The sequence below is a fragment of the Streptomyces sp. NPDC006259 genome (assembly GCF_042870975.1).
Taxonomy (GTDB): Bacteria; Actinomycetota; Actinomycetes; order Streptomycetales; family Streptomycetaceae; genus Streptomyces.
This window is the reverse complement of record NZ_JBIAHY010000012.1, coordinates 1-57,671: the sequence shown is the minus strand read 5'-3', so window position 1 is coordinate 57,671 and position 57,671 is coordinate 1. Positions and strand designations below refer to the sequence as shown.

The window sequence follows — 57,671 nt, the reverse complement described above, 5'->3', positions numbered from 1 at the left end:
CAAGGTCCACCCGGCCGCCGCCGCGGCCGCGCTCGCCATCTCCTTTGGCACCCACTACGCCGCGGACCGCCGCGTCCCGGGCAAGGGCCTGCTGGAGAAGATCGCCACCAAGACCGGCAAGGGCGGCTTCTACAAGCTCGCCGACTTCGGCATGAACGGCGCCTTCCACCTCGACTCCGCCTGGCACCACGGCTGGGAGACCGTCGCGGCCGTGGTCGCCACCACCAAGGCCACCACCCGGTGACTGGCCGCCCCCGTACCCGCCTTGACCGGGTGCGGGCCTCGGTCGGCATCGCCCAGCTTGCCCTCCAGCAGATCGAGGACGACCTGAGCGCCGACGACGTCGACGCCCCCGAGCTCGCCGCGATCCTGCGCGAGTTCCAGGAGGACGTCGACGTCCCCGGCGGCATCATCCCGATGCTCGCGCAGCTGGTCACCACCGCCGCCCGCCGGGCGGAGCAGATCGAGCCCGACCGCGACGGTGACGCCTCCTGCCCCCTGCACGAGGCCGCCGCCCTGCTCACCGACAACGCCGGGCAGCGCCTGAACTGGGCTGCCCGCTCCCTCGACCCGCAAGGAGACGACGCATGACCTCGGTGCTGTACCCGGACCTGCCCGAGAACGGGCTGATCGTGCTGATCGGTGCCTCCGGCGCGGGCAAGTCCACGCTGGCCTGCACCTGGCCGGCCTCCCAGGTCCTCTCCCTCGACGCCCTGCGCGGCACGGTCAGCGACGACCCCGGCGACCAGAGCGCGACCGGCGACGCCGCCGACGTCCTCAAGCTGATCCTGGAACGCCGGATGGCCCGCAAGCTCAACACGGTCATCGACGCGACCAACGTCGAACAGTCCGTGCGGGTTGAGCTGGTGATGGCCGCCAAGCGGCACGGCATGCCGACCGTCGCGGTCGTCGTCGCCACGCCGCTGCCGGTGTGCCTGGAGCGGCAGGGCCCGCGGCCGGACAACCGGCGCGTGCCCGAGGACATCGTCCGTTCCCAGCACCAGGCCATGGTCCACTCCCACCAGCGGCTCACCGCCGAAGGCTTCAACACGGTTGTCTTCGCCAACGCCCTGTACCGCCTGGAGCCGTTCCTGGAGCGGCTCTCACAGGTGAGGGAGGCCGAACTCGGGCGCGACGGCAGCGACGGCCTAGGCGACCTGTCGCTGGCCCGCCGCTTCTTCGGCCCGGAGATCCTGCCGTTGTGGCAGTGGCGGCCGGGCTCGGACCTGGTGACCGGCCGGGACCGCGTCGCGGAGATCCGCCTCGGGCAGCAGTACCTCACCCTGGCGCTGCGCGAAGACGTCGATGGCGAGGGCGACTTCGGCTTCGACGTCCTGTTGCCCTGCCCCTTTGACCCGGAGTGCTCCGGGCAGGCGTGGGCGCCGGCCTACTCGGTCACCGACCTGCACAAGGCGCTGACCGGCCACATGGACAGCGACCCGGACATCGTCTGCACCGTCCACGGCGGCCTTGACGACGTCGACCAGGAGGCCGACGACCACGACCTCCAGGGCGACGACCCCGAGGGCCGCGCCGACCTGGAGGCGCAGTACGCGGACGCGGTCGCGTGATCCGCGCGGTGTGACGGGCGCTCCGTGCCGCCCCGGCCTCCAGCACGACGGAGGCCGGGGCGGTCGCGGTGGTCCCTCACCACCGAGCACAGAGAGGAGCTGGACGTCATGTACCTGCGGATCTATGAGGTCGACGTCCCGATACACGACACCACTGACCCGGCCCGGCGCGGCGTGCACGTCTTCACCGGCGTCGCCGACTCCCCCGCCGCGGCTCTGCGTCGCGCGCATGAGGTGTACGACGCCGCGCTCGCCGCGCACACGGCCGGACTCGAGATCCCCGGCAAACAGCCGGACAGCTGGGGAGCGCGCGGGCTTCGGCCCGGCTGGCAGATGGAGTGGCCCGCCGCGAAGGCCGGCCTCTGGCACAACCCCGTCAGCTGGACGACCCGCAGCGACTTCGCGCTGTAGCTCCGCCCCGGGACAGCCGCTCTGCTTGGCGGCTTCGTCGGCTGCCCCGGGCCCATCCATCCCGCACGAGACGAGACGGAGAACCCAAGTATGTCGCCTCTCCTGCGCGTTCAGGGCCGGATCGGCCAGCGCACCCTCTTACTGACGACCGCCGCCGTGCCGTTGACCGGCTGGGCAGTCCACGCGGTCGCACTGCACAAGCAGCTCGCCGCCACCCGACGCGACCCGCTGACCGGCCTGCTGCGCCGCGACTCCTACACCGCCCGCGCCCGCCGGCTCCTGGCCCGCCGCGACGACCTGGCCGTGGTGATGATCGACCAGGACCACTTCAAGGCCGTGAACGACGACTTCGGGCACCCGGCCGGGGACGCCGTCCTGGCCGCGACCGCCGCCCGGCTCACCGCGTGGGCGGGCCCACGCGCCGCCGTCGGCCGCCTCGGAGGCGATGAGTTCTTCTCTGAACTAACGAGAGCGTCCCGTGATCAGGTGACGGGATGATCAGTCCTTAGGGAACCGGTGTGGGGCCGGAGAATGGCTGCGAACGGCGCGGGTGTTAATTTCCTTCCCGTGTTAGGACACCAGGACGAGACGAGGGCGGCCTACGACGGGGTCGTCGATCTGTACGCGTCGATGTTCGCCAATGGGCTGGAGACGCACCCGTTCGCGCGGAACATGATCGGCACTTTCGCCGAGCTCGTGCGTGGCACGGGGAACCTGCGGGTAGCCGACGTCGGGTGCGGCCCCGGTCATGTGACGGCGATGCTGCATGACTTGGGGCTGGACGCCTTCGGGCTCGACCTCTCCCCAGCCATGGTCGCCCACGCCCGGCGGGCCCATCCGGCGCTGCGGTTCGACGAAGCGCGGATGGAGGCCCTGCCGGTCGAGGACGGTGCGCTGGGCGGAGTGCTGTCCCACTACTCGATGATCCATACCCCACCTGGAGAATTGCCCGCGCTGCTCGCCGAGCAGGTGCGTGCCTTGGCGCCAGGGGGCCTGCTCTTGGTGTCCTTCTTCGGGACCGAGGGACCGGAGCCGGTTCGCTTCGACCACAAGGTGACGCCCGCCTATAGCTGGCCGGCGGAGCAGTTTGCCGAGTTGCTGGCCGGGGCCGGTCTCGTCACATTTGCTCGGTTGCTCCACGACCCAGCTTCCGAGCGGGGTTTCCTCGACACCCATTTGCTGGCCCGCCGCCCGTAGAGCGAGGGTCGTGGCCTGCGCCGGGGTGGTGTAGATCATTCGCGTGGATGAGGCGCGGCTAACTTGAAGGTCCTCTTGCCGTACTGATTCGTGTCGCGATCTGGCTGAAGCTGGGCATGCCCAGATCGATCACTTGGCGTTGACGGGCTTGCTCTGCATCGAGCTGGATGAGCTTCTCCTCTGCGCTGGCGAGGCTGACTTGGAGTCCTTCGATCTCACCGAGCCATCCCTCCTGTTCTGCTTCGGTGATTCGGGCGATCAGGTTGTCGCGGATCTCGACGAGGCGGTGTCTCTGAGCCGGATCCGGTCGGAGCATGGAGCATCGAATACACGCGTGTTCGTGGATGCAGGGAGTTCCGAATGCGCGAGCGCAGATTCCGATGGACAGTTTGCGTCGCTCGAAGTGTCCGAGGAAGGCATCCCATTCCTCGTTGGTGGGGGTTCGGTACTCCTCGCTGGGCCGAAGTGCTCGGCGCCGGGCGATGAACGCGCGATGGGCTTCGATAGCCTCGCCGGGGTAGATGGCGTTGTATCCCATGGTCGTGTTGATGCTGGTGTGCCCGGCGATGACCTGCGCGATGTGCGGGGGAAGGCCGCTGCGGATGGCGTCGGTGATGAAGATCCGCCTAAAGTCATGAGGCGAGAAGTCCAAAGGCTGTCCGGCTGAGTCAGTCAGATTCGTGGAGGCCAGCACCTCTTGGAGTGCTTCACGCAGGAGCTTCGGGGAGAGGCGGGAGCTCTCGCCACTGCGGCACCACTGGAAAAGCAGTGGCATCTGCGGATTCCAGGTCTTCTCGGCCATGTCATAGCTGGAGACGTAGGGGACGGCACCGGTGCGCGGGTCGCGGATGCGGGCGATGATCGCACTGAGCACATCGGCGAGCTCCGGGCTGACCAGGATGACCCGCTCCTCATCGGTTTTGGAGGGCGCGATCTGCAGGAGGGGGACAATCTCGCCGGTCGTGGGCAGTCTGTACTGGATCAGGCTGTGATGGCTGGCCTCCAGCATTTCCTCGATGCGGACACCAGTGTGCTGTAGAAACTCGACCATCGCCCAGGCCCAGAACGCGCGGCTCTCCGCGAGGGCCAAGTCGACGCGCCGGCCGATGGCGATGTTCACCGCCCAGGTCGTTCCGTCCTTCGCTGCCCGCCTGAAGGTGTCGCCCGCGAAAGCGAACTGACCGCCTGGCGGGGTGCCCATCAGAGCCTGTAGCCGGGCTTTGGCCTCGTTCAAGCATGATGAAGCCGCTCTGGCGACGGCAGGGAGAGCCGGAAGTCGTTCCCTCGTCCGGTGATCCATCCGAGCTTTGCGCCGCTTGTTGTCTTTCACGACAGCGACATCCGCGTCCTTGATCGGACTCGGCACCGCCCAAGGCCCCCAGCGCGCCGGCTCGTCGATGGCCCACTGGGCGATGTCGAGATAGAACGCCCGGACGGAGAGCATGATGCTGGCAACGTTGACGCGTCCGGTCACTACTTCACGCACGTTGCCGTCTGGCTGGCGGCGCCGTTCGATGCGGGTCCGGCATCTCTGCTTCCAGGCCGCGCTCACCTCGGGCACCAGGTGGAGAGAGTCGATCCCCGGATGATGTTGTTCCAGATCACCCCAGAAGTTGCTGGCCAGGTGCCGGGACAAATTGTTCAGGGACGTGTAGTCGAGACCCGGCTGCCGCTCTTTGAGATAGTCCACCAAGAGATCTCGGACAGGGCGGCAGCGGACACCGAACCGGTCGACGAGCTGCTCCATCGACACCTGCCCACTGGTGTTGGCCAGGTAGCGCAAGGAACTGGGGGCTTCTGCAGGCAGGGTGCCCAACTCGCGCAGCCAGGCGTAGAAGAGGGTGTTGCCGCGCGCTTTGGCGTTCGCGGCTTTGTTCGCCGCTTTGAGTGCGGCGAGATACTCCACGGCGTCGCCGACGGTGATGTCCGCCAAGGTGCCGCCCTTGGCGGCCACGATCTTGACCAGGGAGTGCAGGGCATCGCGCCCAACCTTGGAGGACCACGTGGCAGATTCGATCATCGCTTCAAGCTGAGCGAATCCTTCCGGGTCACGGGCAGGGATCAGCCCGATCCGCAGGCTCGTCATGTTGGCCGAGGTTCGTGACAGCAGCCAGGGGAGGGCGGGCCTGACAACGTCGGCGCAGATCAGACTCAGCAGCCCTCCCGACAGTGCCTGCCGTTGCGAGGGACCAGCAGCCGTTCCGATCCAGCCGGGTGCCAACCGGGCCCAGTCGTTGCCAGGACGCGTGCTCGCGGGACTGGTATTCCAGCGCTGCTGCCATGTGGCCCCCGGGAAGGTCTCCAGCCACTGCAAGGTCTGGCGAGCTCCGCGGATCCTGGCTCGGTGCTGCTTCACGTCCCCCGGCCGCAGAGGAGGTTGCTCCAGACGAGCCAGGATGTCGGCTCGCGCGCATGCTGTGGCCGCCCAGTGATCCTCCGCAGGTCTGGGCGGAAAGCGCAAAGCGACGGCTTTCAATGCCTCCCCGGCCAGGCTCAGGGATGCGGGAGGTGCGACATGCGTCGCGATGGACACGGTCTCCGTAGGTGTCACCAGGCAGTCCCGAAGAGGTTGTTGAGGGATTCAGGGTTGTAGCCGGCTGCCGGAGGCGCGGGAGTCCGCTCGGCGGACTTGGCCCGTCGGGCATGGTGTGCCCGAACGTGTTCGATCACCTCGTCCCGGTCGGCCGGAAGATAGAGCTGTGTCGTCGACAGGTGTGCATGGCCGAGCACCCACTGCACGTCGGTCAGCGGCATCTTCGGATCCCTCGCCAGCCGATAGGCGGCGGTGTGTCGAAGATCGTGGAGAGTCCAGTTCGTACCGAGCAAACTGTTGGCTCGGTTGAACATCGCACGGGCCGCCGGATAGTTCAGGGGGCGCCACGGGCGGCGCAACGTCCACCACAATCCCTCGTTCTGTCCGCGCGGCACCCCAGCCCGCCAGGCGCTCTCCTGATAGAGCCGTAGCCAGACGAAAGCGTCTGCTGAGCAGGGGAGTTGTTGATAGGCCCGGCTCCCCTTGCGGACCACCCCCAGGATTTGTTGGCCGGGCAGCGCGTCGCGTTGCCGGCTGGTGAGCAGTTCCTCAGCGCGAGCACCGTTGGAAACCCAGAACGCCAGCAGAGCTCGATCACGGTCGTGCTTCAGCGCGGCGAACAGCGCGTTGAACATCGCGTCGGGGATCCGCCGAGGTGCTCGCTTGGGGATGGCCGGCCGGTAGCGGCCCTGCCGTTCGTGGCGAAACCGCTCGTCAGGGTTGTGGTGAGCATGTGCCCTGCCATGGTGCCGGGAGCGATCCAGTGGAAACGGGTTCAGGATCGGCCCGGTTCCCTCGGAGAGGTGGAAGTCGTAGAAGGCCCGCAGGACGGTCTCGCAGTGCGCTCGCGTTGTCGGCGCGTATCTCAGCCCTGGTGACGACTTTCCCGTGATCGGATTGGGGGCTCCGGGAAGCAGCTGCTCCGGTACTGGCTTTGGTGCTGTCTCTGTCTTGATGTCCCGTCGGTGGCGCCAGTGCAGCGGTGCGGGCTTGTTCGCGATCTTCATCCAGCGGGCGAAGTCCCGAGCGTCCGACCGGTCTGCACGGTCCCAAGCGACACCCCAGCCCCACAGGAAGCGCCACCAACGCAGCAGATCCATTCCGTACGACCGGATCGTGGCTGCTGACTTGTCACAAGCCAGCAGCTCCGCGAAAAAGGCAGCCACGGGTTCGATCTCGACCCCGTCCGCGTCCAGGAGGACAAAGGGCCTCCACCGATCTCCCGTCTCCGCCAACTGTCCGGCCTCGGGCAGCACGAAGCTCGCTAACTCCCTCTCGGGATCACGTTCAAGCATCCAGGGAAGCTAGCAGAAAGGCCGTCTGAGCTGCGAAAATGATCGAGTTAGTTCAGTCAACGGTTCGCCGTGGTCCTGGAGCTGCCCGCCGCGCGCCTGGAGCGGCGCCTCGCGCAGCTGGTCCGCATGCTGCACAGCCCGGTCGTCCTCGAGGACGGCCGCACCGCCGACGTGGCCGCCTCGGTCGGCGCCGCGACCCCGCACGCGGTCGGCTCCCGCGACCTGACCGTGCTGCAGCGGGCCGCCGACGCGGCCCTGTACGACGGCAAGCACTCGGGCCGCGCGGTCGTCGCCTCGCCCGCGCACACCACGGTGCCGTCCATCAACGGCCGCCGCGCTGGGCGCCCGGGAACGACCGTTTGGGGGCGGGCAGCATGAGCACCGCGACCCTCCCGCAGGGTGACTGGATCCGCGGCATCAGCGTCCAGCAGCCGCACGCCACGTGCATCCAGACCGGCGTTAAGGGCATCGAAAATCGTCCCAAGCCCTGGGCTTGGCGCGGCTGGATGCTCCTGCATGCGAGCCAGCGGATCGACCGTCCTGCCCTGCGCGTCCCGCTGATCGCCCGCACGATTCGCGGCCGGGAGCTGACCACCGGAGCCGTGATCGGCATCGCGCGCCTGGTCGACTGCCACCAGGACCCCGAGGGCTTTGAGCCCTGCACGCCGTGGGCGCAGGCCGGCACCTGGCACCTGGTCCTTCAGGACGTCCAGGAGCTGCCGTTGCCGGTCCCCGCCGCCGGGCAGCTCGGGCCTTGGAAGCCGGCCGAGGACCTGCTGGAGTGCGTGTTCCAGCAGCTGCCCGACTTCCGGCCGTGACCCGCCCGGGACGCACGAAGAAGGAGAAGCCGCCGTTCGAGCCGGGCCTGATCCCGGCTCCCGGTGAGCTTCTCGTCTGGCGCGATGGCCAGCACTTCGACCGCTGGCAGGACCTCCCCTGCGAGCTGTGCGACAAGCCCACGCCCATGCGCTCCCACTCCGGTGAGCCCGTGCATAAGGCATGCGCGGAGGGCTGGATCTCCGCCAATCCCGTTGAGGCCCGCCTCGGGCGGTTCGCCTCCGACCTCACGCCGAAGCCCAAGTCCAAGGACAAGGGGCAAGGCGACCACGCCTGACCTCCACCTGGAGGACCTCCATGAGCAGCACCGACCGCGACGTCGACCACGCCCTCGCCTACCCCGAGCCGCCGGCCTCCCCGCTCTGGCATCGCCACGGCGCGAAGGCCCGGCCGCTGACCGATGCCCAGCGGAAGCGCAACCGCGAGCTGCTGGACATCGCCCAGCGCACCACCCGACCCCGCACCAGGGCCGCGTAGGAGGGCCAGTCGATGTTCATCGACATGCAAGAAACCCTCGAAGCCGAGGCCCTCGAACTCACCCCGCTCGGCAGCGACCAGCACAGCGCCGCCGCCCTGGTGGTAGCCCACCACGCTCGCGACAAGGACGACCTCGCCGACCTGCTGGGCGCGCTCGGACTGCCCTGCGGCGAGGACGACCTCGTGACCCTGCTCCCGCACCTGACCACCCCCGCCGACTCCCCAACCGGAGACACGATGACCGCCGAAACCGTCAACGCCGTCAACGCCTTCACCGCCACAGCCGCATCCATGCTGAAGAACGGCGACAGCCTCGAGCACGTCCGCGACACCCTCGGACTGTCGGAGGGCGAACTCGCCGAAGCCCTCCAGCACGCCGGACTGCCCGCCCCCGACGCGGACACGGAGGACAGCACCGGCACCCCGGAGACGGCCACCGCAGCGCCCGACAGCACGATGGAGGCCGACGGGATCGAGGCCCTGCTCGCGTGGGCGGAGAACCACACCGCCGCCAGCATCCGCAACCGAGCCGCTCGCGTCCGCGCCGACCTCACCGAGCTGACCGAGCGCCGCGCCACCGACGCCGCCCAGCGCGAGGCAGAGGAGCGCGTGGCCAAGGCCAAGGCCGAACTTGAGGCCGCGCAGGCGCAGCTGCGCGAGGTGAAGGCCGGCGGCCGTCCCGCCACGGCGGCACAGGACGTCACGCCCCTTGCTCCCGCCCCAGCCGCGACCGGCAAGCGCAGCAAGGAGGAGCTGGCGGCGATCCGGACGTGGGCGCGCGCCAACGGCTACCAGGTCGCCGACAAGGGCAACCCGGCCAAGGCCGTCCTGGACGCCTACGACGCCGCCCACCGCACCAACGCTCTGGCGGTGGCGGGCTGATGGACGCCATACCGCTCGCGCTGGACGGCTATCTGGCCGCCGAACCTGAGCCCGGCGAACGTGAAGGCACCGCCTGCTGGCGGCTGACCTGCTCCGCCGGGACCGACCACCTGGTGGAAGAAGCGGTCATCCCCTGCACCACCATGGAGCCGGAGATCGCGCACGCCATGCTCACCGAGCGGCAGCCCGGCGACCTGCTGCGCGTCATCGGCCACCTCACCCTCCCGGACACTGCCGACGGCGTCATCCGGCTGCACGCCGAAAGCCTCGAAGTGCTCTGGGCAGCCCCGCTGCTGGACTCGGATGGGGACGACGCAGACACCGCGACCGCGACGGACGCGGACCGCAACAGTGCGATCGCGGCTCTCGCCGAAGCCCTCACCGGCTTCGGACAGGCCGCCCCCGGCCCCGGGCAGAGCATCCGCATCCACATCAGCCCGACCGGGGCCCTCGGTTCGGGCCTGGAGCATTGCCACAGCTTCGACATCACCCCGGACATGGCCCACAGGCTCGCCGACTACGTCGACGCCATGAGCTGCTACCTGGACAGCGAACGCCCCGACGGCGTCGTCCTGGACCCGGAGACCATCGCGGACCTGACCGACCTGTTCGAGGACATCGACCTGATCGGCCTCACCAGCGCGGTCCTCAACGCCACCCGGCCCGAGCACCGGCCCGCCGTCACCCGCGCGATGGACGACATGTTCGGTGACGTCCCCGCCCCCGAGGACACCGACCCGTGACCACCCGCCACGCCTCAAGGGAGGCGACCTTGATGCCCACCCAGCCCCAGCGCACGGTCCTGGAGCGGTTCCCCGCCGGAAGCCCCCGCGGCTCCTGGCCGGCGGAGGAATACGCCGCCGCTCAGCGCGCCCGAGGCACCGACGCCCAGGTCGTGATGGACCTGCCCAGCGACCAGTTCCTTGTCGTCACCGACACCACCACCCAGGAGCCCGCCCCAGAGAGGTGCACATGACCGAGACCGAGACCGAGACGTTCGAGACGATCCGCTACACCGCCGACGTCATCGCCCTGACGCCCGCCGGAGACGTCCTGCTGATCCAGCGTGGCTGGCCGCCGCACGAGGGCGCCTGGGCGCTCCCCGGCGGCCACGTCGACCCCGGAGAGACCAGCCTCGCGGCCGCCGCCCGGGAGCTGGTTGAGGAAACCGGCGTCACCGTCACCGCCGACGACCTGCGCCAGATCGGAGTCTGGGACGCCCCCGACCGCGACCCGCGCGGCCGGTACATCACCGTCGCCTACGTGGCCACCGTCCCCGCCGACACCCCGATCATCGCCGGGGACGACGCCCGCACGGCCCGCTGGTGGCCCCTGAATGCCCTGCCGGAACGACTGGCGTTCGACCACGCCACCATCCTCAGCGCGGCCGTGGCATCGACCCCCTGAGCACCACACCAACCCCACCAGAGCGCCGTTCCTGCCCCTTCCGGCCAGGTGCGGCGCTCTGGCGTTCCCGCCCCATCACCAGCGACCTGGAGGCCCTCGTGCGCCCGACCCACCCGATCCGTCTGATCTCGTTCGGCTACCTGCACCTGCCCACCGGCCCGGACGGCTCCCCCGTCCCGCCCGCCGCCGACCGGATCGAAGACGTCCGCGACCGGCTCCGCGACCCCGCCGCCGCTCGCGACATCCTCGATCTCGACGGCCTCGACCCCCGCGTCCAGGGCGTCGTCCTCGCAACCCCCGGCGCCCGCGAGTTACTCGTCAACCTCGCCGACTATGCAGACCTGCCCGCCGGCCCCAGCTGCATCGCCATCGGTTGCGCGGGCGGCAGGCACAGGGCCAGCGGTCTTACCGAACTCCTTGGCCGAGAACTCCGCGACCGCGGCCGTGAGGTCGTAGTCGAGCACCTGCACGTCCATCTGCCGCGCGTCCTCAAGACGCCCGCCGGCCCCCGCACCGCCAACACCGAGCAGGAGACCGCCCGATGATCCGTCTCTTCCGCCGCTGTGGCCACGGCCCCGGCGCCCTCACATCCGAGGACCAGGCCGCCGTCGACCAGTTCCGCGCGCTGCTCGCCGGCCTGCGCGACCCGGAGCCCTGGACTCCAGGCCAGTGCCACGACCTCGCCGTCCGGGTCGGCCCGTTCGTAGAGCGTGCCCACCCGCGCCCGGGTGACGACCAGGGACCCGACATCCTCGCCGTTGCCCTGAAACACCCCGGCGGCTCGTACACGCCCCACGGCGAGCACTACCGGAGGCTGGGCTGGCTGCGCTGCGAAAGGACCACGATCCTCGGTGCGTGGAAGCCGGACTACGAGCCGTTCACCCACGCCGCAGCGGGTCTGGACCTCCCCGACGACGTCGGCATGGCCCCGGCGAACTATGGCGTCCACGTCGAAGCGCGCCGCAGCGACGGCACCGGCTACACGTGCTCCGCCTCGGTCCCTACTTCCAGACCTGGCTCGCCGGCCACGACGCCGACCGCCTCAACACCGAACTGGCGGGCAAGGCGGCCACCGTCATCCCCGGCTTCACGATCACCGCGAAGGCCGCGCCGTTCGACGTCAACGACCACGCAAGCTACGACGGCCCGTACGCGACCGACGCCACCGCGCTCCTTGCGGCCGCCATGGCAGAGGTGAGCGCATGACCACGGACCTACACGAGATAGAGACCAGCGAGGCAGGCGATGGCACGACCGTCTCCGGCGAGGGTGTTGAGGACGCGGCCGGCCGTCAACGGCACTCGTGCGTCCCCCGTCACTACTGCCTCCTGCCGCGGGAGGGGTGCAGCACTGCCGCGGCGATCTCCCGTACGCGGTTCTGGGTGATCCCCGTCCGCTGTTCAACGGCGAGAGGGTGGTCGGTAGGTTCGAGTTCGATGAAGGGGCGCTGGCCGATCGGGCGGGTGTGGACGTTGGTCTTGAGGTTGAGGGTCGTGGGCGAGTAGACCGGCAGGTCGGTTGTGAGCCAGCCGAAGTACGGCTTCTCGGACTCCCGGCCTGGCATGTCCCACAGGTCCGCCGCACGGGAGAAGTTCTCACGGCTGAGAGACACCCAGGCCCCCCAGGAGAACACCTCGTCCCTACCGATCACCGGTATCTCGATCAGGCCTTTGACGAAGTAGTGCTGCGCCTGGATCACGCACTGGTCTGACGAGAGCAGGCAGTCGTCGGCGTCAGCGAAGGCCGGATCCCAGACAGCTGGGGCTTCGGCCGTGTAGTTCATGGGCAGCTCAGGGTGGTGCGCGCCGCAGCACGAGCAGGCGAATCCGAGATCACTGGTCTTGACGGGGAGCCTAGTGATCGGCTTCGGTGCACCCGGCCGGCCCCCGCCTGTTGGCCCGCCTGGCTGCGCAGCGCCTAGACTTCAGGCGGGCCAGCTCATGATGGCCAGGCGCGCCGGTGCCCAGGCGCATGCGAACTCGGCCGGCGTATTCTCGGCTGCGGAGTCGGTCTCCTGCCAGCCGTCCAGGCTGCCCTCGGCGAGGATGCCGTACTTGCGCTGGTAGACGGCCATCGCAGTTCGGTGTCACCGCGGTTGCGGATGTCGAGGACCTCGCTCAAAGCCGCTGCGGTCACCTGGTGTGACGCCGATTCGTCCAGGCGCGTTGAACGTGCTGTGTCTTCCCTGCCTCGATGGGTCGGGGAGCGAGGAGATGTTCGCCTTGAGTGACGCAGCTTTAGATGAAGAGGGAGGCGTCCTCCCGTTTACGGTCGTCGAGCACCGGCTGCGCGGACCTGGGGTCGGTGGCAAGTGGTTGATCAGCGCTTGCCATTCACCGCGGCCGAGGTTCCAGTCCTCAAGGACCGAAGGGCGGTTTGATAGTCGATGGGGTCGGTCTCGGCGGCCAGCTGGTCGGCGAGGTCATGCAGTGCCTTCTCAGACGCTGCCGGGCTGCCGGGCCTTGTAGAGCGCGTGAGATGCGGTGCGCGTCGTTGGTTGGGGGTGAACTGCATTCCCAGGTGACTGAAGTGCTCCTCGAACTAGCGGGTCTTCGCCAACGGTGAGCCGTCCGCCCGCGCGGCGCCTACAACGGTCACTCGGGCGGACCGAAACGCCTGTGCGGCGCACTGGCGGCCTTTCATGGGGCTCAAGGTCCGATCACATCAACTCGTGTGAGTTCGGCCCTGGAAGGGGCCATTCTGTGAGTCGTTTTTGCGCGCAATGCCCGTTAGGTGAGATTTGCCCTACAGGGATGATCGGCTCATCTGCTCCGTATCCCACGCGGAGCCCTACACCTCCTCGGCGCATCGGAACTGAAAGGGCGCCGGAGATTCAAAGCGCGAGAGTGGTCCTGCCGGAGTGCGGGTGATTACGACGTAATCACCCGAGGTCCGGATGGCGCGGGCCCGAGGCGTGAAGCGCGAACTCAAGATGCTCCCGTACCGGCCGGAGATCATCGACGGCTGCCTGGCGGGCACGGGGCTGTCCCTGTCGGCGTGAGCGTCAGAAGAAGCCGAAGAAGCGAGCCCACCAAGTGGGCCGCTCAACATGCGAGGGCAGTAGGCTCGGCCCGTCGTAGTCGCTCTCCAGTAGTTCATCGGCAACCACTACATAGCTGAGCTCGACCAACGCCCGGTTGACCTTGGCAAGGCCAGCGCCGTCCAGCTCTCCCTCGGTCTTCTCCGCTCCGAGGAAGGCGCCCGGGTTGTCCGCGCAGACCAGCGCTAGTGGCCCAAACTTGCTCACACAGACGACGATCCAGGCTCCGCATACGGTCGCGTCAGCCGGCACGACGACGCGTCCGTACTCGCTGGAGCCCGAGGTTTCCTGCTCATCACGCAGAGAGGTGCGAAGTCGCCTTCGAGTCGGGTCAGCAGACCACCCAAGCGGGCTGCGGTCTCGCCGCGGTCGTAGTGCTGCGGCCACTCCAGCCACCCCGGATCATCAAGCCCATGTAGCAGCGCCAGCAGATCCGCTTCGCACTCGGTCATACGCCCATCTTGCGGAGCCAGCCACAGGTGGAGCGGCTCAGGGTGCCAGACTCCGCGCCCCCGACATCCCCCATTCAAGCTCGGTAGACGTTCATGATCCGCGCAAGATTGGAATGCTGCTCCGTCGAGACCAAGGCGTTGTGGAGTTCCATTCGGTGGTCCCAGAGACGGCGAGGCGTTCGCGGCTTGCATCACAACTCGCCGAACGGTTACAGGCCTTCACCTGTAACGGCAAAGAGCCCGCCAACATCACCACCCTGGGGATACGCATCGACCGGCCGGGTTGCCGATTCTGACGAGGCCGACTGATCACTCTCGTTGCTGGACCAGCCGAGGCCTTCTGGCCAGGCGATAGGCAGCGGCGAACGCTGCGGCTGAACGCCGTGCCAAAGTTGGGACCACACGCCGCCGTGCCCTCATGACGCCCGTCGCCCGCTGGCTTCTGGAGCACCGGGCCGACCTCGACGATCACGACGATGTCACCTTGCTGGACCAGATCGAGGCGCGCGGCACTCCCCCACTGTGAGACGCCGACAGTTCATCAGTCTCGCCATCTACCTGAAGGCTCTCGGGCGTGGACTGCAGAAAGGCAGCACGTCAGAAGCGAGCGAGGACGCTCAAGCCGCTTACGGAGCCGAAGTCGCAATCGTCTCCGTTGACGCAGTTGGACGCACACCAGCCCGCTGGAATGCCCGCCAGTTGGCCCACCCTCCGCCGGCTGGCGGGCTAATGCATCGACCTCCTTGTCGGTCCTCGGATACTTGCGACGACCGTGGGGGCGCGCGTGCTTGCAGGGGTGATTACGGCGTAATCACCAAGACGCTGAAGCGATGCGAATGACCAGAGGTGAACCCGATGCCGCCTGCGCCGTAGGGCGGGGCCCTGCTCTGCCGCGTGCCCTCGTTCCGGCAGGGGCGCGCGTGAGCTTCTATCGCCCTTCCCGGTGCGATGCCCCTGAACTGAACACCCCTTGCCGCCTGGGCACCCCGTCACCTGCCGCCACAACATGCCCACGCCGCACGGGCCGGCGCGAAGCCCTTCGCTTGTCCAACCGGCAGGCGTGCCATGGCCGACACCCCAGGCTGCGCGGCTGTGAACAGTGTCAACCCGTGGCTGGCCTTCCACCGACCAGCGTGCTCGACTGCTCAAAGGGTGACAGTCGTGTCAGTCATCGACTGCCCAGTGCGGGTCGAAGGCGGGGTGGCGGCCCCCTGTCGCGCGATGCCGGTCAAGGTGTCGCAGGAACACTCGCGGGCAACCTCGTTCTGCCACTCCGTCGCCCGACCCCTCACCGCCAAGTCACCGACCACGCGGTCGATGTCCTCGGGCGTCACGTCCCACGCGGGCCGCCCCAGCGCAGCCAGGGTTCGCTCCAGCCGACCGACGTCGTTGTCGATGGTCACCGGGCTGAACCCGCGGACCCGCCACGAGGCGACGAACGCATCGACGCCCGCGGCCTGGAATTGCCACGGGTCCGTCGCCAGCGGCTCCTGCGGGACGGCCCCGCCCGCGATGACGGGAACGGGAAACGGGCCAGGTGACAGGGGCCCCTTGTGAGGGAACAAGTGCCAGCCAGATGAATGGGGCCAGGTCTTCCGCGACGAAGTCCTCGCCACCGCCGCCCTCGACCGCCTCCTGCACCACTGCGAAGCCGTCGCCATCAACGGTCCCAGCTACCGGCTGAAGAACACCTAAAAGCCATCGAGCGTGAGACGGAAGTCGCCTGATCCGGGACCTCAATCCTGGCCCAGCTCCTCGCCCGGCGGGATGAAGGCGTCGGCGCTGTCGGCATCGTCAACATGCCCGTGAGCGTCCATCGTGATGGCCGTTGCCCGGCCCTGCGAGGTGATCAGCCACGCGAGTACCTGTTCCGTGAGCGGGGTGTTCCCCGGGCCCTCACCTTTCCAGTGGGCTCGCCACCCGCCACCCGGAACCGCGGCTACGACCTGGTCAGCCTTGGTAGTTCTTTGACTGCTCGGCGATGGCCTGGTCCCGGTCGGCACTAGGCTGCCGTCCACGATGAGCACAGGGTCCCTGGCGAACCGCTTGCGGAGCTGGCGCGCGAGCATCGGCCCGGGGCGGTCGATAATCCGGTCCGCCGCCGACTTCGACACTCCGAACAGCGGGGCGACCTGTCGCATCGACAGATTGGTGCGCCGGTAGGCGGCGACCAGCAGCGTCCGGTCCTCCAGCGGAAGGCTCCACGGCCGGCCCCTACGGACCGCGTCCGCCCTCACCCACACGTGCCGACGAGCGCCTGAGACGGCGCCGCCTTGGCGCGGTCGGTCGAGCGACTGCGCGGCGGCCGAGCTGCTGCCAGGCCGACGTCATCAGCGACACCTAGGGCCTGTCCCCGAAAGGTTATGGGCGCCATTCGTACTGGTAGGCGGGGTGTTCGGCGTATGACTGGCCAAGGACTCGCAGGGCGTATCCAAGGCCTACCGAGCGGGAGTCCGAGGGATCCATGGCCTTGTATTCGTTCGCCAGTTGCTCGATCAGGTCGAGCATGGGGAGGTGGCTGTCGAGAAGGGCCGCGCCGCCCAAGGTGCCAGCCACGTAGGCGTAAGCGTGATTGTCGTCATTGATTCGTGCGATGAGGAACTGCACAAGATCGTCCATCTGGCCCATCTTCGCGGGCGAGGTGCTTGAGCGGTCACGCGGCTGTCCAGATGAGGATGGCGGCGAGGTGGAGTGCGGCCTGGTAGGCGCTGGCGAGTTTGTCCGTTCGCATGGCCAGGCCGCGCCACTGCTTGAGTCGGTTGATGCACCGTTCGACGGCGTTGCGCTGCTTGTAGCCTCGGCGTTGAAGGCGGGTGGGCGGCCTCCGTCGTGGCCTCACCGCAACCGGTGGCCGACCTGGTCGGATGGCTGGGGGATGACAGCGCGGATTCCGAGTTCAACCTGCTCCTTCCAGGCCTACCGCCGCAGCGGGAGCCCGCGCCTGGAGGCTGTGACCCCCTAACTGGCAGGGAAGGGCGACTGGTAGCTCGGGGATGGGACGGCCGACCGTAGCCGTGATTACGACGTAATCACTCCTGTCGGACGCGCACTTCTGCATCAACCTGGTTTAACTAACGTGTCAATGCTGTGTTTGATCAAGGACGTTAGTATGGTGTCCTCCATGAGTTCGCCAGCCACCTCCAGCGACCGCGAGAAGGTCGTCTCCAAACTGCCGGGATGGCTCCGGCAGAACCTGAAAGTCAGAGCCGCTCAGCACGGCATCGAGATCCAGACCGCCGTCGAACAGGGCATCAGCGACTGGTGCACCCTGGCTTCCACGCCCGCCACCGTCGATACCGCCGGCGCCGACTCCTTCTCCACCTTCCTGCCCCCGGGCCAGTGGGAAGAGTTTCGGCAGATCGCCGCCGACCGGCGCGTGTCCCTCATCCAGGGTCTCGCCCAGTCCGTGCAGTTGTGGCTCGACACCAACCCGGCGCCGGATATCGAGCGGCCTACGGTCACCCGCCGCATCGTCGTCTGCAACCAGAAGGGCGGAGTCGGCAAGACCGCCATCACCGCCGGCCTGGGCGAGGCGCTGGCGGAAGATTCCAACAAGCTGCACCCCGTCCGTGTGGCCAAAGCCCTCACCAAAGCTCTGCGCGCCAGCGAGACCCACACGGACACTGCGGAGTTGGACGACGATCCCCTCGACATCGAGAACCTCCCCGGTCCCGGACTGCGCGTGCTCCTCGTCGACTTCGACCCCCAATGCCACCTCACCAATCAGCTCGGCGCCACTCCCCTGCCGATGAACGGTGACAGCCTCACCAACCACATGGCCGGCGATCCGAAGGGCGACCTCCGCGACCTCATCGTCTCCGTCGACGAAGACGCCTTCGAGGGCCGCCTGCACCTGCTGCCGGCCTGCAACGACGCCTTCCTGCTCGATGTGCGGCTCTCAGCCGTACGAGCCCGCGAAGCGGCACTCGAGCGTGCACTCGCGCCACTCGAGGCTGATTACGACGTAATCATCGTCGACTGCCCGCCCAGCCTCGGCCTCAGCATGGACGCCGCCGCCTACTACGGCCGCCGCCGCGACGGAGAGAACCCAGGCCAGTCCGGCGCCCTCATCGTCGTCCAGGCCGAAGACAGTTCCGCCGACGCCTACGAACTCCTCACCACCCAGGTCGACGACCTGCGCGGCGACCTCCAGGTCGACATCGACTACCTCGGCATCGTCGTCAACCTGTACGACTCCCGCCGCGGGTACATCGCCACCTCGTCCCTCCAGGGATGGGTCGACATAAAGGATCCGAGGGTCGTGGGTCTCATCGGAGACCTCAAAGAACAGAAGGAGGCCGTCCGCGTGAAGAAGCCGCTGCTGTCGTACGCCCCCAAGTCACAGCAGGCAGTCGGCATGCGCGCCCTGGCAAGGGAGGTCTTGTGAGCAAGGCGGAACAGCTCGGAGCCGGCCGGTTCGGTGGGGGAGCACGGACAGTCAGCGCCCGCCGCCAGGCAGTCGCCGCAGCGACCGGAGTCCCCACCGAGGGCGTAGCGCCTCCCGCCGAACTTCCTGTCGACCGCGTCAGCCTCAACCCCGACAACCCACGCTCCACGCTCGGTGACCTGACCGACCTCGCAGGCAGTCTCAAGACACACGGGCAGAAGGTCGCGATCACGGTCATGAACCGTGACGCCTACCTCAAAGCCAACCCCAGCCAGGAAGCCAACCTCGAGCCGGACACCACCCACGTCGTCGTCGACGGCAGCAGCCGGCTCGCCGCCGCACGTGAAGCTGGCCTTGCCACCATCAAGGTGATGGTCAGCGACGACCAGGGAGGAACCGCAGAAGAACTCCTCGAGTCCGCCCTGGTGGCCAACATCCACCGAAACGATCTCGAAGAACTCGACGAGGCTCGTGCCCTCCAACGCCTCCTGGTCATTCACGGAAGCCAGAGAGCCCTGGCCAAGCGCCTGCACCGCTCTCAGGGATGGGTGTCGCAGCGCCTCTCCCTTCTGAACCTGACCCCTGAACTGCAGGCCCGCATCGGGGAAGAGCCCATCGACCTGCTGAGGGCAGTTGGAAACAAGCCGGCTGACGAACAGGCGACCGCCCTCGCTGAACTCAAGTCGGAGCGAACCCTCAAGGAGAGCAAGGCCCACGCAACCGCCTCCCGGAGCCGACAGACGGCAGAGGACTCTGCCGACGGCGCTGGGCGTGACCCCGCCGGCGATTACGGCGTAATCACCACCGATGCGCAGGTTACGCAGGCCGATGTGGTGCCGGAGACGGTGCGCCTCGGTGATTACGCCGTAATCACCGCCGACTCACAGGCCCCTTCAGCCATGGCAGTGGGCGGGGTCCCTGGGACGTCCGAATCGATTCCCGAACCGCGTGCGGACTCGCCTGCACCGGGCGCTGATGCGAACGCTGCCACCGCAGAGCAGAGAGTCAGGAAGGTCCCGTTTGACCGGCCCGGCGAACTCGCGCTGCTCCTGGACAAGAAGATCGAAAGCGATGACGTCTTCTTTGCTTTGCTTCAGTTCCTGAGCGCCAACGGCATCAAGCGCGATCGCGTTCGGATGGGTGAACTGGCCCGGTCTCTCGCGGTACAAGCCGCAGCTCCAGTCGACTGAAGCCCGCTTGCTGACGGTCCCGCTTCCCCCTGTACAGGACGGTGGCGGGACCATTCCGCATCGATCGGGCCTGCCCCGAGGCCACCTCGAATGCGTGCCGGAATCGTCGATAGGGGTGTCAGGTTGCGGAGGTTGGCGCATCAGGCAGGGACCAACAGCAGCTCGGGTCTCGGTTCACAACCGACCCGGCGACCGGCTTGGATGCAGCGACCCTTGCAACCTGGCACGCAGCCTGAATCTGGGCCAGCCAGTCTGGGCACCGGAAATGGCAGGCTCCTGCTCTGAGAGACTGGAGCCGAGAGCAAAAGGCTGGTCCATTCCGCGACGGGCAGGAATCCCAGCTGACCGTGTCGTTGGATCAGCCCGTCTCGTTCAGCGGACCTGCTGTCAGCGGGGTGGTCTGCCGTCGCGCTGTCCTTGACGGACCACTCCGTTCCTCTTGCAGTCACGCCTGGCCTCTGTGACTACTGGTGGCATCCCGGATTGCGCGACGCGGATATCGGCGGATCCCACGCGTCGGCGATGGATCTGTCTGGCTCCCAGCCGTAGAGCCATAGCTGATCTGCGTCGTCCAGTCGTCCGGTGTCTGCGAGCCAGCAGGCTGCCCACCGGAGTGCCTCAGCGTCGCCTGCGTCGGCGGCGCGCTCAACCCAGTGGAGTGCGTCATCCAGGCGGTCAGCCTCTGCAAGTTGGTCCGCTGTCCACCGTAGAGCCTTGGTCTGGCCGGCGTCGGCGGCGCGCTCGGCCCAGTGGAGTGCGTCATCCAGGCGATCAGCCTCTGCGAGTCGGTCGGCTGCCCACTGCAGGGTGGCAGTGTGCCCGGCGTTGGCGGCACGCTGGTACCAGGTGAGCGCTTCGTCCAGCCGTCCGGCAGCCGCCATCAGGTCGGCCGCCCACCGGAGTGCCTCAGCGTCGCCTGCATCAGTTGCGCGCTCAACCCAGTGGAGTGCGTCGTCCAGGCGGTCAGCCTCTGCGAGTCGGTCGGCTGCCCACCGTAGGGCTTTGGTGTGGCCGGCGTCGGCGGGGCGCTCGGCCCAGTGGAGTGCGTCGTCCAGGCGGTCAGCCTCTGCGAGTCGGTCGGCTGCGCACTGCAGGGCTTTGGTGTGGCCGGCGTCGGCGGCGAGCTGGTACCAGGTCAGGGCCTCGTCCAGTCGTCCGACAGCCGCCATCAAGTCGGCCGCCCACCGCATGGCCTCGGTGTCCTCGGCATCGACGGCGCGCTCCACCCAAGTCAGGGCCCCGTCCAAGTGCCCGGCAGCCGCCAGGGCTTCAGCTGCCCACCGCATCGCCTCGGTGCCGCTGGCGACAACGGCGCGCTCCACCCAGGTCACAGCTTCATCCAGCCGATCAGCCCCAACCAGTTGTCCGGCCGCCGCCGTTAGATCGGCTGCCCACCGCAGAGCCTCGGTGTGTCCGGCGTCAGCGGCACGCTGGTACCAGGTCAGGGCTTCATCGAGTCGTCCGGCAGCCGCCATCAGGTCGGCCGCCCACTGCAGGGCTTTGCTGTATCCGACGTCGGCGGCGCACTGGTACCAGGTGAGGGCTTCGTCCAGTCGTCCCGCAGCCACCAGGGATTCAGCTGCCCACTGCAGGGCCTCGGTGTCGTCGGCGTCGACGGCGCGCTCAACCCAGGTCAGGGCTTCGTCGAGTCGTCCGGCAGTCGCCAGCAGGGCCCCCGCGGCACCCGGGGCCTCGGTGTCGCTGGCCTCGGCATCGGCGGCGCGCTGGTGTCAGGTCAGGGCCGAGTCTAGTCGTCCGGCAACCATCATCAGGTCGGCTGCTCACTGCAGGGCCTCCGTGCCGCCGGCGTTGACGGCGCGCTCGCCCCAGAGCAGAGCCTCGTCCAGCCGATCGGCAACCACCAGTCGTCCGGCAGCCCACCGCAGGAGCCCTGTGTTGCCGGCAGCGGCAGCGCGCTCCGCCCAGATCAGGGCTTCGTCCAACCGGTCGGCCCGTGCCAGGAGGAGGGCCGTCCACCGCACAGCCTCCGTGTCCTCGGCGTCGGCGGCGCGCTCGATCCAGGGCAGTACGTAGTCCAGGTGGTCGACCTTCGCCAGCCGTTCGGCCGCCCACAGCAGAGTCGTGAGATCGCCAGCGTCGACGGCGCAGTCGTACCAGTTCAGGGCTTGATTCAACCGTCCAGCATCCGTCAGCCACCCAGCCACCAACCGCAGCGCGGAATCCTTGTCAACGTCGGCTGTAGTGGCGCAAAGGTGGAGGGCGATTCGCAGCAGGCCGCGGGTTTGGGCCGCATGGGCCAGAGTCAGACATTCGGCGGCGGGGGCGTGGTCAATGAGGGCGTTCCACAAAGTGGCGGGGGAGCGGAGGGTGTGGCGATGGCGGTGGCTGTGCTGTTCGAGGTAGTCGGCCAGGCGGTAGTGGGGCTGGGCGGGGGCGGGGTGTCCGGGACGCGGGCGGATGCGGGTAAGGACGCCGCGGGCGCCGCGAAGGGGTTTGGCGTTGTAGGCCAGGGCCTGTTCGAGCCAGTCCTCGTCGAGCAGGTCCCATTGAGTGTCGGTCAGGTAGCCCGGGGCGGCCGCTTCGAGCAGGGCCAGAGGGAGAGCGGGGCCGTGGCCGAGTCGGCGGGCGTCCATGGCAGCCTCGATCAGTGACCGCGCGCCGTCTGGTGCAGTGCGGTAACGCTCCAGCAGAGCCGGCGCTCCGGCCAGGTACTGGGTGATGGCGCCGCTCTCGGCATGGTCGGCGGCGTAGACCAGGCGCGGATCTTCCACCGCCCGGTCGGTCAGGGCGCGCAGGTCGGTGTTGCTGAAGGCTGGTGGGACGGACAGGTCGTGGCCGACCAGTAATGCACGGGCCTGGTGATAGGGGTCCTCGCGGCCGGGCTCGGGTTGAAGGGTGAGGGTGCGCCAGTAATCGGGCCACAGGGTGCCCAGGACCAACACGGGTGCCCGTCCCGGGTCCGCCAGCAGGGTGCGCAGCTTCGCTGCGAGGCGCTCACCCAGGGGAGAGGCGGTCAACATGGCTGACAACGGCTGAAGCCTCCTGACCGCTCGCCCCGGCGCGGCCACAAGGGGCGGCGTCGGCGCTCAAAACTCGCTGGCGCGCATCGGGACGAGTTCGGCGACCTCGAACTGGGTCGTCTTCGGGTGCAGTTCGAGGAAGCGGGCGATGACCTGGGCGTGCGCCTGACCGACGAACAGGTCCAGCGCCACACGATCGAGGGGACCGTCGTCCAACTGCAGGTATGTCATGGCCAGATGGGCGCCGTGGTGCAGAGCATCCTTCACGGTGGGGTAGGTCCAGGTACTCAGCCCCCGTTCCGGCTCGCTGCGGTGCAGCAGAACCCACGGACCGCCAGCCGCCCCCTCAGGCGCGCCGACCAAGGTCCGGCACGTGCGGCACCACGACGCGTTCGCGGCAAGCCGCTCCGCCGAACCGGCCCCCCACACCGGCTCCGGCGCGACAACGCGCGCGGCCGCTGGCCGTACAGGCAGGTTCTGCGGCTCCCGGGTGAGCAGGGACCTGGTAGGCGGTGCGGGCGCGGCCCTTCCGGCCTGCCGGAAGCTGCCACAGCGCCCGCGGCCACGGCTCATCGAGAGTCACTGAGGGGCCGCGACTGAACGGTCGGCCGAGGCCGACGAAGTCCCCGCTGGACGGTGTCGGCTCCTCCCCGGGAGGCAGCGGCAGCAGCCACCCGGCCGCGTCCTTCGCCCAGCCCTGCCCGCAGCCGCCACACCAGTGCACGGCGGCAGCCTGCTCGGCGGGGCTGTCGTACCAGCCCGGCTCTTCCATCGCCCAGTGGTGCTCCACCATCCTGGCTGGCGACACCGCCCGTGTGACAGGAGTTAGGTTCGCCGGCGGGCGGCGAGGTCGATGGACGGACGAGCACCCCGTTGGGGGTCGGCGTCCGGTGCCGCTTGTCCGGCCAGCTTCCAGACGTGTTCGTGGATGGGCCCGTGCGGTGCGGATCGCCGCAAGGGTCTTCGGCCCACCCGGGGCGAGGACACCGATGAGTCGGGAGACGGTGGGATCGGAAGCCACCGGACCGAACCTCGAACTACTCGCCGGGTTCCCACACACCGTCACCTGACGCCCAGCCCGTTTCCCCTGTCCTGTTGCCGCCCTGCAGACCATGCGCCGGCCCCGCATCGTCAATTGTAAAATGTCCGACGACCGGGCCAGGACCAGCCTCCACTACGACCGACCCCAGCCCAGTCGACGCCCTCCCGGGCACCCTAATGCACGGTTATCCCCTCGCGCGGCTGATCACATGGACGTATGTGACCTTGGCTGTTCCGCATGTGGCGATCGAGGTGAAGCCACGGTACACAAATGCACCTTCGGCCACCCAAGTCCGGCCGTCACTTGCCAGACAGTTCGCCATGGCCTTGTGACGCATCACTGCTGACGATCCACCGATGCAAAGTGCCTTTCCGTAGTTCTTCCCGCCGGTTGAATAGGATGATTTGGTGCACGTGTATGCATCAAGAGCGTTAGATGCATTGGCGACGCCGAGTACGGCGACGATAGCCATCCCTAAAGAGGCTCCCAGTGCGGCGTAGTTCTTCATTTCCCCTCCAGTAAAATGCATTCTCTGATGAAGCTCCGTTGTGAATGTTCAGGGAGCAACTAATTGATTCTCCCTGCCCACCCCGGCGGCGTTTCCGTCGACGTACAGGCTCAGCTCTCCGTCGGACCAGCGCACGATGGTGTCGTCCGGCCAGGGGTTGTCCGAATGGTCTCCGCCAGTGACGATCATGGCGTGGGCCCAGAGCTTGTTCGGAGCCTTCCACCTGTGCTCGGTGCCAAGTCCGCTGCCGGTGAAATCGCCGTAGCAAGTGACCTCACCGTCCGACCAGCGGACCACCAAATCCCAGACGTCCCCATGGGAGTAGTCACCGGAGCCCAGCTCCACGGCGTGCGTCCATGTCGCGTTGGGCCCGTGCACCTTGATCTCCTTGCCAAGCTGCTCACCCGTATTTTGGTAGACGGTCAGTTCGCCGTCCGACCAGCGGACCACGAGATCGTCCTGCCACTGGTTCCCGCCGAAGCGGCCTGCCGTGAGGGCAGCTGCGTGCTTGCCCCATGTGGCATTCGCGGCGACGAGCCGCTTCTCGCCGTGGAATCCTTTTTCATCCACTGAGGGGTACAGGGTCACCTCTCCGTCGGACCAGCGCACGATGAGATCCGAACCGTTGTCCCCGGTGAAGTCGCCGGCGACTACCTGCTTGGCATGGTCGGCCCACAGCTTGTTGGTTTTCTGCAGCGTGAACTCGCGGTCGAAGTAGTTGAGGTTCTTATCTGCTCCGCGGTAGAGCGACAGTTCGCCGTCCGTCCACATGACGACCATGTCCATGCGGTCGTCCTCGACGGCCCCGTTGAGAGTGAAATAGCCGGATTGGATATCCTTGGCGTGCTTCCACGCGGAAGCTGCGGCGAGCACGATGGGCGCGGGTATCCGGCCGGCGACGGCTGCGTCATAGATCCGCTTGATCTCGTCGCCGAAGTAGGACGAGTACGATGTGTCGGGGCTGGTGCCGCCGGTCTTCCAGCCGCCGGTCACACCGATCAGCTTCGGGGACTCGGAGTCGGCGGTAATGAACGGACCGCCGGAGGTCCCGGAGACGTAGCCGTCGCAGTTGACCTCGGTGAAGGTGCCACCCTTCACTTCGCCGTCGTTTCCCGTGGTGAACTTCTTGGCCGGGGTGACACAGTCCAGGGGGTCCTGCTTCGGCTCGAAGCCTGGGTAGCCGATGACACGAAGCTTGGGGTGGTCGTATCCGGTGTTGATGCCGAGTTCGATCGCCCCTACGACATCCTGGACGAGCCTTCCGTCGGAACGGGCACCGGTCTTCAGAATGGCGAAGTCCAAGTTGGTGTACGACTTGTCCCCACCTTTACTCATATAGCGTGGGTCTGCGTAGATTTGTCCTTTCTGGATCGGGTAGACCCCGTGGGGCTTTGGGTTCCTCTTGCTGTGTTGAGGAACGAAGGCGAGAGCCCGCTGTTGGTCATTGCCGTCGAAGCAGTGCGCGGCCGTTGCCACCAGGTTCTTGCCGGGAGACCTCACCACCGTGCCGGCGCAGAATCGGTAGAACAGCTCGCCGTTCTCATCCGTTTCGGCCCAGAAGAAGGTGCCGACCTCCTTGATCCCCTCGAACGGGTGCGAGGGGGAGAACGGCTGCGGTCGCTGCTTGCGCGCACTGGCTGGTGTCTTCGTTTCCCGCGCCTCCTGCTCCTCGACCGGGATGGCCTGTGCCATGCGGTCCTCGGACCAGAACGCATCCAGTCCACCGGCACCTGCCGGGGTCGGTCGTATCGTGGGACCGGGCGACTCAGCGGGCGCCGGAGGCACCGTGGGGTCGCTGGACCGCATCGGTTGATCCGGTGGGTTGATGGTCGAGCCTGGCGGTGCTGTCAGGGTAGGGGGAACGAGCGTGGTGGCGGACGGGGTGGGAACCGCCGGTGACGAACCGGAGACGTCGTCCGACGGCACCACAGGACTCGGGACATCAGCCGAGGGCGTGATCGGCACAGGGGCGGCATGGGCGGCTATTGCGCCGGTGAGAATCACGACGGCGCCGAGCGCCATCGTCGGCAAGGTACGTCTGTATCGCATGAAACAGGCTTCCCCCATCATTGGACTTACGGGCGAGCCCGGTGGTCAGCCGGACAAAGATCCGCTCGTGGTCAGGGTTAGACCGTAATTCGGGAACTGCCGCGTTCACGAGCCCTTGCGAAGATTTGGCCGCATCTCGATGGAACGCAAGGGCTCTGGGTTGCATCTCTCCACCTGGAGACAAAGGCGAGCAGGGAGAGCAATGAGGACAACGGTACGTACTGCGCTTGTTGTGACCGTAGGGGTGCTCTGTTTCCCCCTGGCCGGTTGCGCTCGCTCAGAAGCTCCCAAGGGGCCGGCCCTACCGAGTCAGAAAGATGCGGCTTACGCGGTGGCCTACGGTGCGGGGCATGAAACGGGGAAGGCCATCTACGACTCGGAGGGTAAAGGCGCGGCCGTACGTGAAACCGTTTGGGGTGGCTGCACACGACGGGCCCTCGACGCCAAGGCCACCGAAGCCGTAGCTGACAGGGGCGCCTGGGTGCAAGGCTGCCTGGATGGCGTCGCCAACAGGCCAGCCAGCCCCCCGACCGCCACAGTCACCAGCCGCACCGAGGACGCAGAGTTGATGGTGGCCTTCCGCTCCTGGGTGCATGCCACCGGCGGGCAGAAGTTGGCCCAGCATGTGTCCAAGCTGACCGTGGCACAACTAACGAAGACCGACTACGACATCGAGTTGACCACCGACTACATTCCGGCCAGCCAGGAGCAGGCCAACGAACTCGCGCGGAGCTTTGTCACCTGGTGGGATGGCGACAATGGTAGGGGCGAAGACGGCGTCGCCCGCAACGTCCTGGTCCTCGGCGGCGACGGAAAGATGCTGCTGGCTCAGAGAATCTGAACCACCCGCGGCCATGCCAGCCCGGGAGGAGAAGGCGTAAATGAAGACGCCCCATTCGGCAGTAAGACAGTTCACAGGCGGTTGGTGAACCGCCCGTCGGGCAGTTTGCGCAGCCAGCCGCAGTCAACCAGCCTGACCAGCTTCCCGCGCGGCGGCTTCAGCTTGGCCCGCACACTTATAGCGGCTAACACAATGAGGTGGATCGCTCCTGGTTGCCGTGTCCGGGGCGAGAGTTGAGCGTTCGGTCCTCTGTGGGGACGTCACCGTGGATCGTGTCGGATGAGCTGTGGGATCACCTGGAGCCGCTGCTGCCGCAGCGAGAGCGCAGGTTCCGGTATCCGGGCCGCAAGCCGTTGCCGGACAGGGATGTGCTGTGCGGGATCTTGTACGTGCTGCACACCGGGATCCAGTGGGAGTACCTGCCTCAGGACCTCGGCTTCGGCTCGGGCATGACGTGCTGGCGCCGTCTGCGGGACTGGAACGAGGCCGGAGTGTGGCAGCGGCTGCACGAGGTCCTGCTGGCCGAGCTGAACGCGGCCTCCCGGCTGGACTGGTCCTGCTGCGTGGTCGACTCCTCCCACGTCAGAGCGCTAAAAGGGGGATGCACACGGGCCCCTCGCCGGTCGACCGAGGCCGGGCCGGCTCGAAGCGCCACCTGATCACCGACGGGCACGGCACCCCGCTCGCCGTCCTGCTGACCGGCGGCAACCGCAATGACGTCACCCAACTCCTGCCCTTGCTCGACGCCATCCCGCCGGTCCGCGGCCGGGTCGGCCGGCCCCGCCGCAAACCGGACTCGCTGTTTGCCGACCGCGGCTACGACCACGACATCTACCGCGACCAGGTCCGCGCCCGCGGCATCGTGCCCGCGATCGCCCGCCGCGGCACCCTGCACGGCACCGGACTGGGCACCTACCGCTGGGTGGTCGAGCGATCCACTGGGTCGACCTTGACCTCGCCAACGGCACCGCGGCCCATTCGCCGCATCCTCGAATGCACCAACGCGGGCGGGCTCGCCACTCTGCCCACCAAGACCCCGGCCTCCGAACGCCACATCGCCCTCCCCGCCAGTTGCCTCCAGTCGCTGAAGCACCGCCACGAAGAGCATCAGCACGACCGTGACACGACGGGCGCCGAGTGGCAGCACAACGGGTACGTGTTCACTACGCCGCAGGGTAGAGCGATCGACCCGACCAACCTCACCCGGACCTTCACCACACTGCTCCGCAACGCCGGGCTCCGCCGCATCCGCTCCACGACCTCCGGCACTCCACGTCACTCTGCTCCTGGAACAGGGCGTCGAACTCGTCGTCATCAAGGAATTTCTCGGCCACGCCCACATCGGTGTCACCGCCACCGTCTACGCCCACGTCCGACTCTGCCTCCAGCGCGACGCCATCGATGCCCTCAGCACCGCCCTTGACCGCCCTGCCAACGACGAGTCGACCCGCGACGACGGCGACGACCCGCCGCTATGCGGAGCCACCGGCCACTGACGTTGCCGTCAACTACTGCCGTCACCCATCGCGGAAGCCCCGCCAGGACGCACCTGACGGGGCTTCAAGTTTGCTACTGCTATCCAGCGTGCGAGGTGGGGGATCGGGCCGTGAGGCTACACCTCACCCTCCAGCCAACGTTCGAATGGCGCGACCTCCGACAGGTCGGAATTGATCGCCTTCAACCCTTGGGCGAAGTCTTCGGCCAATTTCGAGAGCATCGCGACCAGCTCACTTTGGGCAATGCTCTCGCACTCTGGGTTTGGCACCCAATTGGTCCGCGACTCGCAGTGAATTATCACGAGATCATGGCTCGGACGGAAGGACAAAGTCCTCTCGATACCCTGCGAGTAAAGATCCACCTCGACTTCGCGACGTTCGCGCACACTCGCCATAAGCGACGGGAACTGCTCCATGAAGGCAGACAGGTCATACCCGACATCGAGCGGCCACTCATCGCTTCCGAAGCCGCCAATGCGGAATCTGCTGCCTCCAGCATCGGAGAGGGCGCTACATGCCTCCATGACGAGGGTTTCGTAGTCGTCACCCGACTTCAGACCTTCTGAAGCAGCAGCCACGGCACCAGACTGCACGACCGGATTGAACGAAACAGAGAAGCTCATCTCTCCAGCCTCCTAAGGGCCAACAATTGGGAATCCTGTCTTGTACAGCCCGTTTGGACTCGGGACAACGGTAGCTGCCCGCGCTTGGACGATACTCCCATCCGGCATAATAACCTGCCCCAACCCGTCCGGAAGGCGCACCGACCTGGGACCGGCTCCTTCGACATGGAGACCCTTAAGGAACTCTGCAGCGGCGTCATTGTCCAGCCATTGGCCCTGCTGATTCCCGGTACTACGAGCGCGATCGGTCAGAGACTTCGTGTTCTTCGCTCCGGCACCATGAGTCTTGAATGTATGACCCCACGTTTTCACGCTGTTTGCGGCCCAATTTGTGCACCCGTTGCTGTTGTGAACCAGAACCGGCGTGGCACCAGCGAGTACATAGTACGTGTGCAGCTCATCGACGGTGAGATTGTAGGTGCGGGCGCGCTGCTGGTATGCGCGGTTGGCCACGACCGAGACGGTGGTTCCGTCCTCGGTGCGGAGGGTGATGCCGGGTACCAGGTTTTGGGCCGCGATCCACTGTCCGAGCTCAGGGATCCAGAAGGGGTGTTCGTGGGTGGCGGTAAGTTTGCGCGGGCCATCGGGTGTCTGAATGGTGAGTTCGTTGAAGTGCTTGTCATGCTCGGTGACGATGAGCTGGGTTACCTTGCGGGGTCCGGTTTCCCCGGTTTCGGGGTCCGTTGCAAGTACTTCGTCCCCGACTTCTATGTCCTCTATGTTCTTCGAGGATTCGTCTGCCAAAAGTACTTTGGTGCCGGCGAGGAAGCACTGGTTGCACTTCGGGGATTTAGACCTGGGGCCGCCAAAGCTGCCGAAAATTCCAGGCCCTTCGGGGCCGTAGGCGGCTGCTCCGAATGCATTGGATATTGCTGCAGCCATACCCCAGCTCAGACCGGCAGGGCATTTCCTGTCGACTGCCAGGCAACCTGCACCCTTTGAGCCGTTGACGGCAGCAGAATCGATGGGCTGAGACATATCTGTGCAGTTGTCGATGCCGTATGTGGAGCAGAGATACCGGAGTTTTTCGTAGAACGCATTGATGTAGGTGGGAGCTTTTTTCCATTTAGCAGGGACGTGCACGGTGGGGAAGATTGTGATGTATCCGTCACCGTTGTAGTCGTACTGAGCGCTGCCTTCGTCGTGCCAGTCGAACAGGACCAAATTACTGGGGGCGTCGCGGACGCAGCCTTCGGGTTTGGTGCAGGGGGCTGTTCCACCGCTTTCGGCGTCCAGCATGAGGCCGGTGGGGTCGCTTTTGCTGACGGGGCCGTTGTTCGCGTAGGAGTACCCGTTCATCTGGAGCGGGTCGGCAATGTCGATGATCGGGTCGGCGGTGATGAAGCGTCCGGACGTCTGGTCGTATTCGCGAGCGCCGATGTGGGTTAGGCCGGTGGTGGTGTCGTCGATGCCGGTGCCGAGGTAGCTGCGTTTGTTGGGCCAGGAGGCTGGCTTGGTGCCTCGGATTTCGCCGTACGGTTTGAAGGCGCGGCGGGTGACCGGCTGGGTGCCGGACAGTTCAATGGTGGTGTTTGCGGTGCCGAGGTGGTCGGCGAGGAGGACGTTGAGCTTGTGGCCTGTCGTCGCTCCGCTTGTGGTGGTGCGGACGACTGTCGGTGCGTCGGCCTGGCCGTATGCGCGGGATGCCTTGGTGATGCTGCCCGTGGCGTTGGTGGTCAGTTCCGTTTCGCCCAGGTAGAGGACGGATCCGGAGGGTGAGTTCTCCAGGATGCGGTTGCCGTCCGCGTCGTAGACATACGTCATCTTCACGCCGGCGCTGGTGAGGGAGTCCAGTTTGCTCTCGGGTGACCAGACCAGGTCCTGAGCGGTTGCGGAAAGGTCGCGGTCTGTCGTGTTGCCGGTGGCGTCGTAGGTGTACGTGCTGTTCTTGCCCGCTGGCGCCGAGGTAACCGACGTCATGGTGTGCGGCTGGGATGTGGTGCCGCTGGGAAGCGTCTTGCCGTGGCCGTAGGTGAACGTGGCGTTCTTCGCCGGGTCAGCCGTGTCGTGCTCGGTGAGGGTGGCGCGGTTGCCGATCCAGTCGAAAGTAAACGATTGCCGGTAGGCGGTAGCGCCCGTGGAGACGGTGCCGGCGGCGGGGGCCGTTGCCGCGAGGGACGCGGTAAGTGCTGTGTCTGGAGTGGTGGTGTCCGCGGCGGTGTCGGGGGCGTCGGCGACGGGGCCCGAGGAGGTGGTGTAGTCGGTGTTGTAGCCCCAGGTGGTGCCGGTGGCTGCTTTGCAGCCGGTGCTGTTGCCGTCGGGGGTGATGTTCGATGTCCAGGCGTTGATGAGTTCGCCCATGACGTCGTAGGTGAAGCACTGGGTGTCCCACGTTCCTGCGGCTGCGTCAGCGAGGTGGCGGGAGGCTGAAGTGATCGTGCCGGAGACGTCATAGGAGTAGTAGCTGTCGGTGATGCGGTGCGGGCCGGCGGTCTCTCGGTCGGCGACGGTGCGCTGGAGGCGGCCGGTGTGGGGGTCGATGAAGTTCGTCGTCCACACGCGGTAGGGCTGGGCGCCGGAGACCGTGCGGAGCACCTCGCCGTAGGGCGAGTAGGTGGCGTCGGTCGTGTACCAGGTGGCACCCGAGGTGCTTTCTATGAGGCCGTCGCCGTTGTAGCGGGTGACGACCTTCTCCCGCGCCAGGCCACCCACTGAGGGCAGAGTGACCGACTGAGGCTTGCCGGTGAGTGTGTAGGTGTAGTTGTAGGCGTAGGTTCCCGACAGGCCTGTCGTCATCGAGTTCGCAGGGATGACGGTCTCGGTTCCGGTGACCTTGTAGGCCGCGTCGTAGCCGGTGACGCGGTTGATGTAGTCGCCGTCGGCGGTGTGCCGGATGGACTCCTTCATCTGGCCGATCCCGCCGGGCGCCGTGTCGTAGGTGTACTCCTTGGCCGGACTGGCGGTGGCCGAGCCGTGGCGCACGTACCGGATCCGGCCGAGCGGGTCGTATTCGGTGAAGGTTTCTTGCTGGCGGGCGTTCTTGGTGTAGGTCAGGCGGTCGGCGTTGTCGTACCGCATCGCGGTGGTGCCGGTGTCGGGGTCGTTCGAGGAGACGATCCTCGCCCGGGCGTCGTAGACGTACGACCAGACGTTGCCTGCGGTGTCGGTGACCTTGCTGCGGTTGCCGCGAGCGTCGTACTCGTAGGCGGTGTCGCGGCCGGTGTCGGAGGCGGCAGCATCCTGGCTGTAGTAGCGGATGGACGAGACCCGCCCGAGGGCGTCGACGTCGGTCCGTGTCCGCGGCGCCGTGGATCCCGCCGGGTTCACGGTGACGCTGGTGTCCCCATAGGACTTGGTCGCCGTGTACTTGCGGACGTCCGCGTAGTAGGTATCAGCGCGAAGCTCGCGCTCCAGGCCGTCGTAGGTGTACCTGACGGAGCTGGGGATGAGGGACTTGGACCTGGGGGCGAAGAGATCAGTGCTCGGCTCGCCCTTCGCCAGGTAGGCGCCGCTCTTCTCAGCGACCAGACCGTGGTCGTCGTAGTGAGTGTCGACGACGATCCGGCCGGCGCCGTGGGCCTCGCTCTGGGTCTGGACTTCGCGCTGGAGTCCGTCGTAGAGGGTGACCTGGCGGGAATAGGAGCCGTTGTCCTTGAGGGACTGGACGGTCACCGCGGCCGGACGGTTCACCTCGGGAGTGGCCACTGCCGTCTGGTACGTGATCTGTACGGTGGGCGACGTGACGGGGGCGGAGGGCGACCAGCCCTTGACGAGGCGGCCGAGGGCGTCGTACTCACTGCGGGTGACACGGCCGTTGGGGTCGGTGATGGTCAGGGCGAGTCCGCGGCCCGGGTCATAGGTCGTGGTGGTCGTCTGGTCCTTGGTGTTGATCGACTTGACCTGGGTGAGGGGGCCGCCGGTGTCGGCGGGGGTGTACTGCGTCTCGGCGGTGCCCACTTCGGGTGCAGTGACAAAACGTACCCGCCCCAGCGGATCGTAGGTCGTCGTGGTGACGACCGCACTGGCGTTGCCGGCACCGTCGTTTGTGGCCTGTGAGGTGAGCAGGCCCTTGACCGGTGTCGCGTTGTCGCCCAGGGCGTCGTAGGTGTTGTGCACCTGTGTCTTGAGCTGCGTTGCCGGGTCGGCAGTGGCCTGGCCGACGCATGACGTTGCTGTGGTGCGTTGGTCCTTGGGCAGGCCGATCAGCCACGCTGTCGTGTTGTGGACGTACGTCGACGTCGTGCAGGTGTAGTCGGACAGGGCCTCGGAGCCGCCACTGGGCTTGACCACGAAGGTCTGGACCTGCACCGGCAGGCCATAGGTGTCCTCGACCGTGGTGAGGGTTCGCACGGCGCGCCAGCTGCTGCCGGCCGTCTGGATGTCGTCCGTGCGTTTGACGCCGACGCGGTGGGCGAGGAGCGGGGCGGCTGCTGTGCCGTCTTCGTTCTCGCGGGCGCGTGAGGCCGTTTGCTGGGAGTAGGGGAAGGAGAGGCTGCGCTTGAGAATGCCGCCGCTGGAGTTTTCGTAGGTGATCGTCTCGGCGGTCATGCCCGCGAACTGCTCGGCGTCGTCGGCGAGAAGCGTGTAGGTGCCGGTGGAGTCCTTCACGGCTCCGCTGGTGCCCTGGAAGTAGCGGGTGACGGTCTTGGATTGGGAGTTGACGGCGCGGACGCCGACGATCTCGGATGTGCTCTTGGCGCCCTTGAGGACGGTGACGGTGCGGTAGCCCTTCCAATCGCTGTAGGTGCGCAGGGCGGGGCGGGTGAACTCGTCGTCGCTCTTGGCCCAGGCCGAGTCCTCGTACCTGTACCGGGTGGTGACCGGTTTGCCGTGTGAGGTGATCTTGTCGGTCTCGGTCACGGTGTCGACGACGTACTTGTTGAACCAGGCCTTCGCGGGCGTCTTCTCGTCACCGTCGGGCGACCAGCGCACCGGGAAGCAGGTGCTGTTGTTCTTGCCCTTGTCCTCGGAGGGTTCGTCTGGGCAGCCGCCGGTGTACTCGACCTCGATGTCGCCGCCGTTCTCCGTGGAGACGGTGCCGATGCGGGGGCGGGTGAAGCCGGGGCGCTGGTCGTTCTTGCCGTTGAGGACCAGGTTGGGCAGCTGGCGGTCCTTGAGACGTGCCCGCAGGGGGGAGTCGGTTCCGACTGTGTAGGGGGCGAAGCTGACGCCGGCGGCCGACTGCTTCGTACCGACGGTGTCGCCGGGTGCGAAGCCGGTGCGGGTGATGGAGTTCAGCCACAGGCCGGGCGCTGTGTCGTACCAGTCCTTGGGGAAGGACTGGTGCAGGGTGTAGGCGTCCACCTTGCCCAGGCCGCTCTGGCCGGCGCGGGCCGCCTTGGTCGTCACCGTGGTCAGGCGCAGCTGCGTCCAGAACGACGGGAAGGTGGGGCACATGTCGGAGGTGGATTTGCAGTTGAGGTTGCCGGGAGTGTCCCACCACTTGCGGTAGGCGCCTGGGTCGTCGGTCTTTGCGAAGTTGGCTGAGTCGCAGACGGTCGGGGACTCGTCGATGCAACGCTGCTCGATCCCGAACTCGACCTTCGCCGACGGTGTGGTGAGGTCGCTGCGCATGCCGTACTCGATGGATACCGGGTAGGCGTAGCGGTCGTACTGCTCAGGCGTCTTGAACTTCTTGCGGACGGCGTAGTTGTTCGTCTCCTGCTTCCAGTTGACGATCATCGTGTTGCCATGGACGTCGACAACCTTGTCCAGGCCCCAGCGCCAGGCCTGCTGCTTGCCTGCTCCGCAGCGCGAGTCGGCGAAGGTGCCGGCGTGGCAGGGCTCGGCCGGGTGATTGCCGAACACGGGAGCGGTGGAGACGGAGCCGGTGTCCGCGTGGCCGCCGCCGACCTGGTTGAGCCCCAGGTAGTACTTCGTGCCGTCCTTGGTGGTGACCAGCCAGTACTCGCCGTTGTTGTCGCCGTTGGTGCCGCCTACCTTGTGCTCGACGCGCGTGCCGTCGTCCTTCAAGGGACGGTAGATCTCGGTGTCTGTCTCGGGGTTGCTGCCGGCGGAGGCGTCCCGGACGAGTTCGGTGGTCTTGCCGTTCAGGGACATCACGGCGTTGTACGACACCCAGCACAGGTCGGACGTCTTGTCGCTCTTGGCGGTGTTGTTGGGCGCGCCGGCATCCAGGGTCTTGGTGTCGTCTTTGCAGGAGCGGTAGCGGCGCTCGATGAACCCGGGGTCGTAGTTCCAGCCCTCGCCGATCCAGGAGGCCTGCGGAGAGGAAACAGCCGTGCGGCCGTCCACCGTCTGGGAGCTGTAGTTGAAGGCGATTTGGGGTGCCGGCCCTGCGGGCGGCGGAGGAACGGTGAGCGGGTAGGACCAGGTGAATGCTCCGGCGGAGCCGCCGGCCTCCCATTTGCCGTCAGAGGCGAGAGGGCTCGCCTTGAAGTCGCCGCTCTTGCCCGCACCGGAGTCGACCGCGCCAATGACCGCCGTGCTGCCGGAGGCCGCCGCAGGAGTCGCAAGGGTGGAGGTGCGGCGATACGAGGCCTGCATCACGCTGGAGGGGCTGGGCTCGGTGACTGTGGCGGAGGCCGGGGTCACGGTGCCGTCGGCGGACGGGTCGACGGTCGCGGTGATCGAGTTCGCGTCGACGTCGTTCGTGGTTTCCAGTTCCTCGTAGGCCTGGCACGCCTCGTCGTCGGGTGTGTCCAGGTAGCAGTCGGGGAACTGCACGAAACGCAGGCGGGAGGCCCAGTCCGCTCCGTAGAGGCTCTCGAACTTCGAGTAGTCAAGCTTCACCGAGACGGGAACAGCACCTGTGGCCGGTGCTTCCACCCTGACCACTGCGCCGTCGACGCCCTGGCCTGCAGCGGAGGTGCGGCTTGAGATGACGACCTGCCAGGTGCCGGCCGGCTCCGGCTGGCCGGCGGCCTGCCCCAGGCTGACGGGCAGGGAGCCCGCCGGGAGCATGCCCGTTGGCTCATCAGCGGTATCCGCGCGCAGGGACGCCGGGGTTGTCGTGGTCCCAAAGTTCACGGGGGCAGTTACGTCGGCCGGCGGGGGAGTAGTGCCCGACGGTGGCTCAACCTGCGGTTCGGGCTCCTCCTGCTTCAGCGTCTCCAAGTCGCGAGAGAAAACTGTGCCGGGGACGGGCTCTTCGTTCCCCAGCGGTTCCAACTGCACCGCCTCGCGGCCGGTCTCTTCGTGAGAGAGGTCGGGGTCGGGTGGCACCGCCAGCGCCTGGGCGGGCAGCAGCCCGACCAGGAGTGCGGCGGCGATGCTCGGCACGACGGTGCGTGCGAGACGGCGGCGGGCATGCGGAAGTCGGCCGAACACGACGGGGTCCCTCACCACTCCAAGCGGGACCGGTGAGGGACCACGCGCGATGACTTGCTGAACAGCGCAGATTCTGTGGTCGATCCGTGAAGGAACACCAGGTTGCTTGTGATCATGTGACTATGATCACGCTCCGTAACAGGGCACTGCTCTATGAAGCGCATGGAATATGCACATATCCGGAGCGAGTGTCGTGTCAGCCTTCGATCCGGGCGTCTCATCCGGTACTGACCTGCACGCCTTCAAAACATTCGCTAGTTCATGGCGAATGGAGGCGATACGCGCCGTTGGTGAACTGGCGTCATGCCTGTCCGTCATCCCGACACCCCGTGGGATGAGATACGTTCCGACGCCGCCGTCTGTTCATCACCGGGTGACGACAGGATCTTCATCGGTCATCATCAGCTGCCTGGTGGGGGAGCTCCGTCCTGACCGCCGGTTCTTTACTGGGATGGGGAAGGTGAACTCGCCCGATGACGCGCACTTGGCGTCGCAGGCCCGGTCGTCGGGCCACTGCCGCACTTCTGGCGACCGCGGTTGCCACCACGACAATCGTCTATGCCGGGTTCCGGCTGGACGACCACAACGCCCAAGAGGCGGAAGGCCGGCGGACCGCGGTGGTCACCGAGGCCACCGCACTTGAGCAGGCAGCCAGGTCTGGCAGGAACGTCGAGGTGACGTCCGCTCGCACCGCCGCCTCCACGACATGGGCCCGGCCCGACGGCCTGATGGTGAAGCGGCTGTATTCCTCCCCGATCCGCGCCAAGGCGGGCGACGTCTGGAAGACGATCGACCCGAGCCTGCACCGGACGAAGCAGGGATGGGAGCCGAAGGCCACCAACACCCGGATGGTGTTCTCGCCCGGCTCCGGCCAGGACAACGGAGAGCGGGCCTCACGCGCGGGCGTCCAGCGCCTGTCGCTGGTGAAATCTGCCACCGCGGACACGGGAACACCGCTGGTCACGCTGTACGTCGACGACGGCGCCCACTCAATCCAGCTGACCTGGCCCGGCCCCGTGCCCACGCCGATCGTCGACGGCAACCGGATCCTCTACCCAGAGATCTTCCCCGGCGGTGACCTGGTCCTGACGGCCGACGACGACGGCTTCGGCCAGGTCGTCGTCGTGAAGAACCGTCAGGCGGCCGCAGACCCGCATGTGCGCCAGCTCGTCTACGGCCTGCACTCGGCCGACCTGACGTTCCGCCTCGACCCACTGACCGGCATGGTCAGCGCACTGGACACCGACAGTGAAGAGGTTGCGCTCTCTCCGACGCCGCTGATGTGGGACAACAGTGGCTCCCCGGCCGTCACTGACGGAACCGTGGGGGCCACCGCCCAGCCCACCGCTTCCGAGACCCCGAACCCCACGGGTGCAGCCGGCCCTTCGGCTTCCGCTGGGCCCAGCGCCTCGGAGCAGGATCCGGGGACGGACGAACAGGCAGGCAGTCTCGAGGTCCTGCCCTCGGCCACCGACGAACCCGTCCCCGTGACGCAGTCGCCGCTGCCCTCCGTTCCCGCGGAACCGGCCCCCTCGCAGGGCGGCTCCTCCACCACCCTGAGCCTGCCCTCTCTTGAGGGCCCGTCGCCCGACTCGCGTGGCGAACTGGTCATAGCCGACCTGTCCGCGAGCCAGTGGACGCTCACTCCGGACCAGGACTTCCTCAACGACCCGGCGACCGTCTATCCGGTGTTCATTGACCCGTCGGTCAAAAAGCACGTCCAGAACTGGACCACCGCCTACAGCCGCCACCCCAACGCCACGTTCTACAACGGCAAAGGCTTCAACAAGGGCGGCACGCACGAGGCCCGCGTCGGCTTCGAATCCGACACCTGGGGCACCTCGCGTTCGTACTTCAACATCGACTTCGACAAGAACCTCAGGGCCACCAAGATCACCAGCGCCCGGCTGGTGATGCTGGAGACCTACTCCTGGTCCTGCCAGGACCGCTCGATGAGCGTGCACCTCACCACCGCCGTCAACGGTCACACCAACTGGAAGAACGCACCCAAGCTGCACGACGGCAACAAACTCGCCACCAGGAGCTTCGCCCACGGCTACAACTCCAGCTGCCGCGACGCCTACGAGACCTTCGACGTCAAGAGCGGCGCCCAGAAGGCCGTCGACAAGGGCCAGGACACCATCACCTTCGGCCTGCGCGCCCGTGACGAGGACGCCCAGTACGCATGGAAGAAGTTCCAGGCCAACGGCGACAACGCGCCCTACCTGGAACTCGTCTACAACCGGGCGCCCGCCATCGTCACCAACTCCCTCGACCTGGGCCCGGACGGCAAGTGCACCACCAGCGCACCGTACGTCCGCATGGGCTCCGGGAACCTGACCTTCACCGCCAAGGCCACCGACAAGGACGCCAACCTCAACTACCTCGACTTCGACCTCTGGCCCACCAACCAGTGGGGCACCACCGGCGACCTCCTCAAGACCACCGGCAAGGTCTCCGTCGGCGGCGACACCAGTGCCGCCCTGCGCACCACATCCGGATTCTCCACCAGCACCCTCAAGGCCGGCACCGCCTACTCCTGGCGGGTACGCGCCGTCGACGACGCTGGTGTCACGTCCCCGTGGTACCCGTCGACTCCGTGCCAGTTCGTCCTCGACACCGTCTCACCCAAGCCGCCGAAGATCTCCTCCACCGACTTCCCCAACGCCGACGGCAGCCAGAACGGCTTCGGGATCGACGCCGAGGACTCCACGTGGTCCACCAAGAAGTTCGGCACAGCCGGCTCCTTCACCGTGCGGGCCCTGGACACCGACGTCGTGCGCTACGAGTACGGCTTCAACTCCCCCTCCTACCCAGGAGCACTCGCCCGCACCAACGGCACCGCGGTCACCGTCAGCGCGACCATCGCCAGCGCAACACCTCCGGCCGCCGGACCCAACGTCCTCTACGTCCGCGCCGTCGACAGCGCCGGCAACGTCTCCGAACCGACCCGCTACTTCTTCTACGTCACCCCCCGCGACCAGGCCGACAAAGCCGGCGACTTCACCGGTGACGCCCTGCCCGACATGATGGTCGTCACCGCCGAAGGCAACCTCGCCCTCTATCCCGCGCAACTGGACAAAGCCGGCGACCTCGACTACTCCATGCCTGGCGCCTACCGCGCCAACCCGGACAAGGATCCCAACGGCGACGACCTGCCCCCCTACGTGGCCGCTCCCAGCGGACACTTCAAGGGAGCGCTGATCACCCACAACGGCGACATCTACGGCGGCGATGCCCTCCAAGACCTCATCGTGCGCGTCGAGGGCAAGCTGTGGGTGTACCCAGGTGACGGCTACGGCGCCGTCAACATCGACAAACGCCGCGAAATCCTGCTGCCGCCCGGCGCCCCGAGCCCGTCCACCCTCACCCAGATCGTCGCCGCCGGCGACATCACCGGTGACGGACGCACGGACTTCCTCGCCACCATCGGCAACGCGCTGTGGGCCTTCACCGGCTACCACGGCGCCACCATCGACCAGGCCACCCAACTGTCCTCATCACCCTGGCTCGACCGGGACCTGGTGACCGTCATGGACGTCAGCGGCGACGGCGTCGCCGACATCGTCTACCGCCACGCCCCGACCGGACAGCTGCTGCTCCGCAAGGGCATCGCCGCAACCACCGGTGGCGTCAACCTCACCTCCCTGGCCGCCGCTGCCAACTCCGCAGGCGGAGCCGACACCGAGTACGGCGCCTCCGGCTGGTCCAGCACCGCCATCCCGCTGCTGATGGGCACACCCGACGTGAACAACGACGCGATCCCGGACATCTGGGCGGTCATCTCCACCGGACAAGTGAGGTTCTACCCCGGCAGCAAGACCGCCCTGTCGGGCAGTGGCACAGAGATCATCACGCCGAAGGCGTACTGGCAGACCAGGATCGCCATCGGCTGAAACCACTCAGCACCCCTTCCCACTGCCGGTCTCCCGCAGAGTTCTCAGCGGGAGACCGGCACTTCCACCCGCAGGGTCCAGACCCGATTGCGCTGGTCCCCCAGGTCAGAGGCCCAACCTTTCAGCGGGCGAGGGTGACTGGGATGGGGGTACTGGGGCAGTCGGTGAAGATGCTGCTGAGCGCTCTGTTCGGTGGTGTCGATGGCGAGGCCCCAGCGGGTCTTCACCGCGCGATCCAGTCCCCATCGGTCTCGCCGACCCCATACAGCTGCGCCGGGACGTCACCGCCGCAGTGCGCTGGGCGTCGATGTCGCAGACCATCCGGGTCCGCGTCGAACGTGACAGGCCGCGCTGACGCATCAACAGGACCACCGATCGTGCCCGCGACCTGTACCTCCTCAACGAGGACGGCGCCGCTGTTCTGGTCACGGAACTCCTCGCCCTCGCCCACCGCATCGGCCCCGACTTTGGCCAGCGATTCACCGCCCGCCTCGAGCACCTCCTTGCCACCGGCTCCTTCACCGGAGGACCGGAGATTGAGCGGAGGGAACGCTTCGCCGACTGGGAAGGTTTCTGCGGCCCGCAGTGCCCACCCGACCACCGGCGCCTCAACCGCCGCAGCACCGACTACTGCCCCTCGCCGGCCATCACCGGAACCCAAGGCATGGTCGACGAATGACCCGCCCTGTTCGTTGCCGCCCAGATCCACGGATCCACGGGCACCGGCGATTGCATACGCCGAGTCCAAGCCGCAGGGCATCCAGTCCAAATACCCTGCGGTTTCTGGTGCACGGTGGTCGCGATCACCCGTGAACGGAGCCACCCATGCCACAGCCCTAGAGCGCCGCCTGGCACGCCACCGAGGAAGCCGCCGAACGCGCCTGAGTGCCGCCTGGTGTTCACCGGCGGCCGGGGCATCTTGCGCAGGTGGAGCTGCTGAGCTGAGCCGGGTGACCCGAGGCGGCTGCGTGGGTCTTCGCTTCCCTGCGGCGAAGACCCACGCGGCGTTTGTCAGAAGCTCCAGGAGTCGCAGTTGAGCAGCTTCTTGGTGCCGACCTTGCGGTCACAGGCGTACGCGACCACGTTCGCCTTGTTCTTGAACGACCACGACTTGGTGCCGTTGACCACGGCCACCCGGTTCTTTACCGGCCGCCACGCGCCGCCGACGAACTCGTCGTACTTCAGCGCCAGGACGGCCTGGTACTTGTCACCCGCCACACGGTCCTCCGCCGTCGCGCCCATGAACCTGCCGTCGTAGAGCGCACGGCCCCCGGCCCGACCCGCGTACCAGTACTGGTACGTCCCGCTGATTTTGGCCTTGGTGCTGTGGGAGACCGCCCAGAACCCCCTGGCCGGGCCCGCGCTCGCGGACTGCGTGATCGTCTCGGTCTCCGCCGCGGTCGACGCGGCGGCGGACGGTGCACTGCTGAGCGCGAGACCCGTGAACATCCCCGCGACACTGAGGCCCGTGACCGCCTGGCGAAGGCGGGTGCCCCGAATCGTTGCTGAAGCCATTGCTCATCCCTTCCGTATGCAGGCCGGCCCTCCCCCGGAGAGGCCTGGGAAGCCCGCGGATCGACGGCGTGGCCGCGGTCCCGCACCGAAGCGGGCCCGGGGCCGTGCCGATGCCGAAGAGTCCACCGCCACCGGCGTTGTTCAGCACCCCGCTTCCGTGCGGGTGAACAATTTCGCGTCGTCGATCGAGCCGCGTCCCATGCGCCGCGCGGGCCCGCCGCATTCCTTGCTGGGGTGGTCGGCGCCTCATAGGTTGGGCACCGCTGCTCGAGGGGATAGGGGGGAACCAGGGTGGGGCGTCGGGAGAAGCCACTCGATCCGATGGACGGGCCGGTGGCCCGGTTCGCGGTGGAGTTACGCACGCTGCGGCAGGAAGCGGGAAGCCCGTCCTATCGGGTGATGGCACAGCGGGCGGGGTACTCGGTGACGGCGCTGTCGCAGGCGGCTGCGGGGGACAGACTGCCGTCGCTCGCGGTGGCAGGCGCGTACGTGCGCGCCTGCGGGGCCGATCCGGCGCAGTGGGAGGGCCGCTGGCATGAAGCCGCGCGGGAGCGAGCGCAGGAGTCGCCCGCCGACGACGAGGAGGGTGCGGCACCGTCGCCGTACCGGGGCCTGACGCGCTACGAGCCTACTGACGAGGCCCTGTTCTTCGGCCGGGAACGGCTGACCGAGGACCTGCTGCGGCGTGTGGCCGCACACCGCTTCACCGTCGTCTTCGGCCCCTCCGGCAGCGGCAAGTCCTCTCTTCTGCGCGCGGGGCTCATACCCCGCCTGCGCCGCCCGGACGGGGCGACACCGCCTCCTGCGGCCATCCGGATCCTCACGCCGGGCGCACACCCCCTGCGCACGCACGCCCGCCTGTTCACGCCCGCCGCGCGAGACGGCGACACCTGGCTGATCGTGGACCAGTTCGAGGAAGTCTTCACCCTGTGCCGCGACCCGCGGGAACGAGCGGGCTTCGTCGACGAACTCCTGGCCGCGCGGGAACCCGGCAGCCGGCTGCGCGTCGTACTCGGCGTGCGCGCGGACTTCTACGGCCGCTGCGCCGAACACGGCGCGCTGGCGGAGGTGTTGTCCGACGCCGGCCTGCTGGTCACGGCGATGTCGGCGGCTGAACTGCGTCAGGCCGTCGTAAAGCCCGCCCAGGCCGCGGGGCTGATCGTGGAACGCGAGCTGACCGCCCGGCTGGTGACCGAGGCCGGCAGCGAACCGGGGGCGCTGCCGCTGCTTTCCCACGCGCTGCACGAGACCTGGCGGCGACGGCACGGCCGTACGCTGACCCTCCGGTCGTACGAAGCCACGGGCGGTCTCCACGGCGCCGTCGCCCGCACCGCCGAGGATCTCTACACCCGGCTCACGGACGACTGCGGGGAACTGGCGCGCCTGATCTTGCTGCGTCTGATCGCTCCCGGCGACGGCGCTCAGGACACCCGGCGTCCGATCCGGCGCGCGGAGCTGGACTTCGGCGATCGCGACGAGGTCGACGCCGTGGTGGACCAACTGGCCAGAGCCCGGCTGATCACCCTGGACGACGACACCGTCGACCTCGCCCACGAAGCACTGATCACCTCCTGGCCCCGGCTCGGGGCCTGGGTGGACGCGCACCGCGACCGCCTGCGGGCCCACCGCCACCTGACCGAGGCGGCGCACACCTGGCAGGAACTGGCGCACGACCGCGGCGCCTTATACCGCGGCACCCGGCTGACCACGGCGCAGGAGCACTTCGGCGCCGCCGACGGCCGGGCCGCGGAGCTGACCGGCCCCGAGCGCGCCTTCCTCACCGCGAGCCGCCATGCCCACACCCGCGCCCGACGCCGCCGTCGCGTACTGTCCGGCACCCTCGCCGTGCTGGTGGTCCTGTCGGTGGTGGCGGGCGTGCTGGCGTGGCGGGAGAACCGTACGAGCGAGCGCCGGCACGTCCAGGCGGAGGCCCGCCGCATCGCCGCGGCCGCCGCCACCATGCGCGACCACGACCCCGTCGCCGCGATGAGGCTGAGCCTTGCCGCCTGGCGGCTTGCGGAGTCCACCGAAACCCGCTCGGCGCTGCTGGGCGCCATGGCCCAGCACGAACAAGGGTCGTTCACTCTTCCCGACTCAGCCGCCGATGCTCTGGCCAGTGAGTTGACGGCCGACGGCCGGACGCTGGTGTCGGTGGGTACGCGGCGTGTCCACACCTGGGACCTGAGCGCGCGGCGGCCCACGGCCCGTTCGTATCCCGGGCTCGGCAAGCTGGCCGCGGGTGGCCCGGACGTGACGATGAGCCCTGACGGCCGGTTGCTGGCGGTGGCGTCAGAGGACCGTACGCTGCTGTGGGACGTCCGCGCCGGGCGCGTGGTCGGGCGTCTGCCCACGACCCTGTCGGCCAGCACCGTCTTCTCGGCCGACGGCAAGCGCGTGGCGGTGCAGGAGTGGGGGACGGACGACTCGAACTCCGGGCTCGGCGACGTACGCACCAGGCTCGTCGACGTACGCAGCGGTCGCACGGTGCTGAGCATGAGGCAACGGCATCCCGACGAACCGGAGGTCGTGGCGCTCAGCGCGGACAACCGCTGGCTGGCCAGGTGCGCCGACGAGGGACCGCTGGAGATCTGGGACATCGCCCGGCGCACCCGGCTCAAGCGCGCCTGGCTCGACAGGAACGCGGAACGGCTCGACTGCGGCGACGCCTCGTTCGTCTTCACCCCGGACAGTCGGCACCTGGCGCGTATCACCGGCGGCGAGGTGCGCCGGTGGGACCTGCGCAGCGGCCGGCAGGCGCCACGGCTGGTGAGCGAGGGGCTGGAGGACGTCCGTTTCAGCGCGGACGGCAGGTTCATGGCGGCGTCCACGGCGGAGGGGGTAGCGCTGTGGCGGTCGGCCGCACCGGAGGCACCCGTCTTCCGCCACGCCACCGCCCGCAGCGCCTCCCAGGGCTTCGAACTCGACCTCGACGCGGGCGCCCTGCGCTATTTCAACGAGTCCAGGACGGTCCTGTACTCCCTGAATCTGAAGTCCGCGCTCAACGCGCCGTGGCGCGAGGACTACTTCCCCACGGGGCAACTGACCCCGGACGGCCGCACGCAGGCGGTCGTCCGACACACGGACGACGGTGAGGAGGTGCGGCTGGTCGACACCCGCAGCGGGCGGACCGTGTTCACGCCGCCGGTCGAGCTTTGTGCGAGGGACGCCGCGGGCGGCACCGCGTCCGGGGGCGCTCCCGACTCGGTCGAAAAGGCCCTGGTGGCAGAACTCCCAGCACAGGCCCCGGCGGAAGAGCCCGCCGCGACAGGTGTGGAGCTGGGTGATGCGCCGCAGCAGCCACAGGAGTGCACCGACCTCATGACGTTCAGCGCCGACGGCAGGTACTTCGCGCATGGGCGGGCGCGGCCGATGGAGGACTCCTTGTCGTCGGCACGGGAACGGGTCACCGTCTGGGACGTCAGGGGGCGCCGCGCGCACGCCGTGGTCGACGTGCGCGCCGACGAGATCGGCATGAGCGGCCTGGACGACATCGCGCTCAGCGCCGACGGAAGCCGTCTGTTCGTGGCCCGGACCACGATGCGCGAGACGACCGAGGTGTGGGACGTGAAACCGGGCGGCGGGTCCAGGAAAGTCAAAACGCTCTCCGGCATGTCCGGCGACGGACTCGCGGTACGGCGGGATTCGGCCCGGGTGGCCTCCTGGAAGGCGATCGCCGACCCCCGCTCGGGGAAGACCGTCGTCAAGTCGCTGAGCGACACCATCACGAGCGAGCTGGCGTTCAGCCCCGGCGGACGGTACCTGGCCGCGGGGGACAGCTACGGCCGGGTGACCATCTGGGACGGCGCCGGACGCACGAGGCGCGCGGTACTGTCCGCCGCGGACGCCGGCGCCGCTTTCCCGTCCGGCGACGACATGGTCAGCGCACTCGTCTTCTCCCACGACGACACCACCCTCGCCGTCGCCACCCACTCCGGAGCCATCCAGCTGTGGGACGTACCGTCCAGCCAGCCACTGGGCTCGTCGCTGCCCACACCCGGGGACAGCATCACGTCCCTGGCCTTCGCCCCGGACGGCAGGACCTTGTACGCGGGCGGCTCCCACGTCCCCTTGCAGAAGTACGCACTCGACCCCGCGGACCTCGTGGCCGCCGTGTGCGAGCGCGTGGGTTCGGGACTGTCGCGGAAGGACTGGCGGGCGTACCTGCCGGACCAGCCCTACCGCGCCACGTGCTGACGCCCGGCCGGTCCAGCTGGGCTGATCAGCTATCGCGGTACAGGGGTCGAATACGTGGCACAACGCCTGCCGTGCCCAGTCGAATGGCATCCCGGTTTCCGGCTCAGCATGGCTGAACTGCGTCGCCATCCGCACTATCGCGGCCAGGCGTATGTGGATCTGGGAGCCAAGATCGCTCACGGTGGCTGGCTTACGCCCAGGGATATCGGAGACGCTGCCCGCACGGGTCGATACGCTCTCCAGGATCTCAAGAAGGTCTGGCACTGCCTGGCCCGGTTCGGGAAGCTCGCGGCTGTCGATATGCCGTGCTGCGTCCGCCACGTCGGTGTGAGGGTTCGAGGCCAGGCGGGATTGCCTGGTTGCGGCGACTGGGCTGATGCCGCCTGGATCTCCGGGAGCGATGGCGTCATGTCGGTGCCGTGCCGGGAGCGCAGCAGGACGCAGACGTCGTGGTAACGGGCAAGCGGGGCGCGGTAGCCGTCCCATTTCGTGCGGCCCAACCGGGCGGGGGTCGGGGCTGGGCTTCGGGGTGGTGAGCATCGGCTGAGGCAGGGTCCAGGTCACCCGCCATGCCTTCCACCGCGGACGCTCCGTCGCCCGGGTCGAGTCCTGCGATGACCTGCTGGGTGGGGTGATACCACGTGGGTGTGCTGCAGGGGTGCGGGGCGGTGGGGGTGCTTTTAGTCTGGTGGTGCTCGGGGCTACTGCGGAGGTTTGCCATGCCCCGAACCATCTGGTCCGGAGCCATCAGCTTTGGCCTGGTCACGGTGCCGATCAATGTGGTCAGCGCGACCGAGGACCACAGCATCCATTTCCACCAGTACCACCTGGAGGACATGGGGCGGATCCGTACGCGGAAGGTGTGTGAGCTGGAGGACCGTGAGGTGGGCCAGGGGGAGATCGGCAAGGGCTACGAGGTGACGAAGACGCAGGTCATCCCTATTTCGGAGGATGAACTGCGTGATCTGCCGCTGCCGACGGCGAAGTCGATCGAGATCGAGGCGTTCGTACCTTTGGAGTCGGTGGACCCGATCCGGATCGGCGAGGGCTACTACCTCCAGCCGGCCGGGCAGGTGGCGGCCAAGCCCTACAAGCTGCTGCGGCAGGCGCTGGCGAGGTCGGCGAAGGTCGCGGTCGCCAAGTACGCGTGGTCGGGCCGTGAGCGGCTGGGGTTGCTCCGGGTGCGCGACGACGTGATCGTCTTGCATGCGATGCGCTGGCCCGACGAGATCCGCGACCCTGCGGAACTGCTTCCGCCGCCGGTGGAGATCTCGCAGGAGGAGATCGACGGTGCGCTGGCGCTGATGGACACCATGACCCGTGACGACCTGGAGGGCGAGGAGTTCCGCGACACCTACACCGATGCGCTGGCGCAGGTCATCGAGGCCAAGCAGGGCGACAAGCCGCTCCCGGAGGTGCCGCAGGCGGAGGAGCCGGGCAAGGTCCTGGACCTGATGGCGGCGTTGACGGAGTCGGTGAGCAAGGCGAAGGCCGCCCGCGGCGAGACGGGCGACGCGGACGTCCACGACCTGCCGAAGAAGAAGACAGCCGCCAAGAAGACGGCGAAGGCCCCGGCCAGGAAGGCGACGGCGAAGACCGGACAGAAGACGACCGCGGCGAAGAAGACGTCGGGCCGCAGACCACGCAGCGCCTGACAATTTCGTGTCTGTGGATGATCAGATGGTCGTGCCACAGGGGGGGGCGAACATGTCGTTGCTTCCTGGGGGTCGGTTTCCAGGAGGGCGAGTGTGCTGGTGGCTGTGCGGAGGGCGGCTTCCAGGCGGTCGGGGGAGTGCAGGGTGCCGTTGCCGTCGGGTGGGATGATCCATTCGAGGTGTCCGGTGTCGCGGTAGGGCGGGGGGACCGGGATCCAGCAGCCTTTGCCGACGTGACGGATTCCGGCGCCGATCCATTGCTGGCCGGGTCCGGGGGGCAGGAAGAAGCCGACTCGGTGGGCTTTGCTGTGCCGCAGGACGGGGCCGGGGGTGCGCAGCGGATCGTGCCACAGGACGTTCAGGGCGAGCAGGCCGAGTTCCTCGGGGACGGTCCGGCTTCCAGCAGGGCGGTGCCCGTTCCGTGATCCCACTGCCGTTTGCAGTCCCGGGGGTTCGTTGCGGCCGCCGCGAGCCATTCGACGCTGCGCATCCACGCCGTGCTCCACATGTCCGCTCCTGAGGGTTTCGTCGTCTGGGCAGGGGAAAAGTGCCGAACGCCACCCCTACGGCTGGACGGTGTGTGAATAGGTGCAGGTCAGCCGCCTGATCATGTTGGGTGCTGTTCTAAGCCGGAGGGAAGGGTGGCGGACGGTGGCGCTTTCACGGCCGATGACACAGCGCACTGGTGCCGCCGCCAGTGCGCCAGTGCGCTGCCGCAGCCAACAGTGTGCCGTTGACATCCACGGCGTGCCCCGTGCGTGGAAGTACCCGGCATGCTCCGCTCTGTGCTGCGGCATGCCGGGCTCGTGGTGGTGGGTTCATAGGGTGTGGGTCAGCCAGCGCTGGAGGGTGGCGTTGACGCCGGCGGGCAGGTTGCTGAGGTGGTCGATGGCGTCACGGTCTTCGGGGCGGGGCGGGATACCAGCTGTGGTCAGTGCTGCCTGGAGGTCGAGGCGGTGCCGGTCGCGCGGGTCAATGGTGTAACTGAGGCGTTCGGCGGGATTGGGTGGTGCCAGCAGGAAGTCGGCGTCCTGGCAGGGGCCGGCGGGGGCCGGCCAGCAGCCGTCGGTGATGACGGCGGCGTCAGGGGCGGCGAACGCGTGAGGCGTGTGGTGCTCGAAGGCGGTGGCGGTCACGTGGATCTCCTCATCTGCGGGTGCGGGTGCGGGTGCGGTTGTGAGGGAGGGGAGCCCCGCGGACCTCGTGTTGGTTGCGGCCGCGGCGGGATGTCATGCCGTTGGCGTCTTCGAGGGCTCATCGTCTGGTCCGACGAGCGGGCAAGGCCGGGTAGCGAGGATGGGGGCAGCGAGGGGTGGAGCAGGTGTCGGCAATGCGGTTCTGGCCTCGCTGGGGTCACCCGGGCTGTTGCCCGGTGATGTCCCGGCAGTCCGCGGAGCGTCACGGAGCGCGCGCCGGAAAGCGCTGTTACTCACCTGCGGGTGAACGCTGGCGGGCGGCCGGGGTGGCGTGGTGTGGCGGTTCCGGCCGACGGCCCGGGCGCCGCAGCACTCCTGCGTCCGCGGAGGCGTCAACCTGGTGCATTCACGGCATCAGTGGCTCTTACAGGTGAGGGTCACGAAAATGTGGATGGACTGTCACGCCGTGTGCGAAATGCCCTGCCGACGGTCACATCGTGGCCATGGTGTGAGGGCGCGGCCGACTGGCCGCCACCCGCACACCGCACGACCCGGCCCTGCGCGCCACGTTCTTTCGGCGCCGGGGGAGGGAAGTGCCTGCACCTTGGGGGCCCTTGTGTCTTCTTCCGCTGTGACTGTTCGTCGTCTGGCTGCCGCTTCGCTGGCTGCCGCCGCTGTCGTGGGGACGGTGGCGCTGCCGGCGTCGGCCGCCGACCACGCCCGTCCGGAGCGGCCCAAGGTCGAGATCAGCGCGGTCCAGTACGACGCGCCGGGCCGCGACACCCGCGCCAACCGTTCGCTGAACAAGGAGTGGGTGGAACTGACCAACACCACCCGCCGCGCCGTCAACCTGGACGGCTGGACGCTGTCGGACGCCGACGGCCACACCTACACCTTCGACCACTACCGCCTGGCCGGCCGCGCCACGGTGCGCATCCACACCGGTGAGGGCCGCGACACCCGCACCGACCTGTACCAGGACCTCAGCCGCCACATCTGGGACAACCGCTCCGACGCGGCCACCCTGCGCAACGACCACGACCGCATCGTCGACAAGACCTCCTGGGGCACCCGCCACCACGGCGGCCACCACCACTGATCCCGCCAACCCTGTGCAGTAGCTCCCTGCCCGGCCGGGCCGCCGCAAGGCGGGATCCGGCCCAGTGGCCTCCTGGTGCACGGCGCAACCCTGCGCCGGGTACCGGAAACAGGGAATGTCTGCCGGGGTGAGTGGGTTGGAGAGGGTGTGGTTGTGGAGGGGACAGTGTCCCCGGGCCTCACCTATAGCCTGCAGGGACGATCGTTCGGCTGAAGCCCTGCAGAGCCTTTCGCCGCGTAGGCGACCGCCCTCCACGACCACACCCCCGCTTTGTCGCAGCCCCGGCCCCGGTGTCCTCACCGGGACCGGGGCTGCGGGCGTTCGCGCTGCCGTGACCGCGCTGCAGCGGAGGAGTTGTCCCGGTCATGGACGACTACGAGCACCTGGACCTTGACGAGATCGACTTCGCGCCCGTGGAGTACGACGAGGAACGGCTTCCGCTGCTGACGCTGGGGGAGGCCCACACCCTGCTCAGGGTGCTGCGGCACGTCGCACTGGAGAGCGGCCCGGTCGCGGCCGAGGCGGACGGGCTGTCGAAGGAGATCGCCGCGCGCATCCCGTCGGCAGACTGACGACGCGACCTGCCTGCGCTGCCGGCGCGGACCCGTGTGTGAGTGGCCTTTGGAAGGTTGATGGGCAGGGGCCAAATGGGGCCCCTGCCCCGACAGGGTTCGGTCGGCCGGACGGCGGGTTACCGGCGCCCGGCCGAGGCCGGTGTCGTGTGCGTGCTGTGCGGCTCAGCCGAAGTTCACGTCGCTGCACCACATGTAGGCCTGGTCGAGGTGCGAGGCCTGCCAGATCACGAACAGGATGTGGTGTCCGGTGTAGCCGGAGGTCTGGACAGGGAACGTGATGTTCTGCGCCGGGGCGAAGCGGCCGGTCTGCGTGATGAAGTCGAGGTTGCTCCAGCCCAGAGTCTGCGTCTTGGGGTTGAAGCCCTGCTTGCTCACGTAGACCTTGAAGTAGTCGGCACCGTGTGACGCCTGGTCGTACAGGTGGACCGAGAAGTTGTTGCCGACGGTGGTGGTCTTCCACGGTCCGGGCTTGTTCAGGCTGTCGTTCCTCGAGAGGTTGTTGCTGCAGAGCGTCCCGTCGGGGGTCCGTGCCTGGAACTGGCCACCGAGGCCGTCGCGGAGCGCGCTCATCCAGTTCCACATGGTATCGGGGTTGGCCTGGAAGGCCTGCCAACACATGGGGTCTTGGGTCTGCATGGCCGGGTTCGTGTGGTTGTTGCCCCACGTCTTCCAGCACTGGTACGCGCGGGTGGCGGGGCCGACGACGGTGCCGTGAGCCTGGGCGGGGGCCGACCAGGCGAGTGCGCCGACAACCACGGCGAACAGCATGACGAACGCCTGGAGAGGTCGGCGGAGGGGCGACAAACGCCCGGCTAACGGACTCTGTTTGCGCATGTGGGGGGACTCCTTCCAGTTGCAAGGCTGTCATGGGAGCGCTCCCAACCCAAGGTAGGTATTCCGAGTGAGATGTCAATGAAACAAACGGAGTTGATTACAGGGATGGGCGGCCAGCAGGGATCTGCCGTGAGCCCGGAGTCAGAACCGTTCCCGGGACCGGAAAGCGAGGATGCGGCCTGGAATGGTGTGCCTGGCCGGCGATGCCGCTCTCTCCTGCGCAACCTACATATATCCATCAAACACTCATTCCGGGATAAAATATCGGGAGAAAATGACCTCTAAGGACTCGTAACACGATCTTGCTGGCGTGCCGCGGCTGGTGGGCGCGCTGTTGAGTAGGTTGCCGCTGTCGAGGTCATTCACGGGCTACGCCGGAGTCATGCTGGGATGAAGCTCGGCCACCAGGGTGGGACGTTGCCCGGGCACAACGGGGCGGGGTAGGAGTCCGGCATGCCGAACCATGTGACAAGGAACCAGGTGAACCACAGGGTGAAGATGAACCCTGCAGTCAGGGCTGTCCTGCGATGACGTCTTCCGAGGGTGCTGTGCAGGATCACCCACGGAACCGCAGCGGCGATCCAGATGAGAGGCGCAAGAAACAGCAAAGTCATGCCGTTGGCTGCCGCGCTGGTGCCGATGTCACAAGCAGCCCATGCCCTCCCAATCGCAGCAGTGGACACCACCGCGGTCAGCCCACCGAAGAGGACACCAAGGCCGATTCCTCTGAACCAGCGGCTCGGAGGACTCGACGGCGCTGCTCCCATGATCATCTCCCCCGCATCGCCGTAGGTGCGGAGGGTACCAACGTTCTGAAGCAGCCCGATGAGGCCCTGGCCTGCCCTGACACCGGTCAGTCGTTTTTGTGCTTCCGAAGCCGTCGCCAGCAGATGAGACTGCAGGCCAGGGAGACGAAGGCGTCAGGGCGTTCGGAGCGGCGTTCCCAGCGGACGGCGAGGCGTTTGAAGTGGTGTAGCAGGGCGAAAGTCTGCTCGACGACGTAGCGGAGCTTGCCCATGCCCTGGATGTTCGGGCTTCGGGCCTGCGGCGGGGCCGGCCGGGGCGGCCCGCGACGGGCGGGATGCCGTCGACCAGGGCCAGGGTCTGGGTGACGTCGTTGACGTTGGCCGCAGTCGTGATGACCTTGAGCGGGGTGCCGCATCCATCGCAGATCAGGTGGTGTTTGCTGCCCGTTTTCCGCCGGTCGACCGGCGACGGACCCGTGTCGGCGCCCCCTTTTTCGCGCGGATGTGAGAGCCGTCCACGCACGCCCGTGACCAGTCGAGTTCGCCGGCGCGCGTTCAGCTCCGCGAGCAGGACCCGATGTAGCCGGTCGAAGACTCCTGCTTTCTGCCACCGGTCCAGGCGGCGCCACCAGGTCTGCCCCGAGCCGAACCCCAGCTCCAGGGGCAGGAGTTGCCAGGCTATGTCGTTGTAGAGGACGAACAGGATGTCCTGGAGGCAGAGCCGATCCGCCACGGTCGTGGCCCCGGGGACCGCTCCGGCCACGGCGGCAGTAACGGCTCGATCAGCGCCCACAACTCATCGTCCACGATCCATGGTCGAGTACCCACACCCCACGAACGGCCGAATCGTCACACCAGTTACGCCCCACCAGCACGCTTCAACAAGATCCTGTTACGAGCTCTAAAGACTTAGGTGCGGGTGCTGGTGTGCTGGACGGTGGTGCCCCATGCCTGGATGACGGGCGTCATGCACCACTGGCAGAGCGGGATGCCGCCGCGGCCGTACTTGTGGGTCTTGCGCTGGCAGGTGGCGCAGGGGCCGACCTGGCTGCCCAGGCAGACGAGCGCGGACGGGTCGGGTTCGTTGACCGGTGGCGGGGGAGTGGTGTTCATCGACGGTGTCCTTCAGGCGACGCGGGGATCGGTGCGGGGTGCTGCCGTCGGATAAGTCGATGATGTCCAGCTGTGCGTTGGGCCGGCAATGGGTACAGGCCCGCAGGCCGTCGGACAGGAGGCGGCGGGCTTCGTCGCGGCCGACGGGCCGGCGCCGTTTGCCTGCCATGTAGGAGTCGCCGGCGTGGACCTGGAGGGCCGGCTGGCCGGTGCCGATGCCAAGTTCGACCACCCACTCCGGCGGCCGGGGCCGGCTCCGCCGGCCGCGGCCGGTTTCCGCCTGCCGCTGCTGGAGAGCCGCGATCTTGGCGTCGATGCGTGCCAGCCACAGCGTGTGCCATACCCGCAGCGTGTGCAGGCGCTTGAGGTCGGGCGGCAGGTCATCGAACATATTTTTGATTCTATGCCCGTCATCCACCCCGCGCTCTCGCGTGTTCGATTTTCTGTTCGATACGGTGGAGTGGAGGTGATGGTGATGGTTTCCGAGCGGGTGCCGGCGGGCGGGGTGTCATCGGTGATGCATGTGCGCTGCCCGGACCGTCTGCCGGAGGAGGCCTACCGCCGTGTCCTGGAGGAGCTGGCCGGTCTGTCGCCGGTGGTACAGGCGCTTCCGCCCAGCGCGGCTCTGGTGGAGTTGAAGGGCGCCCTGCGCTACCACGGCACGGACGCCCGCCGCCTGGGCGAGATCCTGCGCGTGCGCACGCTCTCCCGCCTCGGTGTCGACGTACGCGTCGGCATCGGGCCGTCGGTCACGGTCGCGGCCACCGCCTCCGCCCGGATCGAACAGCCCGGTGGTGTTCTGGCCGTCGCCCCCGATCAGGTGGCCGGCTGGCTGGCCGCGCTGCCGGTCGACGCCCTGCACGGTATCGGCCCCCGCCAGGCCGAGGCCCTCCGTGACTACGGCATCCACACCGTGGGCCTGCTCGCCGCCGTCGACCCCGCCACCGTGCAGCGCCTGGTCGGCGGGCGCGCCGGTCGTCTGGCCGCCGACCGCGCCCGCGGCATCGACCCGCGCCCCGTCGTCCCCCGCACTCTGCCTGCCACTGCCACCGTCCGGCGCGCCTTCGACCGACAGGCTCTGGACGGCGCCACCGTGCGCGCCGCCCTCCTCGACCTGGTCGTGCAGCTCGCACTGCTGCTGCGCCGGCGCGGACAGGCCGCCCGCGCGCTCACCCTGACCTTGAAGTTCGCCGGCAACAGCGGCTGGGAGAAGACCCGCCGTCTGAGGGAACCGTCCGCCCACGACGACGACCTGCGCGTCCTCGCCTACCAGCTGATGGACGCGGCAGGACTACAGCGCGGCCGCCTGACCGCCATCGCCCTCAAGGGCGAGGACCTCATCGCCGCCGACCAGGTCGCCCAGCAGATCAGCCTCGACGACGCCCGCGAAGCCCGCCTGCTCGCCGAAGAGGCAGCCGACCGGATCCGCGACAAGTTCGGCAACGGCGTGATCGGCCCGGCGGCCGTCTTCCGCCGCGCCTGCTGATCCGTTCCCGCCGGCTGTGGAGGGGCTGCTCGTGCTGAACCGACCTGACTGTCCGGGGCCCGCCGCCATCGGATGCACGGGTGACTTGCCATGGCCGGACCGGTCTTGGGCCGCCCGCCCGACGGCGGAGATCTCTTTTACCAAAAACATCAGACGGGTTCGATCCGGGGAAAACCGCCCAGCGCCGATGGCCGTGTCCGGCATTGCCGCCCGCGCCCTTATCCAGACCGCGATCGACGAGTCCCTGACCTGGTCGAGCCCGGTCGGCGCGGCGATCATGCTGGCGGGCGCGGCGCTGACCCAGGTCCGCCCGAAGTGACGGGCGGCGTCACGGCCAGCCGGATTCACCAGTCGTCGACGATGTCGAAGTTGGCGGCGATCGGCATGCCGTCGTGCGTGAACACCGCCACGAGGTAGTCGTCCGAAGCGGTCAGTAGTGCAACGGTGCCTGTCGTGACGTCAGATAGCCCGTGTCACTGCGGCGTGCAGTTCGCGTACGCCGCTGGTACGCGGATGCCGCTCGGCGAGCTCGGTGACGATGCGGCGGATCGCGGGCCGGTCGCGGACCTCGCCGGGGCTGGCCCGGTAGGCGTCCAGCAAGGTGCGGGCGGTCTGCTCGGGCCGTTGCCAGGCCCACCAGGCGCGTGCCATGTCGGTACCCAGGCGGGCCTTGCGCTCCGCGGTCGCGAACTGCTCGGGCCGAAGGTTCTTCCCGGCGTTCAGGGCGGCGCCGGCGTCGCCGAGTGCCCAGTGCACGCCGACCGTGTACAGGTCGACGGCGGCCGGGCTGATAGCGAACAGCCGGCCGGGTGGAGCGGCCTTGGGCAGGCGGCGGGCGGCGCGGCGGGCCTCCTCGGTCATCGCCAGGGCCTCGCTGCGCTGCCCGGCCCGGGCAGCGGTGTAGGCCACGGTGCAGAGCATCTGTGTGTAGGCGGCGGCCGTGGCCTCGGTGCGCAGCCCGCTCGCCTCCAGGCCGTCGGTTGCCGAGGACATCAGGCGCTGGGCGGCGCGGTGCTGGTCCTGGTGACGCAGCACGATGGCCAGTTCCCGTGCCGCGGCCGCGGCCGCGAGCGGGGAGCCGGAGATCTCGGCCCAGGTGCGGGCCCGGTCCGCGGTGAGCCGGGCGCGGTTGTAGGAGCCGAGCTTGATGAGGACGGCGGAGGCGAGGCTGTACACGGCGGACAGCCGGGCCTGGTCGAGGTTGCGGCGGGAGGCAACGGCGTGGTGCGCGTCGGCGATGAGGCCGGGCAGGGCTGCCAGGAGCCGTGCGTGCGCACCCTGGTCGTACAGTGCGCGGGCGCTGGCCAGGCGGCTGTCCAGCGGCCCGGCATTGAGCGGGGCCGGGATGGCGGCCAGGGCGTCATCCAGTCCCATCAGCAGGGCGGCAGGGCCTGCGGCCGCCGTGGCGGCGAGCAGCGTACGGCGGCGCATGGGGTCCTCCTCGGCGTCACGCTGACCGGCCGTCACTCTAGTGGCCGTCGTTGCCGTAGCGGGGGGTGGCGCGAGGGATGTCATGAGAATGTGCCGGGGCACACCGACTTCCCGTGCGGCACGGTGCACCAGCGCCAGGTCAGCGATCCGGGTACGGCGCTCCAGACGGGAGACGGTCGAAGGCGAACAGCCGATCCTCTCCGCGAGCACGGCCAGCGTCCAGCAGTGATGCTGGCGCCCGATCCGGATGAGCGCGCCGGGGTACCGCTGCGCGGCCAACTGCAGTGCTGTCGTGGTGCTCCAGAGCGGGTCGACGGGCACGCGTCCCTCCCACACCGCACAGACAGGGAAACTCCACGCTACGGGCGCCGGCCGGGCGCGTCGAGGCCGCTTGCACGACATGCAAATACCTTGCAGAGATAGACAGTTGATCACCGTGAGGCCGGTCCGCGCGGTGTGCTGGGTGCACCGCCCCGCGTCGCGGGGCACCGTCCATCGGAGGCACTCCATGACCACCGCCGCTGTTGCATCCCTTCCGGCCGCCGACTTGGCGACCGGCCCGGTCCGCTGCGCACGCGACGTCGTGCCGGCCGACCTGTGGGACAAGCAGGTCGGGCTCCTCATGCGGGACTACCCCTACGACTCGGTCATGGCCTCCAGGGTCCTCGGCCAGGGCTACGCCTACCTGCTGACCGCGATGAACCACCGGGGCGATGGGCTGGGACTGGCGCCCAGCAAACTCGTCGACATCGGCGTCCACACGGTCATCCTGGACACCGTCGCGTACGCCGAACTGTGCGAGAAGTTCAACGACGGACAGTTCCTGCACCACGTGCCCGAGGTGGACATGAAGAACGACGGCTCCGTGATCACAACGGCCCGCATCGTCGCCGTCGACGGCTGGGAGGTCGACCTGCCGCTGTGGACGGACGCCGCCGACTGCGGCCCGTGCCACCCCGGCAACGACTCGCACTGACCACCACGCAGCTACGAGTTCCTCGGGCCCCGGCCGCACGGCGGGGGCCCGACGGCACGCCCGGGTGAGATTTCGGCGAACCGGCCCACGGCCCGGTCACGGCCGCCAGGATGGTCCGGGTGACCACCAGCACCGCAGACCTCTGGCACCACTACGGCCGCGCCCGCGCCACCAGTGACCGCGCGGTTCCCGGTACCTTCACCTGGAACTGGGGCCAGAATGCGGGGCCCGGCCCCGAGGTCCTCGGTGACCTGACCGGCCGCTGTGTGGGCGACCTCGGCGCCGGCACAGCCCGGCACGCGGCGCACCTGGCTGCCCATCACCGACCCGCCCGGGTCATCGCCATCGACGCCTCGCCCGCCCAGCACGCCATGGCAACCGACCTCTACGCCCGCCTCGCCCCCCGCCTGCGCATCGTGCAGTCCGACGTGGTGCCCCACCTGCAGGCGATGACCGGCGCGTACGACGTGTTGTACAGCGTCTTCGGCGCCGTGGACTTCACCGACCCGCGCGAGCTGCTTCCCGCGGCGGCAGCCGCGCTCAAGCCGGGCGGGCGCCTGGTGTTC

General features: G+C 68.1%; 48 protein-coding genes and 7 pseudogenes (1 of these 55 running past the window's edge). 31 read left to right on the top strand and 24 right to left on the bottom strand.

Features of this window, described 5'->3' with window-relative positions; genetic code table 11:
• From ACFYO5_RS35805 to ACFYO5_RS35780, 6 genes are all read left to right on the top strand, one after another.
• Positions 1 to 244, top strand: the end of a protein-coding gene (locus ACFYO5_RS35805; RefSeq protein WP_388717324.1) for a hypothetical protein. Its footprint begins 266 nt before the window's first position; 244 of the gene's 510 nt are visible here — the last part of the coding sequence; its start codon lies beyond the left edge, outside the window; its stop codon occupies positions 242 to 244.
• Positions 241 to 591: a hypothetical protein gene (locus ACFYO5_RS35800; RefSeq protein WP_388717318.1), complete on the top strand. Its 351-nt coding sequence runs from the start codon at positions 241 to 243 to the stop codon at positions 589 to 591. The genes ACFYO5_RS35805 and ACFYO5_RS35800 overlap by 4 nt, the downstream gene beginning before the upstream one ends.
• Positions 588 to 1,571: an AAA family ATPase gene (locus ACFYO5_RS35795; protein WP_388717315.1), complete on the top strand. Its 984-nt coding sequence runs from the start codon at positions 588 to 590 to the stop codon at positions 1,569 to 1,571. Before ACFYO5_RS35800 ends, ACFYO5_RS35795 begins: the two co-directional genes overlap by 4 nt.
• A gap of 108 nt (positions 1,572 to 1,679) precedes the next feature.
• On the top strand, positions 1,680 to 1,982 hold the full coding sequence (locus ACFYO5_RS35790; protein WP_388717312.1) for a hypothetical protein: 303 nt from the start codon (positions 1,680 to 1,682) through the stop codon (positions 1,980 to 1,982).
• Between the two features lie 90 nt (positions 1,983 to 2,072).
• Positions 2,073 to 2,480, top strand: a complete 408-nt coding sequence (locus tag ACFYO5_RS35785) for a diguanylate cyclase domain-containing protein (RefSeq protein ID WP_388717309.1) — start codon at positions 2,073 to 2,075, stop codon at positions 2,478 to 2,480.
• Positions 2,481 to 2,549: 69 nt separating this feature from the next.
• Positions 2,550 to 3,179: a class I SAM-dependent methyltransferase gene (locus ACFYO5_RS35780; protein WP_283975017.1), complete on the top strand. Its 630-nt coding sequence runs from the start codon at positions 2,550 to 2,552 to the stop codon at positions 3,177 to 3,179.
• Between the two features lie 58 nt (positions 3,180 to 3,237).
• Here ACFYO5_RS35780 and ACFYO5_RS35775 read toward each other — a convergent pair whose 3' ends face one another.
• On the bottom strand, positions 3,238 to 5,712 hold the full coding sequence (locus tag ACFYO5_RS35775) for a tyrosine-type recombinase/integrase (protein ID WP_388717305.1): 2,475 nt from the start codon (positions 5,710 to 5,712) through the stop codon (positions 3,238 to 3,240).
• Positions 5,713 to 5,726: 14 nt separating this feature from the next.
• Positions 5,727 to 7,007 (bottom strand): tyrosine-type recombinase/integrase, encoded by a 1,281-nt coding sequence (locus ACFYO5_RS35770; protein ID WP_388717302.1) that lies wholly within the window; start codon positions 7,005 to 7,007, stop codon positions 5,727 to 5,729.
• A gap of 69 nt (positions 7,008 to 7,076) precedes the next feature.
• On the opposite strand from ACFYO5_RS35770, the gene ACFYO5_RS35765 reads away from it, so the two are divergent.
• The 10 genes from ACFYO5_RS35765 to ACFYO5_RS35720 all read left to right on the top strand — a co-directional run bounded on the left by ACFYO5_RS35765 (position 7,077) and on the right by ACFYO5_RS35720 (position 11,816).
• A complete protein-coding gene (locus ACFYO5_RS35765; protein ID WP_388717299.1) occupies positions 7,077 to 7,385 on the top strand; it encodes a hypothetical protein in 309 nt (102 codons plus the stop codon).
• On the top strand, positions 7,382 to 7,825 hold the full coding sequence (locus ACFYO5_RS35760; RefSeq protein WP_388717296.1) for a hypothetical protein: 444 nt from the start codon (positions 7,382 to 7,384) through the stop codon (positions 7,823 to 7,825). Before ACFYO5_RS35765 ends, ACFYO5_RS35760 begins: the two co-directional genes overlap by 4 nt.
• Complete coding sequence (locus ACFYO5_RS35755) at positions 7,822 to 8,121, top strand: hypothetical protein (protein WP_388717293.1); 300 nt, start codon at positions 7,822 to 7,824, stop codon at positions 8,119 to 8,121. Before ACFYO5_RS35760 ends, ACFYO5_RS35755 begins: the two co-directional genes overlap by 4 nt.
• Positions 8,122 to 8,141: 20 nt before the next feature.
• A complete protein-coding gene (locus ACFYO5_RS35750; RefSeq protein WP_388717290.1) occupies positions 8,142 to 8,321 on the top strand; it encodes a hypothetical protein in 180 nt (59 codons plus the stop codon).
• Positions 8,322 to 8,333: 12 nt separating this feature from the next.
• Positions 8,334 to 9,203: a histone-like nucleoid-structuring protein Lsr2 gene (locus ACFYO5_RS35745; protein ID WP_388717288.1), complete on the top strand. Its 870-nt coding sequence runs from the start codon at positions 8,334 to 8,336 to the stop codon at positions 9,201 to 9,203.
• Entirely contained in the window at positions 9,203 to 9,946 is a 744-nt protein-coding gene (locus tag ACFYO5_RS35740) for a hypothetical protein (RefSeq protein WP_388717285.1), read from the top strand. Before ACFYO5_RS35745 ends, ACFYO5_RS35740 begins: the two co-directional genes overlap by 1 nt.
• Before the next feature lie 32 nt (positions 9,947 to 9,978).
• Positions 9,979 to 10,179 (top strand): hypothetical protein, encoded by a 201-nt coding sequence (locus ACFYO5_RS35735; RefSeq protein WP_388717282.1) that lies wholly within the window; start codon positions 9,979 to 9,981, stop codon positions 10,177 to 10,179.
• Positions 10,176 to 10,610, top strand: coding sequence for an NUDIX domain-containing protein (locus tag ACFYO5_RS35730; protein ID WP_388717279.1), 435 nt, complete (start codon positions 10,176 to 10,178; stop codon positions 10,608 to 10,610). Before ACFYO5_RS35735 ends, ACFYO5_RS35730 begins: the two co-directional genes overlap by 4 nt.
• Before the next feature lie 98 nt (positions 10,611 to 10,708).
• Positions 10,709 to 11,155, top strand: coding sequence for a hypothetical protein (locus ACFYO5_RS35725; RefSeq protein WP_388717277.1), 447 nt, complete (start codon positions 10,709 to 10,711; stop codon positions 11,153 to 11,155).
• Between the two features lie 439 nt (positions 11,156 to 11,594).
• Positions 11,595 to 11,816, top strand: coding sequence for a hypothetical protein (locus ACFYO5_RS35720; protein ID WP_388717274.1), 222 nt, complete (start codon positions 11,595 to 11,597; stop codon positions 11,814 to 11,816).
• 112 nt (positions 11,817 to 11,928) lie between these two features.
• Here the strand turns inward: ACFYO5_RS35720 and ACFYO5_RS35715 are convergent, their stop codons facing one another.
• From ACFYO5_RS35715 to ACFYO5_RS35700, 4 genes are all read right to left on the bottom strand, one after another.
• Complete coding sequence (locus ACFYO5_RS35715; protein ID WP_388717271.1) at positions 11,929 to 12,393, bottom strand: DUF2199 domain-containing protein; 465 nt, start codon at positions 12,391 to 12,393, stop codon at positions 11,929 to 11,931.
• A gap of 141 nt (positions 12,394 to 12,534) precedes the next feature.
• The gene (locus tag ACFYO5_RS35710; protein ID WP_388717268.1) at positions 12,535 to 12,684 is read right to left on the bottom strand and encodes a hypothetical protein; all 150 of its coding nucleotides are present in this window, start codon (positions 12,682 to 12,684) and stop codon (positions 12,535 to 12,537) included.
• Between the two features lie 930 nt (positions 12,685 to 13,614).
• Positions 13,615 to 13,857 carry a hypothetical protein gene (locus tag ACFYO5_RS35705; RefSeq protein ID WP_388717267.1) on the bottom strand — a complete coding sequence of 81 codons (243 nt, stop codon included), beginning with the start codon at positions 13,855 to 13,857 and terminating at the stop codon, positions 13,615 to 13,617.
• A 1,390-nt stretch (positions 13,858 to 15,247) separates the two neighbouring features.
• Positions 15,248 to 15,505 (bottom strand): hypothetical protein, encoded by a 258-nt coding sequence (locus ACFYO5_RS35700; RefSeq protein WP_388717264.1) that lies wholly within the window; start codon positions 15,503 to 15,505, stop codon positions 15,248 to 15,250.
• Positions 15,506 to 15,680: 175 nt separating this feature from the next.
• Between ACFYO5_RS35700 and ACFYO5_RS35695 the strand changes: the two are divergent.
• Positions 15,681 to 15,829, top strand: a pseudogene (locus ACFYO5_RS35695) (ATP-binding protein); the annotation flags it as partial.
• Positions 15,830 to 16,058: 229 nt separating this feature from the next.
• On the opposite strand, the pseudogene ACFYO5_RS35690 reads toward ACFYO5_RS35695, so the two are convergent.
• The 3 genes and pseudogenes from ACFYO5_RS35690 to ACFYO5_RS35680 form a co-directional block, all read right to left on the bottom strand.
• Positions 16,059 to 16,333, bottom strand: a pseudogene (locus ACFYO5_RS35690) (transposase family protein); the annotation flags it as partial.
• A 130-nt stretch (positions 16,334 to 16,463) separates the two neighbouring features.
• Positions 16,464 to 16,721, bottom strand: a complete 258-nt coding sequence (locus ACFYO5_RS35685) for a DUF6221 family protein (protein ID WP_388717261.1) — start codon at positions 16,719 to 16,721, stop codon at positions 16,464 to 16,466.
• Positions 16,722 to 16,755: 34 nt separating this feature from the next.
• A pseudogene (locus ACFYO5_RS35680) lies at positions 16,756 to 16,994 on the bottom strand (IS5/IS1182 family transposase); the annotation flags it as partial.
• Positions 16,995 to 17,223: 229 nt separating this feature from the next.
• Between ACFYO5_RS35680 and ACFYO5_RS35675 the strand changes: the two are divergent.
• Together ACFYO5_RS35675 and ACFYO5_RS35670 are read left to right on the top strand one after the other, a co-directional pair.
• Positions 17,224 to 18,489, top strand: coding sequence for a ParA family protein (locus ACFYO5_RS35675; protein WP_388717258.1), 1,266 nt, complete (start codon positions 17,224 to 17,226; stop codon positions 18,487 to 18,489).
• Positions 18,486 to 19,679, top strand: coding sequence for a ParB/RepB/Spo0J family partition protein (locus tag ACFYO5_RS35670; protein WP_388717255.1), 1,194 nt, complete (start codon positions 18,486 to 18,488; stop codon positions 19,677 to 19,679). Before ACFYO5_RS35675 ends, ACFYO5_RS35670 begins: the two co-directional genes overlap by 4 nt.
• 464 nt (positions 19,680 to 20,143) lie before the next feature.
• On the opposite strand, the gene ACFYO5_RS35665 is transcribed toward ACFYO5_RS35670, so the two are convergent.
• From ACFYO5_RS35665 to ACFYO5_RS35645, 5 genes are all read right to left on the bottom strand, one after another.
• Positions 20,144 to 21,247 carry a hypothetical protein gene (locus ACFYO5_RS35665; RefSeq protein ID WP_388717252.1) on the bottom strand — a complete coding sequence of 368 codons (1,104 nt, stop codon included), beginning with the start codon at positions 21,245 to 21,247 and terminating at the stop codon, positions 20,144 to 20,146.
• Positions 21,248 to 21,460: 213 nt separating this feature from the next.
• Positions 21,461 to 22,669, bottom strand: a complete 1,209-nt coding sequence (locus tag ACFYO5_RS35660) for a hypothetical protein (protein ID WP_388717249.1) — start codon at positions 22,667 to 22,669, stop codon at positions 21,461 to 21,463.
• Between the two features lie 57 nt (positions 22,670 to 22,726).
• Positions 22,727 to 22,927, bottom strand: coding sequence for a hypothetical protein (locus ACFYO5_RS35655; protein ID WP_388717246.1), 201 nt, complete (start codon positions 22,925 to 22,927; stop codon positions 22,727 to 22,729).
• A gap of 959 nt (positions 22,928 to 23,886) precedes the next feature.
• The gene (locus ACFYO5_RS35650; RefSeq protein ID WP_388717243.1) at positions 23,887 to 24,210 is read right to left on the bottom strand and encodes a hypothetical protein; all 324 of its coding nucleotides are present in this window, start codon (positions 24,208 to 24,210) and stop codon (positions 23,887 to 23,889) included.
• Positions 24,211 to 24,258: 48 nt separating this feature from the next.
• On the bottom strand, positions 24,259 to 25,902 hold the full coding sequence (locus ACFYO5_RS35645; RefSeq protein WP_388717240.1) for a trypsin-like serine peptidase: 1,644 nt from the start codon (positions 25,900 to 25,902) through the stop codon (positions 24,259 to 24,261).
• 688 nt (positions 25,903 to 26,590) lie between these two features.
• Here ACFYO5_RS35645 and ACFYO5_RS35640 point away from each other — a divergent pair.
• Positions 26,591 to 27,100 carry a hypothetical protein gene (locus ACFYO5_RS35640; protein WP_388717237.1) on the top strand — a complete coding sequence of 170 codons (510 nt, stop codon included), beginning with the start codon at positions 26,591 to 26,593 and terminating at the stop codon, positions 27,098 to 27,100.
• Positions 27,101 to 27,312: 212 nt separating this feature from the next.
• Positions 27,313 to 28,037 (top strand): annotated as a pseudogene (locus ACFYO5_RS35635) (IS5 family transposase); the annotation flags it as partial.
• A 675-nt stretch (positions 28,038 to 28,712) separates the two neighbouring features.
• On the opposite strand, the gene ACFYO5_RS35630 reads toward ACFYO5_RS35635, so the two are convergent.
• Positions 28,713 to 29,219 (bottom strand): hypothetical protein, encoded by a 507-nt coding sequence (locus ACFYO5_RS35630; protein WP_388717234.1) that lies wholly within the window; start codon positions 29,217 to 29,219, stop codon positions 28,713 to 28,715.
• A 12-nt stretch (positions 29,220 to 29,231) separates the two neighbouring features.
• Positions 29,232 to 36,449, bottom strand: coding sequence for a polymorphic toxin-type HINT domain-containing protein (locus tag ACFYO5_RS35625; protein ID WP_388717231.1), 7,218 nt, complete (start codon positions 36,447 to 36,449; stop codon positions 29,232 to 29,234).
• 473 nt (positions 36,450 to 36,922) lie between these two features.
• Here ACFYO5_RS35625 and ACFYO5_RS35620 point away from each other — a divergent pair, with 473 nt between their 5' ends.
• Positions 36,923 to 40,345: a DNRLRE domain-containing protein gene (locus ACFYO5_RS35620; protein WP_388717228.1), complete on the top strand. Its 3,423-nt coding sequence runs from the start codon at positions 36,923 to 36,925 to the stop codon at positions 40,343 to 40,345.
• 223 nt (positions 40,346 to 40,568) lie between these two features.
• On the opposite strand, the gene ACFYO5_RS35615 is transcribed toward ACFYO5_RS35620, so the two are convergent.
• Positions 40,569 to 41,054 carry a hypothetical protein gene (locus ACFYO5_RS35615; RefSeq protein ID WP_388717225.1) on the bottom strand — a complete coding sequence of 162 codons (486 nt, stop codon included), beginning with the start codon at positions 41,052 to 41,054 and terminating at the stop codon, positions 40,569 to 40,571.
• Between the two features lie 302 nt (positions 41,055 to 41,356).
• A complete protein-coding gene (locus ACFYO5_RS35610; protein ID WP_388717222.1) occupies positions 41,357 to 41,794 on the bottom strand; it encodes a hypothetical protein in 438 nt (145 codons plus the stop codon).
• Positions 41,795 to 42,259: 465 nt separating this feature from the next.
• On the opposite strand from ACFYO5_RS35610, the gene ACFYO5_RS35605 reads away from it, so the two are divergent.
• The 3 genes and pseudogenes from ACFYO5_RS35605 to ACFYO5_RS35595 all read left to right on the top strand — a co-directional run bounded on the left by ACFYO5_RS35605 (position 42,260) and on the right by ACFYO5_RS35595 (position 47,709).
• Positions 42,260 to 46,054 carry a DNA-binding protein gene (locus ACFYO5_RS35605; RefSeq protein ID WP_388717219.1) on the top strand — a complete coding sequence of 1,265 codons (3,795 nt, stop codon included), beginning with the start codon at positions 42,260 to 42,262 and terminating at the stop codon, positions 46,052 to 46,054.
• Between the two features lie 27 nt (positions 46,055 to 46,081).
• A pseudogene (locus ACFYO5_RS35600) lies at positions 46,082 to 46,510 on the top strand (hypothetical protein); the annotation flags it as partial.
• 263 nt (positions 46,511 to 46,773) lie between these two features.
• Positions 46,774 to 47,709: a Ku protein gene (locus ACFYO5_RS35595; protein WP_388717216.1), complete on the top strand. Its 936-nt coding sequence runs from the start codon at positions 46,774 to 46,776 to the stop codon at positions 47,707 to 47,709.
• 818 nt (positions 47,710 to 48,527) lie between these two features.
• Here the strand turns inward: ACFYO5_RS35595 and ACFYO5_RS35590 are convergent.
• A complete protein-coding gene (locus ACFYO5_RS35590; RefSeq protein WP_388717213.1) occupies positions 48,528 to 48,845 on the bottom strand; it encodes a hypothetical protein in 318 nt (105 codons plus the stop codon).
• 631 nt (positions 48,846 to 49,476) lie between these two features.
• Here ACFYO5_RS35590 and ACFYO5_RS35585 point away from each other — a divergent pair.
• Both ACFYO5_RS35585 and ACFYO5_RS35580 read left to right on the top strand, forming a co-directional pair.
• Positions 49,477 to 49,944 (top strand): lamin tail domain-containing protein, encoded by a 468-nt coding sequence (locus ACFYO5_RS35585; RefSeq protein WP_388717210.1) that lies wholly within the window; start codon positions 49,477 to 49,479, stop codon positions 49,942 to 49,944.
• A 365-nt stretch (positions 49,945 to 50,309) separates the two neighbouring features.
• Positions 50,310 to 50,516 (top strand): DUF6417 family protein, encoded by a 207-nt coding sequence (locus tag ACFYO5_RS35580; RefSeq protein ID WP_388717207.1) that lies wholly within the window; start codon positions 50,310 to 50,312, stop codon positions 50,514 to 50,516.
• A 165-nt stretch (positions 50,517 to 50,681) separates the two neighbouring features.
• On the opposite strand, the gene ACFYO5_RS35575 is transcribed toward ACFYO5_RS35580, so the two are convergent.
• The 4 genes and pseudogenes from ACFYO5_RS35575 to ACFYO5_RS35560 all read right to left on the bottom strand — a co-directional run.
• On the bottom strand, positions 50,682 to 51,287 hold the full coding sequence (locus ACFYO5_RS35575; RefSeq protein ID WP_388717204.1) for a lytic polysaccharide monooxygenase: 606 nt from the start codon (positions 51,285 to 51,287) through the stop codon (positions 50,682 to 50,684).
• 919 nt (positions 51,288 to 52,206) lie between these two features.
• A pseudogene (locus ACFYO5_RS35570) lies at positions 52,207 to 52,927 on the bottom strand (IS5 family transposase).
• Positions 52,928 to 53,008: 81 nt separating this feature from the next.
• A complete protein-coding gene (locus ACFYO5_RS35565; protein ID WP_388717200.1) occupies positions 53,009 to 53,212 on the bottom strand; it encodes a hypothetical protein in 204 nt (67 codons plus the stop codon).
• Between the two features lie 76 nt (positions 53,213 to 53,288).
• Positions 53,289 to 53,603 (bottom strand): annotated as a pseudogene (locus ACFYO5_RS35560) (DUF6233 domain-containing protein); the annotation flags it as partial.
• 84 nt (positions 53,604 to 53,687) lie between these two features.
• On the opposite strand from ACFYO5_RS35560, the gene ACFYO5_RS35555 reads away from it, so the two are divergent.
• Together ACFYO5_RS35555 and ACFYO5_RS35550 are read left to right on the top strand one after the other, a co-directional pair.
• Positions 53,688 to 54,698, top strand: coding sequence for a hypothetical protein (locus ACFYO5_RS35555; RefSeq protein WP_388717681.1), 1,011 nt, complete (start codon positions 53,688 to 53,690; stop codon positions 54,696 to 54,698).
• Between the two features lie 193 nt (positions 54,699 to 54,891).
• Positions 54,892 to 55,017 (top strand): hypothetical protein, encoded by a 126-nt coding sequence (locus ACFYO5_RS35550; protein ID WP_388717702.1) that lies wholly within the window; start codon positions 54,892 to 54,894, stop codon positions 55,015 to 55,017.
• Between the two features lie 140 nt (positions 55,018 to 55,157).
• On the opposite strand, the gene ACFYO5_RS35545 is transcribed toward ACFYO5_RS35550, so the two are convergent.
• Positions 55,158 to 56,450, bottom strand: a complete 1,293-nt coding sequence (locus ACFYO5_RS35545) for a helix-turn-helix domain-containing protein (RefSeq protein ID WP_388717197.1) — start codon at positions 56,448 to 56,450, stop codon at positions 55,158 to 55,160.
• 187 nt (positions 56,451 to 56,637) lie between these two features.
• On the opposite strand from ACFYO5_RS35545, the gene ACFYO5_RS35540 reads away from it, so the two are divergent.
• Positions 56,638 to 57,105, top strand: a complete 468-nt coding sequence (locus ACFYO5_RS35540; RefSeq protein ID WP_388717194.1) for a glycine-rich domain-containing protein — start codon at positions 56,638 to 56,640, stop codon at positions 57,103 to 57,105.
• Between the two features lie 110 nt (positions 57,106 to 57,215).
• Positions 57,216 to 57,671 (top strand): class I SAM-dependent methyltransferase (locus ACFYO5_RS35535; protein ID WP_388717191.1); only part of this gene is annotated, 456 nt, incomplete at its 3' end.

Coding starts and splice junctions, on each gene's coding strand:
- ACFYO5_RS35730 (WP_388717279.1), top strand. CDS start 10,176: ATGACCGAGACCGAGACCGAGACGTTCGAGACGATCCGCTACACCGCC.
- ACFYO5_RS35710 (WP_388717268.1), bottom strand. CDS start 12,684: ATGGCCGTCTACCAGCGCAAGTACGGCATCCTCGCCGAGGGCAGCCTG.
- ACFYO5_RS35750 (WP_388717290.1), top strand. CDS start 8,142: ATGAGCAGCACCGACCGCGACGTCGACCACGCCCTCGCCTACCCCGAG.
- ACFYO5_RS35715 (WP_388717271.1), bottom strand. CDS start 12,393: ATGAACTACACGGCCGAAGCCCCAGCTGTCTGGGATCCGGCCTTCGCT.
- ACFYO5_RS35645 (WP_388717240.1), bottom strand. CDS start 25,902: ATGGCACAGGCCATCCCGGTCGAGGAGCAGGAGGCGCGGGAAACGAAG.
- ACFYO5_RS35745 (WP_388717288.1), top strand. CDS start 8,334: ATGTTCATCGACATGCAAGAAACCCTCGAAGCCGAGGCCCTCGAACTC.
- ACFYO5_RS35610 (WP_388717222.1), bottom strand. CDS start 41,794: ATGTTCACGGGTCTCGCGCTCAGCAGTGCACCGTCCGCCGCCGCGTCG.
- ACFYO5_RS35770 (WP_388717302.1), bottom strand. CDS start 7,007: ATGCTTGAACGTGATCCCGAGAGGGAGTTAGCGAGCTTCGTGCTGCCC.
- ACFYO5_RS35595 (WP_388717216.1), top strand. CDS start 46,774: ATGCCCCGAACCATCTGGTCCGGAGCCATCAGCTTTGGCCTGGTCACG.
- ACFYO5_RS35790 (WP_388717312.1), top strand. CDS start 1,680: ATGTACCTGCGGATCTATGAGGTCGACGTCCCGATACACGACACCACT.
- ACFYO5_RS35620 (WP_388717228.1), top strand. CDS start 36,923: ATGACGCGCACTTGGCGTCGCAGGCCCGGTCGTCGGGCCACTGCCGCA.
- ACFYO5_RS35735 (WP_388717282.1), top strand. CDS start 9,979: ATGCCCACCCAGCCCCAGCGCACGGTCCTGGAGCGGTTCCCCGCCGGA.
- ACFYO5_RS35740 (WP_388717285.1), top strand. CDS start 9,203: ATGGACGCCATACCGCTCGCGCTGGACGGCTATCTGGCCGCCGAACCT.
- ACFYO5_RS35675 (WP_388717258.1), top strand. CDS start 17,224: ATGAGTTCGCCAGCCACCTCCAGCGACCGCGAGAAGGTCGTCTCCAAA.
- ACFYO5_RS35760 (WP_388717296.1), top strand. CDS start 7,382: ATGAGCACCGCGACCCTCCCGCAGGGTGACTGGATCCGCGGCATCAGC.
- ACFYO5_RS35650 (WP_388717243.1), bottom strand. CDS start 24,210: ATGAAGAACTACGCCGCACTGGGAGCCTCTTTAGGGATGGCTATCGTC.
- ACFYO5_RS35565 (WP_388717200.1), bottom strand. CDS start 53,212: ATGAACACCACTCCCCCGCCACCGGTCAACGAACCCGACCCGTCCGCG.
- ACFYO5_RS35555 (WP_388717681.1), top strand. CDS start 53,688: ATGGTTTCCGAGCGGGTGCCGGCGGGCGGGGTGTCATCGGTGATGCAT.
- ACFYO5_RS35630 (WP_388717234.1), bottom strand. CDS start 29,219: ATGAGCTTCTCTGTTTCGTTCAATCCGGTCGTGCAGTCTGGTGCCGTG.
- ACFYO5_RS35785 (WP_388717309.1), top strand. CDS start 2,073: ATGTCGCCTCTCCTGCGCGTTCAGGGCCGGATCGGCCAGCGCACCCTC.
- ACFYO5_RS35540 (WP_388717194.1), top strand. CDS start 56,638: ATGACCACCGCCGCTGTTGCATCCCTTCCGGCCGCCGACTTGGCGACC.
- ACFYO5_RS35795 (WP_388717315.1), top strand. CDS start 588: ATGACCTCGGTGCTGTACCCGGACCTGCCCGAGAACGGGCTGATCGTG.
- ACFYO5_RS35575 (WP_388717204.1), bottom strand. CDS start 51,287: ATGCTGTTCGCCGTGGTTGTCGGCGCACTCGCCTGGTCGGCCCCCGCC.
- ACFYO5_RS35685 (WP_388717261.1), bottom strand. CDS start 16,721: ATGGACGATCTTGTGCAGTTCCTCATCGCACGAATCAATGACGACAAT.
- ACFYO5_RS35580 (WP_388717207.1), top strand. CDS start 50,310: ATGGACGACTACGAGCACCTGGACCTTGACGAGATCGACTTCGCGCCC.
- ACFYO5_RS35605 (WP_388717219.1), top strand. CDS start 42,260: ATGGCACAGCGGGCGGGGTACTCGGTGACGGCGCTGTCGCAGGCGGCT.